This is a genomic window from Sphingomonas sp. HMP6 (assembly GCF_013374095.1).
Taxonomy (GTDB): Bacteria; Pseudomonadota; Alphaproteobacteria; order Sphingomonadales; family Sphingomonadaceae; genus Sphingomonas.
Genome location: NZ_AP022672.1, coordinates 2,346,327 through 2,403,997, shown reverse-complemented (window position 1 = coordinate 2,403,997; position 57,671 = coordinate 2,346,327). Strand labels below are relative to the sequence as shown.

The window sequence follows — 57,671 nt, the reverse complement described above, 5'->3', positions numbered from 1 at the left end:
CACAGCATGGCCGATCGGCCCGGACATTTCACCGCGCTCGCCTTGCTTTGCGCAAGCCTCCCGCTTCCCGTTGCCGCGCAGACCGTCGGCGTCAACGCCGCCGTCGTCAATGACGTACGCATGACGACGCAAGCCAATCCGGCGCCGCACAAGGCGGTGGTCAAGGAACGCGTCTCGCTCGGCAACGACATCCAGACCGGACGGGCGAGCGTGCTGCAAGTGCTGTTCCTCGACCGCACCAGCTTCACTGTCGGGGGCAACGCCCGGATCAAGGTCGATCGCTTCCTCTACGATCCCGATCGCAAGGCCAGCGCCGTCGGCCTGTCGGTGACGAAGGGCGCGTTCCGCTTCATGTCGGGCAAGGCCCTGCACGCCAACCCGGGCCAATCGGCGATCCGCACGCCCGTCGCCTCGATCGGCATTCGCGGGACGATCGTCGAGGGCGCGGTCGGCGTGGACGCAATCCGCATCGCCGCGCAGGAAGCCGGCGTACCGGCCGGCTATAAGGCAGATCCCGAGACTGCCTCGCTTATCCTGCTGCGCGGCCCCGGCGCCACGAGCGGCGAAGCCGCCGGCGCGATCGACGTTACCGTCGGCGACGCGACCGTTCCGATCGAGACGCAGGGTCTGGCGCTGTTCGTTCCCGCTGCGGGACAGGCCCCGATCGGCCCGTTCCGTCTGTCGGACGCCGGATCGGCAATGCTCGCAGCGTTGCTACAAGCGCAACGCGGGCGCTTGCCCGCTGGCGCGAACCCGTTGGTGTTGAACCCGATCGTCGATCAGTTCTTCGAGCGCGGGGGCGAACGTCAGAACGGAGGCGACCCGCTCCCTAGCCCGATCGTGCCCCCCAATCAGGTCCCGTGAACCATAGCGGGCAGTGGCGCGCGTGACGCGCTTCTGGCAGGGTGCGCCTCGGCGGGGTTTGGGGGCAGCGCGCGTGGGACGCAAAGAGGACAGGACGGGGTCGTCGCTACGCATCGCGCTGACCGGCTTTGTCTTGGCTCTGTCGGTGCTCGCGGGTTCGCTGCTCGTCCCCGCCTGGTCGTTTGCCGACACGCCGCGCCTGTTTGAAGGTGTGGCGAGTTGCGGCGGGACGATGTGCCATGGTCGGCTCGAAGCCGACGGCAAGATCGTACGGCAGGACGAGCTCGCGCGCTGGCAGGAAGCCTCGACGCAAGGCGGCGCGCACAGCCGCGCCTTCACGATCCTGTCGGGCACGCGCGCCCGGCAAATCACCGCGACGCTGGGGCTCGGCGATCCGAGCGCAGCACCTGCATGCCTGGGGTGCCATGCGACCCCCGCCACCGCGCGGGGACCTCGCTTCCGCGCCAGTGACGGGGTCGGGTGCGAGGCATGCCACGGCCCAGCATCGGGCTGGATCGCGTCGCATTATGCGGTAGGCGCAAGCCATGCCGCCAATGTGTCGCGCGGGATGATTGCGCTCGATCGACCGACGGTGCGGGCGGGGGTGTGCCTCGACTGTCATCTCGGCAGTGGTCGCGCAGGCCAGTTCGTTACGCACCGCATGATGTCGGCCGGCCACCCGCGCTTGAGCTTCGAGCTCGACCTGTTCTCGACACTCCAGCAGCATCACAATGAAGATGCCGATTATGCCGCACGCAAGGGTCGCAGTGACGGCGTGCAAATGTGGGCGGTGGGCCAAGCGCTTGCGGTCAATCGCGCGCTGACGCTCTATGGTGATCCGGCGCGCGGCAGCGAAGGTGCCTTCCCCGAATTCAGCTTTTTCGACTGCCACAGCTGCCATCGCCCGATCTACGATCGCGAGACGCGGACGCGGACGTGGGAGAGCAATCCCGGTCGCCCGATCCCAGCGGGCATGCCGCCGTTCAACGACGAGAATATGATCCTGCTCAGCGCCGCCGCGCGCGTCGCGGCACCGGCGCTGGCCGGGCGGTTCGACGCCGATGCGCGCGCCTTTCACGCAGCGCTCGCACGCGATCGACCGGCGGCGGTTGCCGAAGGGCGCAAATTGGCGGCGACCGCATCTGCCCTTGCCGATCGCATTGCCGCAGGCGGGACCGGAGGCGACACGGCCTTCGCGATGGTCGACCTGCTCGCCAGCCCGACGCTCGAGCCGCGCTTCACCGATTATACCGGCTCGGCGCAAGCGGTGATGGCAGTCGACACTTTGCTCAATGCATTGGTCAAGCAAGGGCGCATCACGATCGGTGCGGCAGCCGGGATTCGCGTCAATATCAACCGCGCCTATGTCGCCGTGCGCGAACCCAATGGCTATCGCCCTGCCGAGTTTCGCAGCGCATTGCGCGACGCGGTGCGCGCGATCCGGGTGCTGCGGTGATGCGGCATACGGGCACTTGGCTTAGCGGGGTGGCGCTGATCCTGTCGGGATGTAGCGGTGGTGGTGGCGGCACCTCCAGCGCAATCGTAGCACCGACGCCGACACCAAGCCCAACCGCGCTCTACGCCATACCGGCCGGCGAGGCGCTGAGCGTCGCCGATGTCCAAAACGTCGTCGCCCATGCCGCCGCCGAGGCGCGCGCGCGGTCGCTCCCTGCGGTCATCGCTGTCACCGACCGCGTCGGTAATGTGCTGGCGGTGTTCCGCATGACCGGCGCACGCGCCACCGCCACGACCAGCCCCGCCCCCAACGGGGCCAGCATCGACGCGCAGAACCTCAGCATCCCGGCCGAAGCGGGTGCCATCGCCAAGGCGGTGACCGGCGCCTATCTCTCCAGCGGCGGCAACGCTTTCTCGACGCGCACCGCGAGCGAGATCGTCCAGCAGCATTTCCCCCCTGCCCCCGGAGCGGTCGGTCTCGAAAGCGGGCCGTTGCTCGGCGTGCAGTTCAGTCAATTGCCGTGCTCGGATCTGGCGGCCCGCTACGGACCGGTCGGCAGTGCGGCGCTGATCGGTCCAAAGCGCTCGCCGCTCGGCCTTGCCGCCGATCCCGGCGGCTTTCCTCTCTACAAGAATGGCGTGCTGGTCGGCGGCGTCGGGGTGATGGCGGACGGGGTGTATGGCTTCGATCCCGATATCACCAATGTCGACAGCGACCCGGAGGAAGCGATCGCGCTCGCCGCGACGTTAGGCTTCGAAGCGCCGTCCGCGATCCTAGCCGACCGCATCACGGTCGACGGCACGCTATTACGCTACTCCGATGCGGCCTATGGCGCGCTGCTGACCAACGGCAGCGCAAGTTATGCGGCGACCGACCCGGCGCTCGGCAGCCTGGTCGCGGTACGCGGCTATTTCGGCACGCCGCTCCCGGCGATCCTAGCGGGCGCGGTCTATGGCAGCGAAGGCTCGGGCATCCGCGCGGCGACCACTGCTGAATTCAGCAATCGCGATGCTTTCGTCCTGACCGACGGCGCCGGCACCAACCGCTTCCCGATCCGCGGGGGGACGGATGGCGTGGACGTGACCCAACCGATCACTGCCACCGAGGCCACCGCCCTGCTGCAGGAAGCCTTTACCGTGATGACCCGCGCGCGCGCGCAGATCCGACAGCCGCTCGACAGCCGCGCGCAAGTGAGCATATCGCTGGTCGATACGCGCGGCAGCGTGCTCGGCGTGGTACGCTCGCCCGATGCGCCGATCTTCGGCACCGACGTGTCGCTGCAAAAAGCGCGCACCGCAGCCTTCTTCTCGGGCACCCAAGCGGGCGCGCAATTTCTCACCGATCCGAGCGCGGATGTGCGCAGTTTCGTGCCCGCCGCGCGCGCCTTCCTCAACAATCCGACCGCGCTGACCGGCGCCATCGCCTTTTCGGATCGCGCGGGCGGCAACCTCTCACGACCCTATTTCCCGGATGGTGAGGTCGGCCGCCCGAACGGCCCGTTCTCGCGCCCGATCGCACAGTTCAATCCCTTCTCGACCGGGCTGCAATCGGCGCTGATCCTGACCAACCTCGCGCAGCATCTCGGCTTCGTCACGGGCGCTAGCGAGAGCGACACGCCGCAGCGTTGCAGCTTCATCCCCGATGCCGCGACCGGGCAGAATCGGTTGCAGAACGGCATTCAAATCTTCCCCGGATCGGTGCCGATCTATCGTGGGAATGTGCTGGTCGGCGCGATCGGGGTATCGGGCGACGGGATCGATCAGGACGATATGATCGGCTTTCTGGGCGTCGCCAATGCCGCTGCGCGCGTCGGCGGGATCGGCAATGCGCCGCTCGCGATCCGTGCCGATACGATCGTCGTACCGGTCGCCGCGGGCGTCCGGTTGCGCTACGTCAATTGCCCGTTCGCACCCTTCCTAGACACCGTGGCGCAGAACGTATGCCAGGGACTTTAGCCTTGGTGGCGCTCCTGCTGGCAGGACAGGCGACCGATCAGACCGATCCGGCGCAGACGATCGAGGGTCGGCGGCGGCCAGGCTATGAAAAGCCGCTCCCCGATCCCATGGTGCAGACCAACAAGGACGCGGTCCGCGCGCCGCCGCCCGAAGCCTTTCCGACTGATCAGATCCCGCTGCCCGATCGCTGGCGGCTGATCGAGACGCTCGGGCTGATCAAGGAACGCTGGTTCGACCCATACAATCAGAACACGCTAAAGGGCGACCGCCCGATCGATCGCGCCAAGGTGAAATGGCTTCCGATCAAAGAGGACGATTGGTTCTTTGCGGTGAGCGCGGTCAGCGACACGGTGTTCGAGCCGCGCACCTTCCCGATTCCCGTCGGCGTGCAAACGACCGAGCGCCCCGGCAGCCTCGACATATTCGGCAAGGACGCGAGCTATGTCGCATCGCAGACCTTCATCGTCGGCGCGTCGCTCACCAAGGGCTCGACCGCGTTCAAGCCGCCCGAGATCGAATATCGCGTTAGCCTCGCCTTCAACCTCAATTACGCGAATGTGCCCGGACGCCGCGTGCTGTCGGTCAACCCGAGCAAGCCGAGCCACCGGTTCGACGGCTTCATCGGCGTGCAAGAGGCGTTCGTCGATTATCATTTGCGCAACACCTCGGATCGCTACGATTTCATGTCGGTCCGCGTCGGCATCCAGCCGTTCCAGAGCGACTTTCGCGGCTTCCTGTTCAACGATCAGCAATTGGGTGTGCGGCTGTTCGGCAATCGCGACGGCAACCGTTTCCAGTTCAACCTCGCGGCCTTTTGGCGACTGGAGAAGGACACCAATTCCGGGCTGAACAGCGTGTTGAAGCGCCCGCGCGACGATTGGGTGCTGGCGGCGAATGTCTATCGGCAGGATTTCCTGATCCCGGGTTTCACCAGCCAGCTGACCGCCGTCTATAACCGGAACCGCGAGGCGAGCCGGATCGAAGTCGATACCAATGGATTTCCGGTCCGACCGGCTCTGCTCGGCAGCTTGCGCGGGCGCGATTATGACGTCGTCTATCTCGGCTATAATGCCGATGGACGGATCGGGCGGATCAATGTGACCGCGTCGGCGTACGGCGCACTCGGCGAGGACCGGAGCAGCTTCTTCACCGGCCGTCCCGCGCAGATCCGCGCCTATTTCGGTGCGGCGGAGCTGAGCTACGACCGCGATTGGATGCGCTTCCGCCTATCGGCGCTCTACGCCAGCGGCGATGGCAATGCCTATGACGACCGCGAAGGCGGCTTCGACGCGATCTTTGAGAATCCCGTCTTTGCGGGTGCCGACACGAGTTACTGGATCCGCCAGTCGATCCCCTTTGCGGGTGGCGGGCGCGCAGTGTCGCTCAACGCGCGCAACGGCGTGCTCAATTCGCTGCGTTCGTCGAAAGAACAGGGCCAGTCGAATTTCAACAATCCCGGCACCGTGCTGGTGGGGGCGGGCGCGGATTTCGATCTGACGCCGGCGGTGCGGGTGTCGGCCAATACCAACCATCTGTGGTTCGCGAACACGACGACGCTGCAAGTGCTGCGCAACGAAGGCAGCATCCCGCGCGACATTGGCTGGGATCTGTCGGCGGCGGCGATCTGGCGGCCCAAGGCGACGCAGAACATCGTCGCGCGGCTGTCGGCGGCGACGCTGATCCCCGGCGCGGGCTTTCGCGACCTGTTCGCGAGCAGCAACCGAAATCGCGCTTATTATTCGATCCTCGCCAATGTGGTGCTGAGTTACTGATGCGGCGCTCCGGCCTCCTCCTCGCGCTGCTGGCGCTGCTGATCCCCGCCGCGATGCTGCGCGCGAGCGACGCGGAAAAGCCGGTACCGCGCATTTATGCTGCGAGCTTTGCTGCACCGGTGAGCCAGACGCCCGAGCAAGCCGCCGCCAAGTCCGAAGGCTGCGCGTCGTGCCACACCAAGAGCGACGAGCCGTCGATGCACGCTTCCCCCGCCGTCGTGCTCGGCTGCACCGATTGCCACGGCGGCGATGCGCGCGTGGTGGGCGATCCGTCGCGCGGCTTTACCGACCCGGCCTATCTCGCCGCGCGCAACCGCGCGCACGTTCTCCCGCGTTATCCCAAAAGCTGGCATTGGCCCGATTCCGCCAATCCGAAGCGCAGCTACACCTTGCTCAACCGCGAGGCGCCCGATTTCGTCCGCTTCGTCAACCCCGGCGATTACCGCGTCGCGCGGCTGTCGTGCGGGGCGTGCCATGCCGCGACGATCGAGGCGGCGGAGCGATCGATCATGGCATCGGGTGCGATGCTGTGGGGCGGGGCGAGTTACAATAACGGCATCGCCCCGCTGAAATCGTACATCTTCGGCGAAGGCTATACCGCGACCGGCGAGCCCGCGAAAATCGTGTCGCCGGGTGCGCCGCCGGGAACGGTCACCCCCGCCGAGGCCAAGCGCGGCGCGCTCGCCGCGCTCTATCCGCTCCCGGCGTGGCAGGTGACGCCACCGGGCGATGTGTTCCGCGTGTTCGAACGCGGCGGGCGCAACGTCTTGACGCAATTTGCCGAAGTCGGTCTGCCCAACCCTACGGGCGCGATCCAGCGGCTCGAGGAACCCGGCCGCCCCGACCTCAAGCAAAGCAATCGCGGCCCCGGCACGGGCCTGCGCGTCGCCATCCCCGTGCTCAACATCCACAAGACCCGCCTCAACGATCCTTTGATGTGGTTCATGGGCACGAACGAGCAACCCGGCGATTATCGCGGGTCGGGCTGCACCGGTTGCCACGTAATCTACGCCAACGACCGCGAACCGCGCCACAGCCTGATCTATGCAGAGGCCGGTCGCGACGGGCAGAGCGTCACCGCCGACCCGACGATCGCCGCCAAGACCAAAGGGCATGGCGGACTCGTCGAACCCGCCAATGGCCACCCACTACGTCACGCCTTCACCCGCGCGATCCCGACCGCGCAGTGCATGTCGTGCCACATGCATCAGCCCAATATGTTCGTGAATTCCTACCTCGGCTACACGATGTGGGACTATGAATCCGATGCGCCCGCGATGTGGCCGAAGGTTCAGAAACACCCCACCGCCGCCGAAGTCCGCGAAACCGCCGATCGTAACCCGGAAGCCGCCGCCGTGCGCGGCAATTGGGGCGATCCGGACTTCCTGCGCAATGTCTACGATCTCAACCCGACGCTGAAAGACACCCAATTCGCCGATTATCACGGGCATGGCTGGAATTTCCGCGGCGTTTTCAAGCGCGACCGCGCGGGCAATCTGCTCGATGCGGCGGGCAACATCGTCGCACCCGAAGACCCCGAGAAATGGCGCAAGGCGGGCGAGCCCAAGTTCGTCCCCCCCGGCATCAACCCCGGCAAGGCAGTCCATCTGATGGACATCCACGCCGAAAAGGGGATGCAATGCGCCGATTGCCACTTCGCGCAGGACAGCCATGGTAACGGCCTGATTTACGGCGAGGTCGCCAATGCGGTCGAGATCGGCTGTCAGGATTGCCACGGCACCGCCGATGCCGAACCGACGCTGCGCACCTCGGGTCCTGCGGCGCCAACAAGGGGCAATAATCTCGAACTGCTGCGCAATCCCGACGGGCAACGCCGCTTCGAATGGTCGACCGATGCGGGCGGCAGGCGAACGCTGATCCAGCGCTCGATCGTCGACCCCAAGCTCGAATGGCGCGTCCGTCTCGTGCGCGACAGCGTCGATCCAGCGAGCCCCTTCTTCAACGCCAAGGCGGCGCGCGCGAAGCTGATGAGCGCTGACGGCGCGGACAACGGATTCGCCTTCGGCCCGGGCATCACCCCCGCCAACCGCGCGCATGGCGCGGACAAGGTCACCTGCTACACCTGCCACTTGAGCTGGACGACGAGCTGCAGCGGCTGCCACTTGCCGGTCGAGGCGAATTGGAAAACCACAACGCAGCATTTCAACGGCGAGGAAACCCGCAACTTCGCGACCTACAACCCGCAAGTCGCGCGCGACGATGTCTTCCTGCTCGGCAAGGGCATGACGACCAAGGGGAACGTCACCACCCCCGTGCGCAGCAGCTCGGCGCTGATCCTGTCCTCGACCAACGTCAATCGCGAGCGGATCTATATCCAGCAACCGCCGATCAGCGCGATCGGCTTCTCCAGCCAGGCCTTCGCCCCGCATTTCCCGCACACCGTACGCACGACCGAGACCAAGACCTGTTCGGATTGTCACTTGTCCAAGCAGGACGACAACAATGCGATCATGGCGCAATTGCTGCTGCTCGGCACCAATCAGGTCAATTTCGTCGGGCTGAACGCGTGGACTGGCTTGGCCGGCGGGTTCGAGGCGGTGCGAGTGACCGAATGGGACGAGCCGCAAGCGGTGATCGGGTCGTATCTGCAGCGCTACGCTTATCCCGACTATTTCCGCATGCATGTCGAGCGCAATGGCCGCGAGCTGAAAGATTGGGTGCGCGGCAAGACCTTCGACAAGAAACTGTCGGGTGAGACGCGTCCGAAGGAAGAATTCCGCAACGTCGTTCAGGGGACGACAGACGCCGTCAACTGCCTGCAAATGCGCGGCGAATACATGTATGTCGCCGAGGGGCGCGGGGGTTTCCGCGTCTACGACGTCGCCTCGGTCGCCAATAAGGGCTTCTCCCGACCGATCGTCTCGGCGCCCTTTTCGAAGCTCGGACAGAATGCGCATGTCGCATCGCGCAATGCGACGTGCATCGCGCTGCCGACCGACCAGCCGATCAATCCCTTGCGCAATACGGCGGCGATGCGTGCGGCGAACGAGGAGCAACCCTTCGCGCCGATCTACAGCTATGCCGCCATCACCGATGCCGAAGAGGGCCTGATCCTCGTCAATGTCGAGACGATGGCCGATGGCGAGTTCCGCAACAATTTCCTGAAACGTGCCGTGACGTGGAACCCGGACGGCCTGCTCAAGGGCGCGCGGCATGTCATCCTCGCCGGGTCGGTCGCGTACATTACCGCCGATGTCGGGCTGGTCGTGGTCGATCTTGTCGATCCGCTGCATCCCCGCCTCGCCGCCGCGCGGCCGTTGAAGGATGCGCGGGCGAGCGCGATCCAGTTCCGCTATTTGTGGGTCACTGATGCCGAGGGCGTGAAGCTGTTCGACGTGACGCGCTTGCTCGATCCGGTTGCGGTCCCATCGGGCACGATCCCGCTCGGCAATGCGCAGCGCGTCTATCTCGCGCGCACTTATGCCTATGTAGCGGCTGGCGCGGACGGGCTGGTGATCGTTGACGTGACCAATCCGCGCCGCCCTCTGCGCGATCTCCAGACGACCTTCGGCGGGCAAATGACCGATGCGCGCGACGTGATCGTTGGCGCGACCAACGCGTCCTTCTTCGCCTATGTCGCCGATGGCCGGAACGGGTTGAAGGTCGTGCAACTGACCTCGCCTGCAAGCCAGCCAAACTTCTACGGCTTCTCCCCCGCCCCCAAACCCGAGCTGATCGCCTGGGCACGCACCCCTACCCCGGCGCTCGCCCTGTCCAAGGGCCTCGACCGCGACCGCGCGGTGGACGAGACCGGCGGCCAGATCGCGGTGTTTGGCCGCCTCGGCTCGCGCCCCTTCACCCGCCCCGAAATGGAGCGCCTGTTCCTGACGCGCGGCGGGTCGGTGTGGAAAGTCGATGACACAGTCGACACGAAGGCGTGGCGCGCGGCGGTAGGCACGACCCACCACTAGGCCGCACACTCACAACCGGAAGGTCTGCAAATGGTGGAGGCTGTGGGAAAACGTGGTGATATCCTACGGTCGGGACCTGATTTGCGACGCCGATGATGTGGCGGTACATCGAGGGGTGAGATCGGCAGCAGCTTTTCCTGCCTGATTGCGTGGACGATTATTTGACCGAGGACAGCCCTGTACGGATCGTGGATGTGTTCGTGGACGAATTGGATCTGGCTGCGCTGGGTTTCGCGAATGCAGCGGCGACTGGGCGGCCCGGCTATAATCCGGCGATACTTTTCTCGATCTATCGCTATCGTAACCAGGTGCAGTCGAGCCGGCGGCTCGAACGTGAGGCCGGCCGCAACGTCGAGCTGATGTGGCTGACCGGCAAGCTCGCGCCCAACTTCAAGACGCTCGCCGACTTCCGTCGCGATCATGGACGAAGTCACTTCAAGACGAGGATGCTGAGGAACGTCGGGGTGAAAAGCGGACCGACTCTCGAATACTCGTTGATGTGTGGGAACTCGTTTCGACCAATGTCCGACGATAACCTCGTTGCGAACTACTGGGCGCTCCGTGGTGACCGTGGCGGCGGTTACATGCGGTGGCTCCTGCTTCTAATGGGGCTCCGGGTGCGTCATGACGCGAGCCAATTAGAAGCGCATTGCCTCGCGCTTTCAAACCAGCATAGACGCAGGTAGGTCGAAAAGGAGATTAGCGCTCATCAGCGTTGCCGCAAAGATGCTCTCGCCCAAATAAGTCCCCGCTCCGAACCTTCTTGGGCGCGCGACGGAGAGCGCGCAGGAACGGCGGGTTTTAGAGATACAGATTGATTCGCTGAACGATGTGGATCGGCGTGCAAAAAGGACCCCCTTAGCGGGGTGATCGGCGTCCAACAGGGACCCCTCATTTCGATAGTTTAGACAGCAGCCTGGGTATTCTCAGGCTGCGAGATCGGGATGTTGGTGGTGGAGACTGTGGTTCGGGTTCGGCGCGAGTACGCCGGCGGCAAGCCGATAAAGGCGATCGCGCGGGATCTTCGATTGTCGCGCAAGGTGGTGCGCAAGGCGATCCGGGCACCGGAAGGTTCGTTCGACTATCATCGGTCGGTGCAGCCGCTGCCGCGGATCGGGCCGTTCCAGCGGCGGCTCGATACGCTGCTGACCGAGAACGAGGTGCGGTCGCGGCGCGACCGGCTGCGGATGACGCGCATCCATGATCTGTTGCTGCGCGAAGGCTTTGAGGGATCGTACGATGCGGTCCGGCGCTACGCCACGCGCTGGGCCGAGGCGCGGCGCAAAGACCCTGGAGACGGCGTGGCGGCGTTCATCCCGCTGCTGTTCAAGCCTGGCGAGGCATACCAGTTCGACTGGAGCCATGAGGATGTAGAGATCGCGGGCAAGCCGATGCGCGTGAAGGTCGCCCATGTGCGGTTGTGCGCATCGCGGGCGGTCTACGTCCGGGCCTATCCGCGCGAGACGCAGGAGATGCTGTTCGACGCGCATGCGCGCGGCTTCGCCTTCTTTGGAGGTGTGCCGCTGCGCGGCATCTACGACAACATGAAGACCGCAGTGACGACGGTGTTTGTGGGCAAGGAGCGCGTGTTCAACCGTCGCTTCCTGGTGATGGCGGACCATTATATGGTCGAGCCGACCGCGTGCTCGCCAGCCGCCGGTTGGGAGAAGGGGCAGGTCGAGCACCAGGTGCAGACGCTCCGAGGTCGCCTCTTCAAGCCACGGCTGCGGTTCGCCAGCCTGGAGGAACTGAACGGCTGGCTCGAAGCCGAGTGCCGGCGCTGGGCGGAGATGCATGCGCACCCCGAGCACAAGGAGATGACGGTCGCGCAGGCCTTGGAGTTAGAACGGCCCGCGCTCCAGCCGATGCTCGCACCGTTCGACGGCTTCCACGAGACGCAACACGCAGTAACCGGCACCTGCCTGATCAGCTTCGACCGGAACCGCTACTCGGTCGCCGCCAGGGCCGCTCGTCGCGCGGTACAGGTCCGGGCCTATGCCGACCGTATCGTCGTGCGGATGGGTGACGAGGTGATCGCCGATCATCCCCGGTTCTTCGGTCGCGACCGGACGATCTACGACCCCTGGCATTATCTGCCGGTGCTGGTGAACAAGCCCGGTGCGCTGCGGAACGGGGCACCGTTCCAGGGCTGGGATCTACCGCCCGCGCTCGCTCGGCTGCGCCGCAAGCTTGGGAGCAACGACGATGCCGATCGACGCTTCGTCCGCGTGCTTGCGGCCGTCCTCAGCGATGGACTGGATGCCGTTGAAGGTGCCGTTCGCGAAGCGCTCGACGCCGGTGCGGTCAGCGACGAGGTAATCCTCAACATCCTGTCACGGCGGCGAGAGCCGCCCCGGCCCGCATCCATCGTCACGCCTGAGGATCTGGCGCTGCTGCACCCGCCGATCGCCAACTGTGCTCGATACGACAGCCTGCGAGGTCTTCATGCAGCGGCATGAAATGATCGACGCGATGCGCGGGCTCGGCCTCAAGGGCATGGCAGGCGCGTTCGACGACGCCGTCACCACTGGCGTTCAACGCAAGCGCACCGCGATGGAGATCCTGACCGATCTGCTGCGCGCCGAGGGCGCACATCGCCACGCCGCTTCGATCCGATACCGCATAACGGCTGCCAGACTGCCGGTCCTAAAGGACCTCGACGGGCACCGTCAACTTGCTGCGGTCGGGCGCGAGGAAAGACGCGATGCCGGAATTGGGCGCAATCATGCGGCCATTGCGACGCCGGTCACCTCAGCCCAGTGCGTGAACGCCTGGGTGCGGGCAGAACGGACGGTGGCGGCGCTGGCAAGAGGCGGGCGGGAAAAGACGTGGGCAATTTGATCGTGGGTGGACAGGAAGCGCTGGACGTGGCGCGGCGACTTGAAGCCCTTCATGATGCGCTCTCGTCGCCTTGTTGGCTGGTGGGAATTCTCGGCCCGGTTGTTGAGGCCCTTGTGCTGGCGGTGCTCGACGCCGGGCATGATGGTTCGTTTGGCGGCGCCGTAGCTTCTGAGCTTGTCGGTGATCATCACCCGGGGAGCCCGACCCTGTTTCTTCAGCAGTTTGCGTAGCAGACGGCGGGCAGCCTTGGTGTTGCGCCGGCTCTGGACAAGGACGTCCAGAACAAAGCCCTGCTGGTCAACCGCGCGCCACAGCCAGTGTTTGTGCCCGGCGATGGTGATCACGACTTCGTCGAGATGCCATTTGTCGCCGCGTTGCGGCGCTCGCTGCCGGATGCGGCGGGCAAAGACCTCACCGAACTTCAGCCCCCATTGCCGAACCGTCTCATAGCTGACCTCGATACCGCGCGCAGCCAACAGTTCCTCGACCATCCGCAGGCTCAGCGGGTACCGGAAATACAGCCAGACCGCGTAGCAGATGATCTCGGGAGGATAGCGGTAACCCGCGTAAATCGGGTCTCGTGATGTGGTCATACATCCGCAATAGCCCTCCGATCCGGCACCGCAAAGCCACAGGGCTTAACTTGACGGTGCCCTTTGATCGTCTCGAGGAACTCGCGGTAGCTCAGGAATTCCACCTCCTGGCTATCATTTTCATAATGATGCGCGCTATAGAACCCGCGCGCCGACTGGGCCAGATAAGCCGATTGGGTGACATAGAGCACCCGCCCACTGGCCTGGCGCAGCTTGGTCAGCGTGACTGCGGTCTTGCCAGATCCCGCCGGCCCCAGCACCACGACCGGCACCGGCTGCAACCGTACTGCTTCCTGCACATCATCGAACATGATGGGCTTGTCGAGCAGAACAAACTGATCGCGGGTTGGATGGAGCCAGGTTAACCGGGCGGGTGGCGCGCTTGACGTGGCTGCATCGGGCGCCAGCACGTCGGCGGCGGTTACATCAGGGGCCTGCTCGATCTTGTCGGGATCAACCCGCGCGCCGCGAAGGAAGCGCGATTTGTCATAGGCATGATTGTCGATGATTTCGAGAAACAGGCAGACGGTCTCGCCGTCGTGGCGGACAAACTGCATGAGCAACCGCGTCTTGTCGTCGAGCCTTGCCCGCCAATATGGCGTTGGCGTCAGCTTCTTGATCGCGGCGGCCGTAAAATCGCCGGTCGTGATCGCCGACCGGACCCTGCCCAACGCCTTTTGCAGTCGGTGGGCACCGAGCCCTTGATAAGTGAGGATTTGCATCGGATCTTGTCAATCAAGGATTACATGGGGAAGGCTACAGCCGCCAGGCCAATCGTCTTGCGTCAAGTTGGCGAGGTGCGGGTGGGCAGGCCAAATTTCCTCGCGTCTGCAGCGGGCTTCAATGATCTGACCATGGTCTTTTTCGCTGAATAATTCACAACTCGTTGTAACAGCAAGCTATTGCTTGCTCAAAAAAGTGCATGGGGTGTGACGTCAACTGAGAACATCCATGGTCAGAATTTGTGGGCGGCATCTGGAATTGGTCGAGCGGATTTTTCGGTTATTTGATAGAGACTTGCAGAGCGGCGTGCCTCACGAAATTTTTTCCAAATAGGGATTTGGCTGTCTACGGCTTCGATCCAGATTCCCGTTATGTTCCTTGTTTGTCCCGTTGTGGGTAACAAATAGCCATCATGTTGGGGCAACTTGGTTCCGGCCGACGTTTTGCGGCCTGATCGACGATGCGCCTTGGAAGTCTCGGCCGATCGCACAGCATCCTGACCCATCCCCCAAGACACCCCAGCTATTGTTCCCAATGCCGCAGGTTATGCTATGACGCTGTCATTGGGGGACAGGCGTGAATCATCAGGCACTATCGAGCTTTATCTGGTCGGTCGCTGATCTACTTCGGGGCGATTACAAGCAGTCGGAATATGGCCGGGTTATCCTGCCGTTCACGGTGCTGCGGCGCCTCGATGCCGTGCTGGCGCCAACCAAGGCGAAGGTGCTCGCCGAGTTGGCGACGCGTGAACAGCAAGGCGTCAACCCCGAGCCTTTCCTGCTGCGTGCGGCGGGGCTGACGTTCTACAATCGATCGCCGCTGGACATGGCGAAGCTCATGGGCGACCCCGACCATATCCGGCAAAATCTCGAAGCCTATATCCAGGGCTTCGCGCCCGCCGTCCGGGACATTTTCGACAATTTCAAGTTCGAGGCGCAGCTCAACGAACTGGCGAAAGCCGGACTGCTCTACCAGGTCACTGAGCGCTTTGCCGGCATCGATCTGCACCCGGACAAGGTCGACAACGCCGCCATGGGGCTGGTGTTCGAAGAGCTGATCCGCAAGTTCGCCGAAATCTCCAACGAGACTGCCGGCGAGCATTTCACGCCGCGCGAAGTCATCCGGCTTATGGTCAATCTGTTGTTCGTCGAGGACGACGAAGTGCTGATTAAGCCGGGCATCGTTCGCACCATCTATGACCCCACTGCGGGCACCGGCGGTATGCTGTCGGTGGCGGGCGAATATCTCGCCGAACATAATCCGCAAGCCCGGCTGACCATGCTCGGCCAGGAGCTCAATCCTGAATCCTACGCCATCTGCAAAGCCGACATGCTCATAAAGGGCCAGGACGTCGGCAACGTCGTGCTCGGCAACACCCTATCTGACGATGGCCACCCTACCCGGCGGTTCGATTACATGCTGTCCAATCCGCCGTTCGGCGTTGAATGGAAGAAGGTCGAAAGCGCCGTCCGGAAGGAACATGCTGAGCGCGGCTTCAACGGCCGTTTCGGCCCCGGCCTGCCGCGCGTGTCCGATGGTTCGCTGCTGTTCCTGATGCACCTGATTGCCCGGATGCAGAAGCCGTCCGAAGGCGGCTGCCGGTTCGGGATCGTCCTCAATGGCTCGCCACTTTTCACCGGCGGCGCCGGCAGCGGCGAAAGCGAAATCCGCCGCTATGTGCTCGAAAATGATCTGCTCGAAGCCATCGTCGCGCTGCCCACGGACATGTTCTACAACACCGGCATCGCCACCTATGTCTGGGTGGTTTCGAACCGCAAGCCGGGGCCACGCAAGGGCAAGGTTCAGCTCATCGATGCCTCGTCCTTCTGGGTGAAGATGCGCAAGTCGCTCGGCTCCAAACGGCGGCAGATGAGCGACGCCCAGATCGCCATTGTCACGCAATTGTTCGGCGAATGCGCGCCGGCGCAATTGGCGACGGTGTTCGATGCCGAAGGCAAGGAGGTCGCGCGCGAGGTCGTCCGCGAAGGCCAGACGCCACCTGCTCCGCCGCCCGGCGGCAAGACCAAATTGGCGCCGCTGTCCCGCCTGTTTGCCAACAGCGATTTCGGCTATCGCACCATCACGGTTGAACGCCCGTTGCTCGATGAAGCTGGCAAGCTGGTGCTGGGCCAGCGCGGCAAGACCAAGGGCCAGAAACAACCCGACGCGGCAAAGCGCGATACCGAGAATGTCCCACTGTCAGAAGACATCACCGCCTATTTCAAGTGCGAAGTCCTGCCCCATGCGCCCGACGCCTGGATCGATGATGACAAGACCAAAGTCGGCTATGAAATCCCGTTCAACCGGCATTTCTACGTCTATGAGCCGCCGCGCCCGCTCGCCGAAATCGATGCCGATCTGCTGGTTGTAACAGATCGGATCAAGGCGATGATCGAGGGGCTGGCGGCGTGAATCCGGCGTTTGCAGCTTGCAAAGTAGGATTTGCTGCCATATCTCATGTGGCAACAAGACCCGCCACGCCTCGGGCACGGTTAACCCCGTGTACTGCGCACCATGGCGGGTTAATTGTTTTCAGGGTCCAGCGATGAAGTTCGCCAAGCCCGCTCTCGACATTCCGGCACAAATTGCCCTGCTCGAAGCGCGCGGCCTCACTGTGCCCGATCATGCGCGGGCGGCGCATTTCCTGCGCTACATCTCCTACTATCGGCTGCGCGCGTATTGGATGACGCTGGAGGCGCCGGCAGTGCAGGGCCAGGCGCACGGCTTTGTAGCCGGCGCCAGTTTCGAAGACATTCTGAACCTCTACATCTTTGACCGGCAATTGCGGCTGCTGATGATCGACGCGATCGAGAGGGTGGAGGTCGCGGTGCGCGGCGTCTGGGCGCATCAGATGGCGATACGCTATGGCTCGCACGGCTATCTTGATCCCGGACTTTACGCCAACCCCCGCTTCTTCGCGAACGGGATGGCATCCTTTGAGGAGGAGTTTGACCGGTCGCGGGACACCTTCATCCTGCACTACAAACGCAAATACACCGCGCCAAAGCTGCCGCCGGTGTGGATGGCGGCGGAAATTCTGTCGTTCGGGCAGCTTTCCAAATGGATCGAGAACCTGCGCGCCAGCGCCGATCGCCAAGCCCTGGCGCGGCCCTTCGGCATCGATGAACGCATCTTCTGTTCGTTCCTCCGTCACCTGGCCGTGGTGCGGAACATCTGTGCGCACCATGGCCGGCTGTGGGATCGCGCGTTGACGGTGAAGATGGTGCTGCCCAAATATCCGCGGGATCTCGCCGTATCGATGAACCCGGCCGCGCCGGCCGCCATCTACAACAGCCTCACCATGCTGGCGCATATCCTCGCGACCGTGGCGCCGGGCTCGCACTGGAAATCGGAACTCGGCGCGCTGCTTGCCGCGACGCCGGGGTTGAATATGGCGGCAATGGGCTTTCCCGCCGACTGGCAGACGCGGCCGGCTTGGAAGTTGTCGTGACCGTGTCACCCTACCCCCAGTGTAAGGCCAGCGGCGTCGATTGGCTCGGCGCGGTTCCGGCGCATTGGGATGTCTGTGCGCTGAATTATCGCTTTGAAATCGACCTCGGTAAAATGCTCGATGAAAAGCGCATCACGGGCGATCATCTCGGCCCATATCTCCGTAACACCGACGTTCAGTGGGGGCGCGTCAATATTGAAGATTTGCCCGTGATGGATTTTTCCGGTGCTGATCTGACTAGATATGCCTTGTTGAAGGGCGATCTTTTGGTTTGCGAGGGTGGTGAAATAGGGAGAGCAGCTGTTTGGGAAGGGCAGCTTTCTCCTTGCTTCTATCAAAAGGCACTTCATCGATTAAGGCCTCGCCGGCCAGAACGCGATTGCCCGCGATTTACGCTTTACCTATTTTCTACTGCGGCCAAACTCGGTGTCTTTGCCGGGGGCGAAGGCCGCTCTACTATCGCTCATTTGCCCGCCGAAACTTTGCGGCGCTACAGGATGTGCTTCCCGTCTCCACACGAACAAATCGCCATCGCCACCTTCCTCGACCGCGAGACCGGCAAGATCGATGCGCTGGTGGAGGAGCAGCGGCGGTTGATCGCGCTGTTGAAGGAGAAGCGGCAAGCCGTCATCTCCCACGCCGTCACCAAAGGCCTCAATCCCAACACCCCAATGAAGGACTCCGGCATCGAATGGCTCGGCGAGGTGCCGGCGCATTGGACGGTTGCGCCGTTGAAATACATCGCTCGCGTCCAGACTGGGGTTGCCAAAGGCAAGGACATGCAAGGGCGAGATTCCGCGCTCGTTCCATATTTGCGGGTGGCGAATGTCCAGGATGGATATCTTGATTTGTCTGACGTTGCCGAAATCGAAATGCCGTTAGCTGATATCGAGCGCTACCTGCTTCAAGTCGGCGACGTGCTCATGAACGAAGGCGGTGACTTCGACAAACTTGGTCGGGGTGATATTTGGCAAGGTCAAGTAGCGCCCTGCATCCACCAGAATCACGTTTTTGCCGTGCGTCCCACAGGCGTCAGCCCCAAATGGCTGAATACGTTCACCGGTTCGTCGTTCGCACAATTCTATTTCATGGGTCGATCGAAACAGAGCACAAATTTGGCCTCGATTTCATCTCGAAACGTGATGGATTTGCCGGTTGTTGTTCCGCCCAGCGGCGAACAGCTTGCACTCGCCCAAGCCGTTAAATCAGAAGTTGAGCGCCTGATGAGTTTGATCGATCAAGCGGAAACCGCCATCGCCCTTCTCGCTGAACGGCGCGCAGCGCTCATTTCCGCCGCCGTCACTGGCAAGATAGATGTGCGCGGACTGGTCGCCGCTCCAACGGCAAAGGCGGCGGCATGAATACGTTTTGCGCAGTCAATGACGAATTTCTGGTGCAATTGATCGGGGCGGCCCGGCAGCGGATTGTTTATATCGCGCCTGGATTGCACCTGCCGGTGGCGCGGGCCATTACAAATCTATTCAGCAGGCTTGGTACCCTCGACGTAACGCTTGTGCTCGACGCAAGCGAGGAGGTTTGCCGCATTGGTTTTGGCGAAATTGCCGCCTTGGAATTGCTCCACCAACTGAGCGGGCAAGTCAGCTTTTTTATCCGCAATCAACCCGGGCTGCGGGTCGGTGCGCTGATTGTTGATGACCAGACCGTGATCTGGGCGCCGACGCCGCGTGCGGTCGAGGAAGCGCCAGCGAGCGGGAATGGTACGACCGGCGCCACCAGTGCCGCGCCGAACGGCATGATACTTGGTCAAGGCGTCGCCGAACAGATTGCGCTGGCTACCGGCGCCGATGGCACCGACGCTGCCCCGGGCGAAGCGGAGATTGGCCACGTGGCCGTGACACCAGAGCAGGTTGCAACAGTTGCCAAGGCGCTAGCGGACAACCCGCCGATACCGGTCGATCTGCAACGGCTGACGCGCGTGTTCAGCACGAAGCTGCAATTTGTCGAGCTTGAGGCCAAGGGCGGCAACTTTTCACGACGCAAGCTCAGCCTATCGAGCGATCAGATGAACGCCGATGCGAGCGCGCATCTGCGGAGTTTTCTCGACAGCGGGTTCCGACCCTTCGGCGATTTCAAGGATCGGCCGGTGATGGTGCCGGTATACTTCAACGGGAAGCAGGCATTTGACAGCCAGCAGGCGCCGTTGGTGGAGCCAGTTAGCGAAGCACGGTTGAACCGGGAACGTAGTGATATCGAAGCTGAGTATCTCTACGATATTACCGGCTTTGGCGCGTTGATGGAAAAAGCCCGCAAGGCAGAGTTTCTCGATCGGGTTGAAGCGTACAAAGTGCGGTTGACTGCCCATTCGGTCGGGATGCGCAAGATCATCCAGAGTGAGCTGGAGCAAATCATCGATGACATCGTGGTGCTGATCATCAAGCGCGCCGGTGCAGATGGCGCGAAGATTGACCGGGAAAAACTGCGGGATGGCATCAAATCGAAGACGGATTTGAAGGATGGCGAAGCGCCTTTCGTGCGGCACGTCTTCAAGGATGTGACGCACGAACAGACCCAGGACGCGGCGTTTCGCAAGCGTGTCGACAAGGCCGTGCCGGGCGCTGTGCGCCGCCGTCTCGGCGCGTGGTTTGACGAGTTCACAGCCGCGAAAGAGGCGCCTGCGCCGGGCGGGGATGCCGAGGCATCAGTATGAGCGTCCACAAGGATACAATGGCCCGTCAAAGTCCGAGCAACCTTCATGCCGAGCGCTTCATGACGCGCCATATCAACCAAGGGAAATCATGAACATTGATCGCCTGATCGCCGGTCTGTCGACTCGGACGAAGTCGGAACGCGCTACGATGCGCGCCACTGCCGAAAGCTGGATTGAAAGCGGTACGCCGGATCAACAGGATGCCGGACGGCGGTTCACGGTCGCCCTTGATGCGTTGGAGGCAACCGAAGTCGCCACGCAAAGCACGCGCGTGAACGGCATGTCACTCACCGACCGCGTCGTTGCGGCGTTCAGAGCCAATCGCATGACCCCCACCGATGAAAAAGTGATACGCGTCCTGCTCGATAATCCCGGTACCACGTCGGCCGGATTGAGCACGGCGATGGGCTGGAAGGCGCAAGCCTGGCACCTTCATTTTGGTACAATGTGCTTCGACCGCGCTACTTATCTTTGGGCTGGGCCAGTGCCGGCGAAGGGCAGCAAGGCATTCATGTCCGGCGTGCTTGCCGATCTGGAAACACCTGGCAATCGCTTTACGATGAAGCCCGAAGCAGTGGCTGGTTTTGCTGCACTCGGGATTAGGCAAAGAGCGGGGAGTGACGCATGACCAGGCTTTGGATCGTTCGCGCGGGGCGACACGGTGAGCGAGAAAGCGAAGCCTTGGCCAATAGCAAACTGCTGCCGGGTTTTGATGACGTTGGCGATCTTGGCATGTTGAAGGATCGTACGGCTATTATCGCCAAGGTTCAGACTGATGTCCGGGGCGTGGGGGAGAAGGCCGCTCGAAACTACGGCGCTCAGCTCAACCAGTTTGTGAATACGATTCAGATTGGCGATCTGGTTGTGTTGCCTCGCAAGTTGACCAGTGGTGTCAGCATCGGTCGTATCAAGGGTAACTACCATTTCGTGGCAGATGGCAGCAGTCCGCACGTTCGGGATGTTGAGTGGCTCAAGGATGTGCCGCGTTCGGTGTTCAGCCAAGACCTGCTGTATTCGTTCGGCGCATTCATGACGATTTGCGAGGTGCAGCGCAACGAGGCGGTGAAGCGAGTAAAGGCCGTCATTGCCACCGGCGCCGATCCCGGCCCGTTGCTTGGAACCCAAGGCACGGCATCAGCAAAGCCAGTGGATGACGTTGGTGCCGAAGAGGCGCCAATCGATATCGAGGATTTGTCGAGCCAACAGATTGTGGCTTTGATCAAAAGCAGCTTTGCAGGACATGCGCTGGCTGATCTCGTAGGCGAAATCCTTCGGGTCGAGGGTTATCTGACCAAGGTGTCTAAGCCAGGCCCAGACGGGGGTGTCGATATTCTCGCTGCCGGCGGTCGGCTTGGCTTGGGCGAAGACCGGGTGTGCGTGCAGGTGAAGTCTGGTGACGGGCCTGCCGATAGCGATGTAGTGATCAAGCTCATGGGCTCGGTGCAAATGACCAAGGCCAAAACCGGGCTGCTGGTGAGCATTGGCGGGGTGAACGCTGCCGCACAGAAGCATCTGGAATCGGACTTCTTCACGTTGCGGTTGTGGCAGATGCGCGATCTGCTCGACGCTCTATTTCGATCCTATCCGCGACTGTCCGAAGAGACGCGCGCTCGGCTGCCGCTGAAGCAGGTTTGGGCCCCGGCCGCGATTGCAGAAAGCTGAGGCGCAGCATGAGCGTCCACAAGGAAATCAGCTTCGAAGACGAAATCTGCGCGCATCTGGCGGCGCATGGCTGGTTGTATGAAGCCGATGCTTGGGCGCGCTATGACCGGTTGCGGGCGATTTACACGCCCGATCTGGCGGCATGGGTGGAGGCGAGCCAGCCCGATGCCTGGGCGGGATTGACTGGCCGATATGGTGCCGATGCGGCGGCGAAGCTGGCCGAGCGGGTGCGGGTGCAATGCGATGCGCTCGGGGTGCTGACGGTGCTGCGCTACGGTGTCGAGATGATGGGCGTAAAGGGCGCGATCCTGCTTGCGCAGTTCCGGCCGGCGTTCGGGACCAATGCCGCCATTTTGGCGCGCTACGCCGCCAACCGGCTGCGGGTGGTGCGGCAGTTGCATTATTCGACAGCGAATGAAAACAGCATCGATCTGGGGCTGTTCCTCAACGGCATTCCGGTCGGCACGTGCGAGTTGAAGACCGATTTTACCCAGTCGGTTGCCGATGCCATCGACCAGTATCGCTTTGATCGCCACCCCAAGCCCAAGGGCGGGATGGCCGAGCCGCTGCTGAGCTTCCCCGGTGGCGCGCTGGTGCATTTCGCGGTGAGCAATCGTGAAGCGCACATGACGACCAGGCTGGCGGGCAAGGAGACGATCTTCCTGCCCTTTAACAAGGGCGATGGCGGCGGCGCCGGCAACCCGCCCAACCCCGGCGGACATCGGACGGCGTATCTGTGGGAGGAAGTCTGGCAGCGTGACCAATGGCTGGAAATCATCGGCCGCTATCTGATCGTCCGGACGGGCGCGAAGAAGGCGCCGGTGTCGACGATTTTCCCGCGCTATCATCAGCTCGATGCGACGCGGGCGCTGCGTGCGGCGGTGCTGGCCGAAGGTGCGGGCGGGCATTATCTGATCCAGCATTCGGCGGGCTCTGGTAAAACCAACTCGATCGCCTGGACGGCGCATTTCCTCGCTGATCTGCACGACGCCGCCGACACCAAGATGTTTGGCAGCGTCATTGTTGTGTCGGACCGCAATGTCATCGATGCGCAGTTGCAGGAGGCGTTGAGCGATTTCCAACGCACCCAAGGCGTGGTGGAGGTGATCAAGTCGGACGGGTCCGCCAAGAGCCAGCAGCTTGCCGATGCGCTGGCGGCGGGGAAGAAGATCATCGTCTGCACGATCCAGACGTTTCCGTTCGCCTTGGCGGCGGTGCGCGAATTGGCAGCGGCGCAGGGCAAGCGCTTCGCGGTGATCGCCGACGAAGCGCATAGTTCGCAGACCGGCGAGGCGGCCGCCAAGCTGAAGGAAGTGCTGTCGCCCGAGGAACTGGCCGAACTGGCGGACGGCGGCGAGGTTTTAACCGAAGACATTCTGGCGGCGCAGATGGCGGCGCGTGCAGCAGACAGCGGCATTACCTATGTGGCGTTCACGGCGACGCCGAAGGCCAAGACGCTGGAACTGTTCGGGCGGCTACCAAAGCCGGACCTGCCAGCAGGGCCAGACAATCTGCCGGCGCCGTTCCATGTCTACTCGATGCGACAGGCGATCGAGGAGGGCTTCATCCTCGATGTGCTGAAGAACTACACGCCCTACAAGCTGGCGTTCAAATTGGCGCACGACGGCGCGGAGCTGGACGAGACGACCGTTGAAAAGTCGGCGGCACTGAAGGGCATCATGCGTTGGGTGCGACTGCACGACTATAACATCTCGCAAAAGGTCGAGATTGTTGTGGAGCATTTCCGATCGACGGTGGCGCCACTGCTCGATGGCAAGGCCAAGGCAATGGTTGTGCTCGGCAGCCGGGTCGAGGCGGTGCGGTGGCAGATTGCCGTCGAGAAATACATCAAGAGCCGCGGCTATGCGATGGGGACGCTTGTGGCGTTCTCGGGCGAGGTCAACGATGGCGAGTCTGGGCCTGAGCCATTCACCGAGAAGAGCGCCTCACTGAACGCGGGCCTGAAAGGCCGCGACATTCGTGAGGCGTTCAAGGGCGATGAATTCCAACTGCTGCTGGTCGCCAACAAATTTCAGACCGGCTTCGATCAGCCGCTGCTGTGCGGGATGTACATCGATCGACGCCTGGCGGGCATCCAGGCGGTGCAAACGCTGTCGCGCCTAAACCGCGCTCATCCGGGCAAAGACACCACTTATGTGCTCGATTTCGTCAACAGCGCCGACGAAATCCTGACGGCGTTCCGGGCATATTTCGATACGGCCGAGCTTGCCGGGGTCACTGACCCTAACCTGGTCTATGATCTGCGCGCCAAGCTCGACGCCTATGGCCATTATGACGACAATGAAATTGATCGGGTTGTCGCGGTCGAGATGGACCCGAACGCCAAGCAAAGCGAACTGTTCGCGGCGATCGAGCCGGTGGCGGACCGGCTGCTGAAAAGCCATGCCGAGTCCGTTGCCCAGCTTGCTGGCGGCGATGCCGACGCAAAGCAGGTGCTCGATGCCCTGGCGCTGTTCAAGAACGATATCGGCGCGTTTCAGCGAGCCTACAGCTTCCTGTCGCAGATCTTCGACTATGGCAGCACGGCAATCGAGAAGCGGTTCATCTTCTTCCGGCGGCTGCTGCCGCTGCTCGATTTCGGACGGCAGCGGACCGAGCTCGATCTGTCGCGGATTGTTCTGACACATTATACGGTGAAGGACCTTGGGCAGCAGCCCTTCGCCCTAGGCGGCGGGGAGAAGCCCCTGTTGGCGCCGCTAACCGAACTCGGCTCGGGCGCGGTGCAGGAAAAGGAAAGTGCCCTGCTCTCGGAAATCGTCTCCCGCGTGAACGACCTGTTCGAAGGCGAGCTGAGCGACAACGACAAGCTCGTCTATGTGAACAACGTCCTCAAGGGCAAGCTCCTGGAATCGCAGGAGCTGATCATGCAGGCAACGAACAACAGCAAGGCACAGTTTTCAAACTCGCCAACCTTGGCGAATGAACTGATGGAGGCCATCATCGGGGCTTTCGCCGCGCATACGACGATGAGCAAACAGGCGCTTGATAGCGAAAAGGTGCGGGCGGGATTGAAAGATGTGCTTCTCGGGCCTGGCCAGCTCTGGGAATCATTACGTGCGGCGCATTCCAGCCTATAGGCTGGCGGAGACGATCATGTGTCACCTCTACGCGATAACTTAGCATCTGGCATGCCTAAATAGACAGAATGATACCTTAGGAAGCCATCTTTGAAGCGACGCACGCAGGAAGAGTACTGTAATGGTGCGAGAGGTGGGCTTCTCGGAAGGAGCGCTCAAAACGGGAATGCCGCAGTTGACCCGGTTTATATCTTGTACAACCTGTGGCATTGAGGGGAACAATGGCTGATCTTGTAAGCGATATCGTAGGACGGGTGAACCGCCTGCCGCTGAAACCGTCGGAGACGAACGCGCTACTGCCCCTAATGGAGGCGTTCAGCAACGCTCTACATGCTGTCAATCTCCGTTTTGGCGATGAGGCTCCAGGTAAAGGGCGCATACAAATCACCATAATCCGCGATGGTAGCGACGTGGTCGGCTTCAAGATCGAGGACAATGGCATAGGTTTCACCGATGATAATTATCGGTCCTTCCGTACGCCTGACAGCCGGCAGAAAATTGGTCTTGGCGGCAAAGGGGTCGGCCGCCTTTCTTGGCTGCGCGTATTCGGCGGCGCGAAGATCGAAAGCGTCTATTTCGACAGCGGCAAGTTTCTGCGGCGCTCGTTCGATTTCGTGCTCGACGAGAGTAACCAACTGCGCAACGAACTTAACGGCGCTGCTAATGGCGCGAGCGGGCCTCATACCATCATCACGCTCGGCCAGTTCCGGAGCGAATACAAAAGTCGATGTCCTTCCAAGCCGGAAACGCTGGCCCAACGGCTGATCGCGCATTTTTTGCCCATCATGGCGTCCGGCGCCTGTCCAAGCGCCGAACTTATTGACGGCGACGAAGCGTTCGACCTTCTGACTTATTTCAAAGAAAAGATCGTCGACACAGCGGTCTCAAACGTGCCGATAAAGCTAGACGACGGAAGTGAGATCACAATCACCGTTCGGCACATGAAATGTAACAAGGAAATCAGGCCGAGGGGCCAAAGTTATAATTGGGTGTTCTTGTGTGCCCATGAGCGAAGCGTCACGGAACAATGTATAGACGACCAAATCGGACTGCGAAGTCTCGATGGCGAGTCTATCTACATCGGCTGTGCCTCTGGCACATATCTCGACGAAAACGTGAACCAAGAACGTGATGGTTTCACCTTTTCCTCCAGTGAGGAAATTTTGATTCGCCGGGGAGTGGCAGCCAGCGTTCGGGACTACCTGAAAGACTATATTTCAGTCTCACGGGCGGAAATGGTTCGCAACACGCAGGCGCTTGTTCGAGAAAACCCGCAGTTCCTGTTTATAAACAATGAGATAGATACATTCGTTGAAGCGCTGCCGCTCAATAGTGTGGGAAAGCAAGAGGAAATCTTCGTCTCGATGAGCCGGCGGCGGTATCGCCGGCAACGTGAGTTCCGGCGACTGTCTGATGAAATTTCATCTCCACCCAGCCATGAGCAGGAAATTCAGGGGAAGGTCGACGAATACATGCGCTACGTCGATGATGAAAAAAAGGGAGCGTTGGCTGAATACGTCAGTAAACGAAAAGCGATCCTAGATTTCCTCGATGCTCTGACCGCCTACGAAGATCCCGAGAAGCGCAGGCACCATCTTGAGGATGCTGTCCATGCATTGATATGCCCTATGAGAATCGATTCGTCACAAGTTGCAGAAATAGATGACCACAATCTTTGGTTATTGGATGACCGTCTAGCGTTTTTCAATTTCTTCGCCTCCGACAAGGAGGCGAGGTCATTTCTAAATACTGGGAGCCAAGAACGGCCCGACTTAGCGTTTCTCTATGATAGTTGCCTTGCGTGGCGCGAGGGTGAGCAGTCAGGCGACAAGGTGGTGCTGGTGGAATTCAAGCGCCCCGGCCTTGAAGCCTATCCGAACGAAGATCCCATTCGACAGGCACTTCGGTATGTGAACCTGATAAAATCTTCGAAAACCTTTCGGGACAAGAGCGGACGGGTCATTTCGAACGTCGGGGAGCGGACATCCTTCGACTGCTATATCGTCGCCGACCTGACTGAGGGCCTGAGGAAGCAATTGATTGGCCTGCCGCTGCAACCAACACCCGACAATGAGGGCATGTTTGGCTATACCGACAATCCGAAGGCTTTCGTCGAAATAGTGCCGTTTTCCAAACTCCTGAAAGATGCCAAGGCGCGCAATTCGGCCTTCTTCACGCGCCTCGGTCTAAATGGCTAGCCGGAACATGCTGACCAGAGGGCTAAAGTGATCCTAAATGAGGAGGACCACAACACGCAGGCCGACCTGCTTTCTGGTATCTCCGATCTCGATGCGGTGAGGCATTTGCTGGCCGAGCTGCATGATGATTTACTCGGAAAAATCACGCGGTACCGCCATCTCGCGGACCTGGGCGGCGGGCTCGGTCCTCAAGGGTCGATGGTTTTCGGTGGGGTTGCGACTCTGAACGCCTGGGAAGAAGCGCGGTCGTCGTTCGTTCAAGGCAACTTCGCCGCCACCATCCTTCTCTGCCAGTCCCTCGTAGAAAACCTGCTCGCCGCCTTTCTCCATGCTGGTCTGATGACTGATGATCTACCGGCCCGAATCGCCTTCAGGGATACATTAAAGCGCTGCCAGGATCGGAATATGGTCTCGAGTCAGGATGCCGGCGACCTTGAAAAGCTGATGAGTCTGCGGAACCCGCTGAGCCACTTCCGCACGGTCCAAGATAACCAAAATATCGACCGGCGGGCCATACAGACCGGTATCAATTCAAGTTCGCTGATAAAGCAAGATGGCTGGTTCGCGATTGGCCTCGCCGTACGCATATTGGCCAAGCCGCAATTTCGGGTCGGCTAATGGTAGTTAAACTCCCTCCGTGCGGATAGAAGTAAAAACCATATGACGAAAAGATTAAGTCCGGCCAGATTTGATCTATTCGCGATCGGAACGCGCATGTCGCCGACTGAATTGGTGGCCGACGAGCTCTCCTACTGGTCCGATCTTGATGAAAATGTCATCGGTGTCGTATTCCGCGATCGCGTTGACGACGATTTCGGTTGGGCACTAATGGTGCGCGATAGGCTTGGCAGGTTTCGAGGCGTCCACCTCGATGTAAGTATCGTCAGCGAACGTCGGGCCGAGGCTGGTCTACGCGTTAAAATCGCGGAGGTGAGCAGACTAGCTGATTTGGCCGAACTCGGAATTCAAGGTGACGAAACCAATGCTCCCGTCGATCTCCTAACGCCCATTCCGGGAACACGGCCTGATCAGTTGCACCCCTACTTCATCGAATTGATTGAACGGTCAGGGAGGGCGCCTGCTCGCGCGGTGTTACGCGAGATTGGGCCTTGGCTGACGGCGGCGGATCCGCATTTCGTGAGGGAGTTTCAGCGGCATCAATTTGATCAGCGACTTTGGGAACTTTATCTTTGGGCTACCTTTCGAGAGGGCGGCTATGATGTCGCCCATGGCGAAGCGCCGGATTTTCTTGTGAGCGCGCCCGGAGTTGCGTTTGCTGTTGAGGCCACAACGGTTGCGCCTTCGAAGGATGGTGTTCTGGCGGATCATCCGAACCCGAAAACACCCGAAGAGATAACTGCCTTTCTCGCAGATTACATGCCGATAAAATATGGGAACTCGCTGACAAACAAACTAAAACGGCGGTCTGCTTCGGGTAAAGCATATTGGGATGAGGAGGGAGCCAGCGGATTGCCATTTGTTATCGCCGTGGCAGATTTTCACAAACCAGCCTCTGATGGTGATCTCGGTTCGATGACCTATACGCAGTCGGCGATTTGGGCCTACCTTTACGGTTTCACTGCCGACTGGGAGATGGTTGATGGCCAGCTCGTTATTACGAACCGCGACTTGGCCAGCCATACCTTCAAGGGCAAGACGATTGAGTCGGGGTTCTTTAGCTTACCGGATTCAGAGAACGTATCAGCGGTAATATTCTCGAACGCCGGGACCCTGGCCAAATTCGACCGTATTGGGGTCCTTGCCGGCTACGCACCTGCAAAGCATCATTATATTCGCACTGGCATCCGATATAACCCGGACCCAAATGCATCCGAGGGCACCCGATTCACGGAGGAGGTTGGTAAGGAAGGCTACTCAGAGGGATGGGCCGATGAATTACAAGTATTCCACAATCCAAAGGCGGTGCGCTCTCTACCAAGGGAGTGCTTCGGCCCCCTAAGCCAACACTATTTTGAAGATGGACAGATGGTTACTTACTGTGGGACTAATACGGTAATATCATCGTTCACAATGATAATTCAAGAAATTGAGAGCGATGGAAATATGCCGAATAATCCATCTTCGTAATAAGCTGATATCCCGTACGACATTAAATAGATTTTGAACCCATACATGGCGGCGACGTTGTCAGCACAGAACTGGCTTAGCCCGACGCCCGGTCTGCCGTAAGGCAATGCTGCCATAGTAAATGCGGCTCCGTGTGTCGCGAACGGATCAAACGAAGGCGCAGAACCGAAATTTAAGCGATCGCCGCTAGCCCACTACGTTGCACAATCGACAGCAGTCGGAGTGCCGGTCCGCCCGGCCGCTTCTTGCCGCGCTCCCAATCCGACACCAAATTTCGTGACACATTGAGGTAAGCCGCAAACACCGGCTGCGACACCGCCTCGCGCTCGCGCAGCGCGCGGATTTCCTCTGGCGCCAGTGGGTCGGCCTGGATCAGGCAAGCCTCGTCGAAGTGGCGCAGCGTCGTCTTCGACACCACGCCTACGCTGGCGAACCCGGCGACCATTTCATGGACGGCGCCAGCGATCTCGCTTCGGTATGCTGGCTTTTCAATCGTCATTGCTCAACACCTCGATCAGTTGGCCCGTTGCAACAAGCCGGGCAATGTCATCCTCGGTCAGCGCCAGCGTCATGCTGGCGGTGTCCTTTAGCAGCGCCAGATCGGCCGGCGCGATGTTCGCCTGGTCGCTTTTCGCGAACCCGAACGCAAACACCGCGCGACGGCCGACCCGGAACAGGATCAGAGTCCGGTATCCGCCGGACCGTCCCTGTCCCGGTCGCGCCACCCGTTGCTTGATGACACCGCCGCCAAGGTCGGCATCGATCAAACCACGGTCGGCCCGCTCGATCGCCTCGATTAGCGCCGCAGTGCTGATACGCTCCTTGGCGGCAAACCGCTGGAACCAGCGGTTCATAAGGATACGCGTCATTCCGCAGGCTGCCCGTGACTCCAGTCCAAAGCATCATACTTAGCGGTAGGGTAATCGGGCGCTTCTCCCGAGTCCATCATCTTCTCGATGGCGTCAGCGATCTGCTGCGACGCGGCAAGCGCGTGGGCGTCGTCGAGATGGGCATAACGCAACGTCGACGATATCTTGGCGTGACCGAGAAGCCGGCCAACCATCGGGATCGTCTCGGCGCGCTGGACGGCGTGGCTGGCAAAGGTGTGGCGCGTGTCATGGACACGCAAGCCTGAAAGGCCAACACGCGCCTGCACCGTCTTCCAATAGCTACCAACACATTTGATCTGCCTGCGGTAGCTGTAGTTCCAGAAAAGGCAGTCGATCTTGTTATGGCGCGGTATCGCATCGATCATGGCGCGTGCCTCACTGCCAAGCCAGACGGTGCGGCGACCCTTCTTGGCGTCGCTCAGCCGGATTCGCTGGCCGTTGATATCGGGCCATTTAAGGTTGAGTATCTCGCTGTGGCGGCAACCGGTAAGCAGCAACAGCAACATGGCGGTGGCGCAGCTGCTTTTCAAACGGTCGGCACCGTCGCGGTCGGCGATGAGGACCTTGCCGACGTCGGCCATTTGCTCCGGCGTCAGATAACGCTCGAACCTGCGAGCGCGATTCTTGCGCTGGCCAGTGCAGGGGTTGGTATTTTCGATGCGATAGCCCCATTGCTCGGCTTTATTGAACATGGTGCGCAAAATATCGACGCACGCGTTGGCGCCGCCAGGACCGGAGCTGTCTGTCGCGCGCGCAAACCAGCGCGCAATGTCCCCCGGCATGATGTCGTCGATATAGCGGTCGGGGAACGCGCCATCGATCAACATACGGCGGTAGTGGCCCCATGATCGCCGTGTCGACGGTTTCCAGGATGACTCGCACTTCTCCCAATACTCCTTGACGAAGTCATCGAAGGCCGGCGCGTTGCGGATGCGTTTCCGGTCCTCGGCCGGGTCGTTGCCCACCAGCGCATGGGCGATGACGCGCTTTGCTACGCTCGCCGCCATCGCCTGGGTGAGCACACTCGCGGGACCAATGGTGACCGTTCGCACCCTGCCATTCATGCGCGACTGGACGATGTAGACGTTCCGGCCAGAGGCATAGCGGCGCAAGCCAAAGCCCGATTCCATCGTGAACCAGACAGTGTCGCGCGGCCGTCCCCGCGTTGGCGGGAAGGTCGTTTCGTCGACGCCGACATCGGCAAGCGCGCCAGCGACGACTGCTTTGAGGGAGAGCGCGTTCACCGGCCGAGCCCCAGATGACCGGCGATTGATCCCGACACGCGTTGGGCGGCATCGCACACAGCGCCGTCGGCGACATGGGCGTAGCGGGCGGTTGTTTCGTGCAAAGCGTGGCCGAACAGCTTGCCAATCGTCGCCAGCGGTACCGCGTCCATGATCCCGGCAGACGCATAACTGTGCCGCAGATCATGCAGCCTCACATCGGGGACAAGGGCTTTTCGCCTGACCTTGTTCCAAATGGCAGACGGATTAACACCCGCGCTGCCACTGCGATTGGGAAAGACCAAATCACTTTCACGCGTGCGTGTGACGGAAGCCAGCAGCGCCTCGGCCTGCCGGTTGAGATAGATGTATTTCGCGTTGCTCTTGCTGTCCCAAAGCTGGAGCCGGGGCGGTTGCACCTCGCTCCACTTCAGTTCAGTGATTTCGGACAAGCGCGCACCGGTGAAGACCAGCAAGCGTAGGATCGCCACCTCGATCGGGTTGGCTTCCTCGGCTGCCGTCAGCGCGGCGGCAACGCGCCTATATTCCATCGGCGTCAGATAGCGCTCGATAAGCTCGCGCTTGTAACGCGGCGTGCCTCTGGAAACGTTCGAACCGACCCGGCAGTAGCCCAGCCTCGCCGCATATTGCAGCATCCCCGACAAAACCGGGATGCAGCGGTTGAACACGCCCTGTTTCGCTGACAGGCTGTCGCGCCAGCGGATGATATCGACCTTGCGGATTTCGTTGACGGGAATGTCACCAAAGTTGGGAATGATCTGGCGCTCGATGGCGCCGCGGTTTGATCGCTGTGTCGCCGGCTTCCACTGCTCGAAGCAGTTCGCGTAAAATTCGTCGGCATAGTCCTTGAACAGCGGGACGGGCTTTGCCTTGACCCGCTTGGGCAACCCGTCGAGCGCGGCGGCTGCGAGCATCGTCCGCGCTTTGGTGCGAGCGTCGCTGGCGTCGATATCAACGCAGCGGCCCAGCGTGACCTTTTTGAGCTTCCCGCGCTGGCGATACTGCACGATCCAGCTGTTGTTGCCTGAAGCTCGGACCTGAAGCCCGAAGCCTGCGAGGACGGTGTCCCACACCACATGATCGACGGTTCCCGGCGTGGGGTTTCGCCGGGCAAGATGGCCATTGATCATGGCCTTTGGCGCCCGCTTCCGACGCTTGGGTAACAGGACGCCCTTATCTTTTAGCGTTTTGCCGGGAAAGTCCGTTATAGTAGAACTAGATACGGGTATCAGATGGCCACCAGCAGCGGGCAAATTACCAGCTCGTTTCTGCGAATCGGTCATTGTATTTACTCCATTTTCTAGCCTCTCTGCACTTATAAGTGCATGGTGTGTGACCGGGAATTGGTCGGTTTCCAGCGCTTGTTTGCCTCGGGTTACTTGCCCGAATTGGTGACTTCTTTCAAGAGGGTAGCGCGAAGCGCACCGTTACATTGGGCCGGGGCTGAAGCCGACCTTGAACTCCATTTTCCCCTTCTTCTCTGAAAAAGGAAGCACACAGGTTGCACTTACGGTTTGACGACCATTGAGACGACCACCTGTGTCTTGGCGCGCGGACTTGAGGAGGCAGCGGATGTTGCGGCTGACCCCTGTCAGAGGCGTCAAGCCGCCTCGTGTTACGATGGCCGGATCAAGACCTCGGCGGAAATGCCAAGCCGGTCATGCAGGCGACGGATCATACCAATCGACAGGCTGCGCTTGCGATTGAGCACCTCGGCAATGCGGGTGCGCGTGCCGATAATATCCTCCAGGTCCTTGCGGGTCATGCCTTGCTGCTCCATGCGAAATTTGATCGCTTCGACAGGGTCTGGCGGGTCCATCGCATGGGCCTTTGCTTCGTAAACATCGATCAGCGTTGCCAGCACATCAAGCCGGTCGCCCTCGGGTGTGCCGCTAGCGGCGCCCCACAGCGTTGCGACATCGGCAAGCGCGATTTCATAGTCGTCCTCATTGCGAATTGGCCGCACGTCAGTCACCATGTTCAACCTCCTTCACGTCAATTCGGTCATAGGCTTTGTGGGTGCCAATCCACTTGATCCAGACGATGGCCTTTTCGAAATCCACCGCAACAACTAGGCGATAATCATTGCCCTTGATGTTGAACACGATCCGGTCGGCACTTACGACGCTTGCAGTGGCATACAACCGCTTCACATCGACTGTGCTGGCCCAAGTCGCCCGGCTCACTTCGGCGAACCAAGCATCCAGTGAGGCCTTCAGCGCTGGCTGGTCCTTGTGCCCCGCACGCTCCGCTATGAATTCGCGCAACGTGCGCCGCGCTATGATTCGCATGCGTTTAGATAGCATGTGCCCATAATGGGCGCAAACGAGTTCCGTCGGCGATATCCGCTGGAGGGTGCTCCATTAATTGGGCTGCCTTTGGCGATAGGCATTTGCACCCGGGCTCGCTAAACCTTCTTTCATGGTTGGGACGAATTCAGTCGAGGATTTCATCGCGCATTGGCGCGAGACTGGCGGGTCAGAACTCGCCAATACACAGAGCTTCATCAGTGGCCGTTGCGCGCTGATCGGCGTGCCGGCGCCGCACGGCAGCCGAACTGATGATGCCTTCAATGATTATGTTTTTGAGCGGCGCGTCTTCCAGGACAATGGCGACGGAACGACCAGCTTCGGGCGCATCGATGCCTATCGCAAAGGCAGCTTCATCCTCGAAGCCAAACAGGGCTCGGAGGCCGATAAGGCTGCGGCCGATGGCGGTGTAAGCGACATCGATTTCTTTGGCCAAACCGCCGCCGCGAGGATGAAGCGCGGCACGGCCCGGCGCGGCACGCCCGGCTGGGCCAAGGCCACGGTGCAGGCCAAGGGCCAGGCCGAACGCTATGCCAAGGCGCTGCCCTTCGATCATGGCTGGCCGCCGTTCTTGCTGGTTGCCGATATCGGCTATTGCATCGAGGTCTATGCCGACTTCACCGGCACCGGGAAAGCCTATGCGCAGTTCCCTGACCGGGCCTCGTTTCGCATTATGCTGGATGATCTGCGTGAGCCGGACGTGCGCGAACGACTGGCGGCAATCTGGACCAACCCGAAGTCGCTCGACCCCGCCGCCATCGCTGCAAAGGCAACGCGCGAAATCGCCGATCTTCTCGCAAAACTGGCGCGGCGGTTGGAAGGAAGAGGGCATGGTGCCGAACAGGTTTCTGCCTTCCTCATGCGGCTGCTGTTCACCATGTTCGCCGAAGATACGCGGCTGATTCCGGGTGGCAGCTTTTCGGAATTGTTGGTCCGCACTCTGCCGGCGCCGGAAACGCTGCACCACCAGTTGTCGGCGCTGTGGGAGGCTATGGACGGCGGCGGTTTTGCTCCGGCGCTCGGCGCGACGCTGCGGCGCTTCAACGGCTATTTGTTCAAGGATCGCAGCGCCTTTCCGCTTCAGGCGGATGAACTCGATGTCCTGATTGAGGCGGCGAAAGCGGACTGGACGCAGGTTGAACCGGCGATTTTCGGCACGCTGCTAGAACGCGCGCTTGATACTAAAGAGCGCGCCAAGCTGGGGGCGCATTACACACCGCGCGCCTATGTTGAGCGGTTGGTCATGCCGACGGTGATCGAGCCGCTACGCGCCGATTGGGCGGGGGTGCGAGGGGCCGCAACGCAGTTGCTGGAAGCCGATAAGACTGAAGAAGCCCGCAAAACCGTTGAGGCGTTCCACGCGCAACTGGCTGGCACGAAGGTGCTCGATCCGGCGTGCGGCACCGGGAATTTCCTCTATGTTGCCATGGCGCGGATGAAGGAGCTGGAAGGCGAAGTCATCGAGCTGCTGACCGGGCACCGTCAACTTGCTGCGGTCGGGCGCGAGGAAAGACGCGATGCCGGAATTGGGCGCAATCATGCGGCCATTGCGACGCCGGTCACCTCAGCCCAGTGCGTGAACGCCTGGGTGCGGGCAGAACGGACGGTGGCGGCGCTGGCAAGAGGCGGGCGGGAAAAGACGTGGGCAATTTGATCGTGGGTGGACAGGAAGCGCTGGACGTGGCGCGGCGACTTGAAGCCCTTCATGATGCGCTCTCGTCGCCTTGTTGGCTGGTGGGAATTCTCGGCCCGGTTGTTGAGGCCCTTGTGCTGGCGGTGCTCGACGCCGGGCATGATGGTTCGTTTGGCGGCGCCGTAGCTTCTGAGCTTGTCGGTGATCATCACCCGGGGAGCCCGACCCTGTTTCTTCAGCAGTTTGCGTAGCAGACGGCGGGCAGCCTTGGTGTTGCGCCGGCTCTGGACAAGGACGTCCAGAACAAAGCCCTGCTGGTCAACCGCGCGCCACAGCCAGTGTTTGTGCCCGGCGATGGTGATCACGACTTCGTCGAGATGCCATTTGTCGCCGCGTTGCGGCGCTCGCTGCCGGATGCGGCGGGCAAAGACCTCACCGAACTTCAGCCCCCATTGCCGAACCGTCTCATAGCTGACCTCGATACCGCGCGCAGCCAACAGTTCCTCGACCATCCGCAGGCTCAGCGGGTACCGGAAATACAGCCAGACCGCGTAGCAGATGATCTCGGGAGGATAGCGGTAACCCGCGTAAATCGGGTCTCGTGATGTGGTCATACATCCGCAATAGCCCTCCGATCCGGCACCGCAAAGCCACAGGGCTTAACTTGACGGTGCCCTTCAAAGTTCTGTGCGGCCCTGACGACGATCTCGGCATTCTCGCGTTTGAGAATCCGTTCCGGCGGTGCATGGCGCATTCTGAACTGACCGCCTGCGACCTTGGCGGTGGCGACCATTTCGAAATAGGTCACGGCAACGAAGTCGCGGATTTCCAGTTCGCGTTTGCACACAATGGCAAGCGCCGGTGTTTTCACACGGCCAACCCCGATGACGCCCCTGGTGCCTTTGCCCAAGATCACCGTCGCGGTCCGGGTCAGCGACAGGTTGTAGATCTGGTCGGCCTGGCGGCGAGCCACTGCAGCAGCGTAAACCCGGGCGTATTCTGAATTGGGTTTGGCGCGGTTGAACGAGTCGCGGATGGTCTGCGGATCCTGCGCTGTGAACAGCACCCGCATCACCTCGCCGCGGTAATTATAGTGTTCGAGGATTTCCTGCCCGATGAGTTGTCCCTCGCGGTCGCAATCGGTGGCAAGCCAGACCCGCCTGGCGTCGCGCAGCGCCTCGCGTATAGCTTTCAGCTTTGCGGCCTTGTTGCCGCCATTTGCCGGCCGGGTGGCGTAAAGCCCTTCGGGACGCAGCAACATCGGTGACCAGCGCTTCCATTCGGGAACCGCATCCTCAGGTTCCTCCAGATCAAACAAATGCCCCTCGGCGGGGAACACTTCGCCATAGCGCGAACCGATCGCCGCGCGCACGTCTTTCGCCTGGCTGGTTTTCTCGGTGATGACGATCTGATCGGCCATTATAAGCCCTGATTTAAGAAACTTTTTACCTCCAACGATTTAGAACATAAGGCGAACATAAGGCGAACATAAGGCCGCTGCAAGCCGCTTCTCAACGCAGATGTTCCGACCAATAACCGCCTGGAGATGACCGGGTGTTTTGGAAAACACTTTCGCTTTAAGCCCGAACGGCTTAAGATCATGTGGTATAATCGGATGCCTGAAGCCACTTCACCCGAGCAGAAAGGCTACATCCGCCTCGGTAATCTTGGCGGGTGTGGCGTCGTCGCCTTCCCAGAGCATCGCGGCCAATGCGCGCTTTTTGTCCTGAAGGCCAAGGATCTTCTCTTCGATCGTGTCACGGGCGATGAGACGGTGAACAAAGACCGGCTTGGACTGGCCGATGCGATGAGCGCGGTCGATTGCTTGCGCCTCGACCGCCGGGTTCCACCAAGGATCGTAAAGGATCACGGTATCGGCCGCAGTCAGGTTAAGGCCAGTGCCCCCCGCCTTGAGGCTGACAAGGATCAGGGGCACCTCGCCGGCCTGGAATCGCCGGACAGGGGTTTCGCGGTCCTGAGTGCTCCCGCGAATTTCAACATGCGCAATCTGCAAGGCATCCAGTTCGGGTTTGATCAGGTCGAGCATCGAGGTGAACTGGCTGAACAGGAGAATGCGGCGACCCTCGCGCAAAAGTTCGGGCAGCATCTCCAAAAGCCGGGCGAGTTTTGCCGAGCCAGCGCCTTTGCCGCTCAACTGTGGCACCAATCGTGGGTCGCAGCACAACTGCCGGAGCTTGAGCAACGCATCGAGAAAGACGATTTGCGATCGCAGGAGGCCGACGCGAGCAATCTCGTCGCGGACGCGCTTCTGCATCAGCAGCCGCAGGCTCTCGTAACTGGCCAGCTGGTTTTTCTCGAGATCGATCCATTCCGGGATTTCGGTCTTTGCTGGCAGATCACGGGCCACCTCATCCTTGGTGCGGCGGAGCATGAAAGGCTTGAGGCGCCGGCGCAGGAGCGCCTTTGCCTGATCGTCGTTGTCGCGTGCGATCGGTTTGTCGATCGTGCGCTTGAACTGGTCGAGCGGCCCCAGCAGATTGGGTGTCACGAGGTCCATCAGGCTCCAGATGTCGGTCAGTTGATTTTCAACCGGCGTTCCTGATAGCGCAATGATCTGTGGGGCTTTGAGGGTCTTCGCAGCCCTGAAGCCTGCGGTCTTGGGGTTTTTCAGCACCTGGGCTTCGTCGAACAGGATCAAGCCGGGGTTTTGCGCTGCGAACAGCTTGTGGTCGCGCAGCAGCAAGGGATAGCTCGAAAGGATGATATCGGCCTTCCCGAGTGCCTCGTTCCGGCTTTGCCGATCATTGCCATGCCAAAGCACAACGCCAAGTTCGGGCGTAAATTGGGCGATCTCGGCTTGCCAGTTGGGCAGCACCGAGGTCGGACAGATTATCAGCACAGGTGCGCCGAGATTGCCCGCAGCCTTGAGCGTGGCGATATGGGCGAGTGCCTGCACGGTTTTGCCCAGCCCCATGTCATCGGCAAGGACACCGCCGAATCCGGCGCTGTGAAGCGCTTGCAGCCAGTCCAGCCCTTGCTGCTGATAAGGCCGCAGTGTAGCCTTGAAGCTGGCCGGCGTGACCGTCGTTTCCAGCTCGATCCGGGTGAGTGCGCGGGCAAGCAGCCGCAGCGCATCACCGCCGCGCCAAACAATATGGCCGGCGCTCGCCTTCTCGAGGTCGGCCAGCACCGCGATGTCGCTGCCTGGAAGACGTAGCCGGCCTGTTGCTTCGCGCTCGTGAAGCGCCATTTCGAGGAGCATCGCCAGCACCGGCCTGATCTGCTGGGTCGGCAGTTGCGCGAGCTTGCCGGGGCCAATTGCGACGGTGATGCTTTCGCCTGCCTGCTCAAGCAACGCTGGCCCGCCGATTGCCAGCAATTGGCGCAGCATGGGGAGGATATCGAAGACCTTTCCGTCGATGCGAGCGCCAAGGCTGATGTCGAACCAGTCGGTGCCCGAAGGCGTGACATCGAACTGGATGTCTTCGCCGCTTACCTCGGCAAGGGTCAGTTGCCATTTTGGGCCGTACTCGATCCGCCAACCCTGCGCTCGCAGCGGTGCAAGAGCGGTCTGCATGAACACCGCAAAATCCGTCGACTGGGCAAGCGGGTGCGGCGCAAAATCCCAGCGCTGGGCTGGCTTGGTCTTGATTTCGTCGAACGCTTCCAGCGGCATGAGCCCATGCGCAAACATCTGGTCGAGCGCCTGCGCTTCTGCTGCCAGATCGCGGGTAAAGCGGACAAAACCGTTTACGCTGTTGCTGATGATCTGGGCGGCATCCGTGGATGGCGTTACGATGGTACCGGAATAACCAAAGCTTAGCCGCGTGACTGCCATGTCGCGTTTATAGGTGGACGATGAATAATAGCCCCGGCGGTGGGGCAGGATAGCATCGACCTTGTCCTGGACGAATGTCAGCACCGGCACCGGCGCCATGAGGCCGAGGTCGTTCAAGTTCGCCAATCCGGGCGCCGGCACCGCACCGCCAACGATCCCGGGCCAATGCTCTGCCAACTGTGCAACTGCCTCGGGCGGGACCGGCGGCATCAGCAACAGACGCTGGGCAAGAATGGCATCGGCATCGCATTGCACCCGGTGCATCAGGCCGGTGGCTTCATCGAGGATGATCGGCGGCGCTGTGGCAAGCAGGATCTGCCCGTGTGTGACGCCATCCAGGGCAAGCCGCTGCTCTCCGCCCGCGAGCGTCACCCAGCGCCATTGTGCTGCTTGATCGTCGCCCCAGCGCAGCGCTGGCCCATCGGCCTTGCGCCAACGCGCCTGGCCAGTGGCAATGACCTTTTCGATCCAGTCGCCGCCCGCCGCGCCCTTTGGCGTGCCGTTGTTGTCGAGATCGCCGCCATAGTTGCTCATGCGGCGGACCAGCCATTGGTCCACCGGCCCCAGCGCAAGCGCTCCGTCGCGCAGCGCATAAGCGCTGGGCTGGAGCCATTTTGGCTGGCCGCGCCCAAACTGGCCGCTGCCGTCCTGACCCCATATCCAGACACTCACAGCCAGGCGCTGCGGCAATGGCTCGCCAGCTATCGGGAGTGACTTGCCCTTGCGGGCCTTGCCGTCATGCAGCGCTCGCGGCACAAAAACATAGACCAGATCGAAAACACTACGCTTTGCAGCCTGGATTTCATCTTGCGCCTCAGCGAGCCATTGCAGCAGGGGCTGTGAAAGCGGCACCGGGCGAGCAGATACTTGCGGCGCGATGCGAGCAAGATGTGCTGACGTCCCCAATGCCGAGGACTGTAGGGCTTGCGCCGCAAACAACACAGCAGCTGCATGCTTGCAGTCGAACCCGACCGGGCAGCTGCAGTCGATATGGGCATCGACAGCGGCCCCTTCATAGTCAGGGAATAAAATGGTCACTTCATACGGTCTGGCCGCGCCGCCTCTGACTTCGGCGGATATCAATGCCATGTCAGCGTCGATTTCCAACGCGCTGACCCGGTCTTGCAACCAGTAGGCGTGTCCGGCAGTGACCATGTTTGTGGTTTGAATGGCATCCGCTATCAGCGCGTTCGTGATCGAGGGTATCATCGCTTTTCAATGCCCGATGACAGGCGTTGTGATCAAGCGGCCGCTTGGCCTATATTCAGGCCCTGAGAGCCCGATCCGAAAGTTGTTGAGCAATACCAGCATGTTGTGATTCAAGCCGTCTTTGCAAAGAGATGGAGTGAACGATGGCATGGACTGGTATTGCCCGGCATGAGCATAGCCGGGAAGGGTTGCGCTATCCAAGCGATATGACGGATCGGGAATGGATGCTGACGGCACCGTTTATCCCGCCCGCGAAGCGGGGTGGGCGGCGTCGCACGACGGATATGCGAGAAGCAGTGAACGCCATGCTCTACATTGCCGCGAGTGGTTGTGCATGGCGGCTGTTGCCGAAATGCTTTCCGCCGGTTTCGACCGTGCGGCGCTATTTCTACGCCTGGCGCGATTGCGGTCTGTTCGATGCGATGAACATGGCGTTGGTCATGAACCTGCGCGAAATCGAAGGACGCGAGGCCTCGCCCAGCGCCGGTGTGATCGATAGCCAGTCGGTCAAAACAACGGAAAGCGGGGGAATTTGCGGCTATGATGCAGGCAAGAAGATCAAGGGTCGCAAGCGCCATATCCTGACCGACACATGCGGTTTTCTGGTCTTCATCCTTGTCCACGGGGCTGACATTCAGGACCGGGACGGCGCTGTCGATGTGCTCAAAGCGATCCGCCAGCGCTTCCCATGGCTGCGCCATGTCTTTGCCGATGGCGGCTATGCCGGGCCGAAGCTGCGCGACGCCATGGCTCGCCATGGCAACTGGACCATCGAGATCATCAAGCGCTCCGATACCGCCAAAGGCTTCGAAATCCTTCCCCGGCGCTGGGTCGTCGAGCGCACTTTTGCATGGCTCGGTCGATGTCGCCGCCTCGCCAAAGACTGGGAGACCTCCATCGCATCGTCAACCGCATGGGCGCTGCTGGCATCCATCCGAATGCTCACCCGAAGGACCGCAAAATACTGCTACGCTTGAGAAAGTTCTGAATCAGGCACTGAGCCCCACATGAATTTTCGATGTAAATTATCGATGCAAGTTTCAGTCCCATTCGCGCAAGCGTGTCCCGGTGGCAATCCAACTGGGGATATGCCAAGATATGCCGAAAGGGAATGATCCGATGACTGAAGTGATCGTTGGCAAGTGGGGTAGCAGCCTGGCAGTCCGGGTGCCGCTCGATGTCGCCCGTGCCGCTGGGCTCAAGGATGGCGAGCATGTCGAGGTCGCAACCGAAGGCGGCGACAGGCACCGTCAAGTTAAGCCCTGTGGCTTTGCGGTGCCGGATCGGAGGGCTATTGCGGATGTATGACCACATCACGAGACCCGATTTACGCGGGTTACCGCTATCCTCCCGAGATCATCTGCTACGCGGTCTGGCTGTATTTCCGGTACCCACTGAGCCTGCGGATGGTCGAGGAACTGTTGGCTGCGCGCGGTATCGAGGTCAGCTATGAGACGGTTCGGCAATGGGGGCTGAAGTTCGGTGAGGTCTTTGCCCGCCGCATCCGGCAGCGAGCGCCGCAACGCGGCGACAAATGGCATCTCGACGAAGTCGTGATCACCATCGCCGGGCACAAACACTGGCTGTGGCGCGCGGTTGACCAGCAGGGCTTTGTTCTGGACGTCCTTGTCCAGAGCCGGCGCAACACCAAGGCTGCCCGCCGTCTGCTACGCAAACTGCTGAAGAAACAGGGTCGGGCTCCCCGGGTGATGATCACCGACAAGCTCAGAAGCTACGGCGCCGCCAAACGAACCATCATGCCCGGCGTCGAGCACCGCCAGCACAAGGGCCTCAACAACCGGGCCGAGAATTCCCACCAGCCAACAAGGCGACGAGAGCGCATCATGAAGGGCTTCAAGTCGCCGCGCCACGTCCAGCGCTTCCTGTCCACCCACGATCAAATTGCCCACGTCTTTTCCCGCCCGCCTCTTGCCAGCGCCGCCACCGTCCGTTCTGCCCGCACCCAGGCGTTCACGCACTGGGCTGAGGTGACCGGCGTCGCAATGGCCGCATGATTGCGCCCAATTCCAGCATCGCGTCTTTCCTCGCGCCCGACCGCAGCAAGTTGACGGTGCCGCCGTATGACATGCACGAGCTGATCCGGAAGACGGTCGATGAAGGCGACTTCTTCGAGGTGCAGCCAACGCACGCCGGCAACATCATCATCGGTTTCGGGCGGATCGAGGGGCGCACCGTCGGCTTCGTCGCGAACCAGCCGACGGTGCTGGCCGGGTGCCTCGACATCAATTCATCCAAGAAAGCCGCGCGCTTCGTCCGTTTCTGCGACGCGTTCGACATTCCGATCGTCACCTTCGTCGATGTGCCGGGGTTCCTGCCGGGCACCGCGCAGGAATTGAACGGCATCATCAAGCATGGCGCGAAGCTGCTGTTCGCTTATGCCGAGGCGACCGTGCCCAAGATCACCGTCATCACGCGCAAGGCTTACGGCGGCGCTTATGACGTGATGGCGTCCAAGCATCTGCGCGGCGATTTGAACTATGCCTGGCCGACCGCCGAAATCGCGGTGATGGGCGCGAAGGGCGCGGTCGAGATCATCTTCCGGGGTCGGTCGCCGGAGGAAATCGCCGAACAAACCGCGCAATATGAAGCGCGCTTCGCCAACCCGTTCGTCGCGGCGAGCAAGGGCTTTATCGACGAAGTGATCCAACCGCACTCGACGCGGCGGCGGATTGCTTTGGGGTTACGGAAGTTGCGGGGCAAGCAGTTGGAGAATCCGTGGAAGAAGCACGATAATATTCCGCTATGACGGCATTTGACGCCTTCCCCTATATCTGGCTCGCTGGCGTTGCCATTATGGTCATCGTCAATGTTGCCTGGGCAATCAAGGATTTGAAGAAGGGTTCCGCCCGATTAAGCTGGTATGGCTCGCGCGCCTCACGGGAGGAGGAGCCGTTTGAGTTCTGGCTGGCGATCGTCGGAAAATTGGCCGCTCTGCCAATCGGGATGTTCATGTTGTGGTTTGGGCTGAGTTTCGTAGGCGTCGGGTGACGGTGCAATCTCGCCCGAGGCTCTTATCGTAAAGGCGGAGGGTCACGCTTGCTGCCGAGCGTGCCAGACCTTATAATCACATGATAAGGAGCGCCTCCGATGCAGACCGAACGTGTGACCTTCCTCACCAGCCCCGATTAGAAGGCGAAGCTGGACGCCTATGCCGCCCTCCACGGGCATTCGGTCGGGCATGTCCTGCGCGAGGCATCGGTGCGCTATATGGTTGAGAATCAGACAGAGGATGCCGAATTGGCCGCGATGATCCAGGAACTGGAGGCATCGCTTCCGCAAATGCAAGCATCTTTCGAATCGATCGAACAGTCGATCGCCGAGTCGCGGGCTGCGCTGGCTGAAGTGCGCGATTATCTCGCGAACAAGCCGCAATGACCGCCGCTGAAAAGGCGATGGGCGTTGTCAAGAACGTCTTGATTTTCCGCGAGACGCTTGAACGGATCAACAAGGAAATGGCGGAATTGCGTGGGGATATAAAGGCGCTTTCGGGCAATGTGATCGATATCGACAAGCGTCTGGTTCGCATCGAGACGATGATCGAAATGTCCGCGCGCAATGCAGGACAGCCCCGCATCGAAGGCTGACGCCCCGTTTGCGGGCTTCCGATGGCCCGCCAATCTGGTAGCAGGGTTCGCGTGACCCTTCGCCTCCCCCTCCTAGCCGCGACCGCGCTGTTGCTGACCGCCGCCGCGCCCGACACCACACCGCCGCCCGCGCCGTTGCGGCTGGTCCAGACGATCTCGCCGCAAGGGCTGCAGGAGGTGTCGCCGGGCGCGATCGTATCGACCTCGGCGATCTACAAACCCGATTCGGTGATCCTGGTGGGCGACATCGCGCTCGATTACAAAGGCGAACAGCGGAAATTCGCGCGCGGCGAAGTGATCCAGGCAGGCGGGGCAACCGGGGTGGCGGGCGTGCCCGACGCGATCTTCTGCGAGCCGGTGCACGAGGGCTCGATCGGCAAGGTGCTGACCGGGCAGCTTGCGTTCGGCGTCGTTGGCGCGCTGCGGCCGACGCATCTCAACACGCGCTATTGCCTGTTCGATGCCGATCAGGATTCGAAATTCGACCACGCCTTCCTCGTCGGCGCAAAGGGTGACGGTCGCGCGCCGTTCGCGATCCCGCCGGTCGAATATGGCACGATCGAGGGGCGGCGGCTCGCCGACGACAGCGTCGCACGGCTGCGCTATGTCGGCCCGGCGGGAACGCCCGACATGATCGCGTTCGATCTGGAAGCTTTTGCGATCGGCAAGCTGCGCGACGTGCCGCACGCGCGCACCTTCATCTCGGTTACCAAGTTGCCCGCCTACGCCATTATCGGGGTCGCGGTGGTGACGGTGTTGACGTACGACCCCAAGACCCGCGTCGCGACGATCCGGATGGATCACGATCTCGCGCCCGGGCATATCGTCTTGCCGGAGCTTGCGCGTGCCTACTGATACCCCGCTCGACCGTTTCAAAGCCGTCCTCGGCGGCACCGCGCGCGCGCTGGCCGATGAGCCCGAGATCGAGCTCGCCTTCACCGCCGACGCCCCGACGCAAAGCGGCAAGCATATCAAGGTGCAGATGCCCGCGCGCAGCTTGCCGCCCGAGCAAGTGGCCGAGGCGCGCGGCTTTGCCGACGGCTTCGCGCTGCGGCTGAAACACCACGACATCGCGCTCCACAATCGCACCGCGCCCGGCGATGCGGTGGCGCGCGCGGTGTTCGATGCGGTCGAGACCGCACGGATCGAGGCACTCGGTGCGCGCGGTTACGCCGGGATCACCGCCAACCTCGACGTGGCGCTCGAAATGCGGATGCGCTCCGACCCGATCACGCGCGCCAAGTCGCGCGATGAAGTGCCGCTGTCGACCGCGCTCGCCTTGATGGTGCGCGAGCGGCTGACCGGCGCGCCCCCACCACCCGCGACCGACCAGGGCATGGCGCTGGTGCGCGACTGGATCGAACAGAAAGCGGGCAGCGACCTCGACGCGCTCGGCCTCGCGATCGATGATCAGCGCGCCTTCGCGTCGCTCGCCACCAAATTGCTCGAGGATCTCGATCTGATCGAGGGCGACATGCTGCCCGAAGAGTCGGACGAGGGCGGCAATGAAGATGAGGGAACCGACGAGCAACAGGACGACAAGGGCGACGAGGGCGAAGAAGACGGCGAGCAGGGCCAGGGCGAGATCGAAGCGCGCGGGTCCGAACAGGATTCGGACAGCGAAGACGGCGAAGGCACCGAACAAGGCCAGGATTCGTTCGACGACATGGACGGTGAGGCCGGCGACGAGGGCGAGGAAGGGATGCTGCCGACGCGCCCCAACCGCCCCTTTGCCGACCCGTCCGGCCAGTTCGATTATAAGGCGTGGACCACCGCCTATGACGAAGTGATCGCCGCGACCGATCTGTGCGATGCCGACGAACTGCTGCGGCTGCGCTCGTATCTCGATCAGCAGCTCGTGCATTTGCAGGGCGCGGTTACGAAACTCGCGAACCGCTTGCAACGCCGCCTGATGGCGCAGCAGAACCGCAGTTGGGATTTCGATCAGGAGGAGGGCATCCTCGACGCCGCGCGGCTGGCGCGGATCGTGGTCAACCCGACGCTGTCGCTCAGCTACAAGATCGAACGCGAGACCGATTTTCGCGATACCGTCGTGACGCTGCTGATCGACAATTCGGGCTCGATGCGCGGCCGCCCGATCTCGATCGCCGCGATCAGCGCCGACATCCTCGCACGCACGCTGGAGCGCTGCGGGGTCAAGACCGAGATCCTCGGCTTCACCACGCGCGCCTGGAAGGGCGGCCAGAGCCGCGAGACCTGGCTGGCCGCAGGGCGTCCGCCGCAGCCGGGGCGGCTCAACGATGTCCGGCATATCGTCTACAAGAAAGCTGACGAGCCGTGGCGCCGCGCCAAGACCAGCCTCGGCCTCATGATGCGCGAAGGGCTACTGAAGGAGAATATCGACGGCGAGGCGCTGCTGTGGGCACACAGCCGCCTGATCGCGCGGCCGGAGGATCGCAAAATCCTGATGGTCATCTCGGACGGCGCGCCGGTCGACGATTCGACGCTGTCGGTCAATTCCGGGTCGTATCTCGAACGCCATCTGCGCCAGGTGATCGGCTGGATCGAAGGCAAATCCCCGGTCGAGCTCGCCGCGATCGGCATCGGGCATGACGTGACGCGCTATTATGCGCGCGCCGTGACGATCATGGATGTCGAGCAATTGGGCGGCACGATCATCGAGCAACTCGCGGCGCTGTTCGACGCGCCCTGATTTCTGCAGGCAGGGGTACGCGCACTTTACCCGCGGCGTCGGGGCTGCTGCACGCCCTGCTGCCATGCAAACAATAGGACAGCATCGCTGTATAAAGTTTACGATCGAAACAAGTATCGTTACGCTTCAGTAATGTAGCATTGATGCAACAGCGCCATGGGAAAGTAATCCCGCAGTACAGATCGCAATAGCGCACGACGATATTGCGGCCTAGCAACCGCGCCGGGGGGAGTATCAGCGTCTTGCAAAAGGCGCGTCCCAGGTGAGGTATTCAATGTCTTTTGTAATCCGTCGTCGTCTTCTAGCAACTAGCGTATTCGTCAGCGCCGCGCTGACCGCCCTGCCCGCCGCCGCGCAGCAGAACCCGACCACCCCGGCTTGCGACCCGCAGAGCCAGGATTGCTCCGTGCAGTCACCGGGCGTCGTTCCCGGCGATACCGTGACCCAGGCGAACACGCCCGAGGCTCCAGGCGAAGACATCATCGTTACCGGATCGCGCATCGCGTCGCCGGGTGCCGTTTCGGCGTCCCCGCTGCAGACGATCGGTGCCGCGCAGATCCGCCAGCAGGGCGCGATCAACGTTCAGGAAGTGCTGCAGCTGAACCCCGTGTTCGGCACGCCGGGCATCAGCCGCACCAATTCGAGCTTTGCAACGCAGAGCGCGGGCGTCGCCACGGTGAACCTGCGCAATTTGGGTGACGATCGCACGCTCGTGCTGGTCAACGGCCGCCGCTTTGTCTCGGGCGTCCCCGGCAGCAACGCCGTCGACCTCAACGTCATCCCGACGCAGTTCCTCGACCGGGTCGATGTGCTGACCGGTGGCGCATCGGCCGTTTACGGGTCGGACGCGGTCGCGGGTGTCGTCAACTTCATCTACAAGACGAAGTTCGACGGCCTGCAGGTCGATGGCCAGTTCGGTATTTCGCCGCAGGGCGATGGCGCCGACAAGCAGGTCAACGTGCTCGCCGGCAAGAACTTCGCCGACGGCCGCGGCAACATCATGCTGTTCGGTGGCTATTCCAAGCAGGGCACCGTGCTGAAGCGCGATCGCTCGACCGAAGCCGGCTCGAGCGCGGTCGATTCGACCAGCCTGGGCGGCCGCAATGGCAACGATGCCGATCTCTTCACCCCGACGACGCTGCTTTCGGGCTTCACGCCCGGCGGTCGCTTCTATGCCGGCAACCAGATCTTCTCGTACGGCGCCAACAACGTCCTGACCAACTGCACGACCGTCAGTTGCGGCGGCTTCAACCGCTCCGACTCGCGCTATCTCGCGGTCCCGGTCGAGCGCTATGTCGCTGCCGGTCGCGCCAATTTCGAAGTCTCGCGTGCGTTCAACGTCTTCCTCGAAGGCAATTTCGCACGGACCAAGGTCAACACGGTGATCGAGCCCTTCCCGCTCAGTTCCGATCTGGTCAACATTGCAACCGGTGGCCAGGTGGCGATCCAGTCGGTCGTCGGGGGCGTCACCTTCCGCAACCCATTCGTGCCCGACGCGATCTTCAACGCCGCGACGGATACCGATGGTGATGGCCTCCGCGACATCTATTTCGATCGACGCCTGTCCGATTTCGGCCCGCGCACCAGCAGCGCGAAGCGCGACCTGTTCCGCGTGGCCGGCGGCATCAACGGCAAGTTCCTCAACGATCGCTTCAGCTACGAAGCGTATGGCATCTATGGCCAGACCGTCGAGAACCAGAGCGGCAATGGCCAGTTCGACAGCCGCCGCTTCACCCAGGCGCTGAACGCGTATCGTGATCCGGTCACGGGCACGATCCAGTGTGCCGATGCGGCCGCCCGCGCGGCGGGCTGCGTTCCTGCCAACATCTTTGGCATCAACGCGCTGGCACCCGCGGCTGGCTACCTCGCCGTTCCGGTGACGCTCGCGACCCGCGTGACGCAGACCGTCGGCGGCGCGAACGTCACCGGCAAGCTGTTCTCGCTTTTCGGCGCGGACCCGATCGGCATCAACGTCGGTGGCGAGTATCGCCGTGAGACGAGCAGCAACGTGTTCGATCTGCTGACGCAGCAAGGCCTGAACGGCAACAACGCCCTGCCGTCCACCTCGGGCAGCGTGAGCGTTTATGAAGGCTTTGCCGAAGCGATCGTCCCGTTGTTGCAGGATCGGCCGTTCGTGCACTCGCTGAACGTCCGGGGTGCGGTCCGCGGCTCGCATTATTCGACCGTTGGCAACACGCTCAGCTATAACTTCGGCGGCGAATGGGCACCGACCCGCGACATCCGCTTCCGCGTGATGCAGGCGCGTTCGGTGCGCGCACCGAACATTGCCGAGCTGTTCTCAGCACCGCAGCAGGACTTCCCGTCGGGTCTGCAGGATCCGTGCGTGGGCGTCACCGCAACGACAGCCGGTACGCTTGCGACCAACTGCCGCGCGGCACCCGGTGTGGCAGCGAACATCACCGCCAACGGCGCGTTCACGGCATCCCAGGCGGATCTGCAGGGGATCACCAGCTTCGGCGGCGGCAACCGCTTGCTGCAGGAAGAAAAAGGCGATTCCTTCACCGCTGGCGTCGTGCTGAACCCGCGTTCGGTGCTCGGCCTGCGCAACCTGGTCGTGACGGTCGATTATTATAACATCCGGATCAAGGATGCGATTGTCACCACCCCGCTGCAGTTCATCCTGAACCAGTGCTACAACCAGTCGGTCCAGGCGTTCTGCAACCTCGTGGTGCGCCGCGCGGCTGGCGTTGGCCCAAACAGCCCGGGTTCGCTCGATCAGGTCAACACCTCGCCGTCGAACAGCGGCGGCGCGAAGACCTCGGGCATTGATACGGTCATCGATTGGCGCACGAACCTCAACGGCCTTGGCATCGGCGGCAATCTGAACCTGCATGGCGCCTATACCCACCTGATCAGCGGCTATTCCATTCCGCTGCCAGGGTCTGCACGGGACAGCTATGCCGGCGAAATCGGCGCGCCACGTGACAAGTTCACCGTCGCGGCAGGTTACGATCTGCGGGGTTTCGGCCTGACGATGACGGGCACGTGGATCAGCCAGTCGAGCCTCGACGATCAGCTGACCGGCGCTGCTGCGGGAACCAACCCGCTGTACCGCGTGCGGCCGCAATTCAACCTCGACTCGCAGGTCCGTTTCCAGACCCGGGACGGCTTCGAATTCTACGTGGGCGCGAACAACCTGCTCAACAACCAGCCTCCGTACCTCGCCGATATCGGCGCCTCGGCCGGTCAGGATACCGATGCAGGCACGTACGATGCGCTCGGCCGCCGTTATTATGCTGGCGTCCGCATGAAGTTCTGATCGGACGTTTTACGCAAACACTTTGGGGGCGTCCTGCGGGGCGCCCCTTTTTTGTGCGTGGTCGGTGGCGTCGTGCCTATAAGATCGCACCATGCCGATCTCCCCACCCCCAACCGGCTTCCACGGCCCGGTGAAACGATCGGTCACGATCGCCGGGCATCCGACGTCGATCAGCCTCGAGCCGATCTTCTGGCACGCGCTGGAGGATGCGGCGCACGCGCGCAGTCTGCCGCTTAATGCGCTGATCGCAGAGATCGACGCGCTGCGTATTCAGGCCGCTGATCCGCCCAATTTGGCCAGTGCGCTGCGCAGCTGGATTCTTGCGCAGCGCACCGAAGCACCTCAATAATATATGAAAATGTAGCGCACCTGGACGGTTTCGGGGCGCATGAACGTTGGCACGAAATCGCGCGTGAGCGTGAACGTCGCCTCCCCCGTCGGCTTGACGTCCAGAACCTTGATCTCTGCGCCGATGATGTCGTCGAACAGGACCGGATACGGGATTTTTGCCGGTTCGGTGTACATGCGGCTGTAAAGCTTCTGCAGTGGATCGACCGTGGGTTTCGACCACAGGATATAGTCGAAGGCGGTCTTCTTCCCCTCGCGCACGACCTCGACCTCTAGCTCCACCTTGTTCTTGCTTGGAACGTATTTTCGGTAGCGCAGGCGGACCTCGTCGTCCGGATGCAGCTGGGTGAGCCTGTCCATATGATAGGCCATTGGTTCGAGGTCGCGCGGCACTTGCAGCAGTTTGTCCTTCGCACCGGCCAGCATGTAATGGTCGAACTTCGCGTCCCGATCGACATCGAGGAAGCAGAAACGGACGATCTCCCTGAACTTGGACCCCAAGCCGCCGATCATCATGCTGGTAAAAGCACTGCGCGTGCGTTGGTCACGACCGCAGAACACGCGATCCGTGCCGATATTCTTGGCAATCGTCGGCGGCACCAATACGGAGGTGAGATCGTCGCCGGGCACGATCGCGTCGCTGAAGCGATCGACGCTGACCTTCGCCGTTCCATCGGCGATCGCGGCCTCCGTGCGAACGATACGTCCCGACATCAACAATTCGCCTGGCATACCGCTAAACGCCTGGTCGATCGGCCTTTTACCGTCAGGCAGGACCGTTTCGGGAAGTGATACCAATTCTTGCGCAGTCGCGTTGGTCACCGGCAGAGCGGCAAGCGCCAACGCGGCCGCCCGCAAGCGTTGCGAAAAATAGACCACAGATTCCCCTCTATTGCTTTGCCCCGTACGCGATCTCGCCACACCTGCTATGGGCTCGTCAACTCGATATGCGTGGTGGGACCTATGGCGACACTCGGTAGCGCCGAAAATGTTGCGACTAACTCGCAATAGCGTTGACTCTGCGAATAATTCTCAATAGCCGTTTCTGACCAAACAGGAGCGACCCTTGACCACGTCCAGCACCCTTCTCCGCAAGCCCGCCTATCTCGCTTTGTCGTGCGTCGGCGCCTTCGCGACAGCACCCGCCTTCGCGAGCGAGGCGCGCCCGGTGGCCAGCAATGACGTGGACTCGGAGGACAAACGCGACATCATCGTCAATGGCGAACGCGAGATCCGCCAACGTGACCCGAAGCTCGTCGCGCCGCTGATCGACACGCCCAAGTCGATCGTCGTGATCGACAAATCGGTGATCGAGCAGACCGGATCGACCACGCTCGCCGATGCCTTGCGCACCGTGCCCGGCATCACCTTCGGTGCGGCCGAGGGCGGCAATCCGATCGGCGACCGGCCCTTCATCCGCGGCTTCGACAGTCAGGGCAGCATCTTCGTCGATGGCGTGCGCGACCTTGGCGCACAGAATCGCGAAGTCTTCGCGATCGATTCGGTGCAGATCGTGCGCGGATCGGATTCGACGCTGGGCGGGCGCGGCAATGCCGGCGGATCGATCAACATCCTCGCCAAGGTGCCGCAAGCCAAGACCTTCGGTTCGGTCGCCGCCAGTTATGGCAATGCCGATTACAAGCGCGTGTCGGCGGACCTGAACGTGAAGCTGAGCGACACTGCAGCCTTCCGTATCGCGGGCCTATGGCACGATCAGGACGTCGCCGGGCGCGACGCGATCTATCAGCGGCGCTGGGGCGTGGCCCCCAGCCTGACGCTCGGGCTCGGCACGTCGACCCGGCTGACGATCGGCTATTACTATCTCGAAAGCCATGAACTGCCCGACAGCGGCATTCCGTATCTCTACACGATCGGCAACGCGCCCGGCACCGGCAACATCCGCAGCAACCCGGCGATCGGCCAGATCACCACTGCCAATGGTCAGACCGGCTTCGTCGCGCGATCGACCTTTTACGGCCTGACCAACCGCGATTTCCGCGACACGACGACCAACCAGGCGACGATCCGGGTGGAGCATGATTTCGGCGGCATCACGCTGCGCAACACCGCGCGCTATTCTCGTGACGATCAGGCGTACATCTTCACCCAGCCAGACGATTCGACCGGCAATGCCTATGCCACGGGGCAAGTGTGGCGGCGCGCCAACACGCGCTACAGCTATGCCGAAAGCATCATCGACCAGCTCGATCTGTCGGGCAGCTTCAACACCGGCCAAATCAAGCATGCTTTCGCGGTCGGCGCGGAAGTGTCGTGGCAGAAGACACGGCGCGGCACTTTCGTCACGCGCGGGTTCCAGAACGCCGCCGGGACCGAACTCCTGTCGAACGGATCGACCATCTCGCCGCGCTGCAACACCGCGACGGTCGCACGCTATTATTGCACGAGCATCTTCAACCCGAACCCCAACGACCCGTGGGTCAATTACGCCAGCGACACGTCGACCACGCCCGCCGCGATCGTCCGCTCGCTGCCGCTCGCCGAGACGCAGAACGATGCCGAGACGCAAGCGATCTACGGCTTCGATTCGATCACGCTGCTGCCGTCGCTGATCCTCAACGTCGGCGCGCGCTACGACCGCTTCACCTCGCGCATCACGCCAGGGCAGCCGGTCAGTGCGACGACGTCGTTCCGCCTGTCGCGCACCGACGAGCTGTTCAACTGGCAGGCCGGTCTGGTGTTCAAGCCGACCAAGGAAACCAGCCTCTACGCCAGCTACGCGACCGCCGCGACGCCGCCCAACAGTCTGCTTGGCGAAGGGTTCGAAAACAACGCGCTGCCCACCACGGCCGTGACCGCCAACCTGCTCGACTCGCTGCGCGTGCAGAAGACCAAGACCTATGAGGTCGGCGCCAAGGGCAATCTCTTCAACGAGAAGCTCGCGCTTGGGCTGGCAGTGTTCCAGACCGACATCAGCAACGCCCGCGTCACCGACGATAACAACAACATCGCCTTCCTCGGATCGACCCGGATTCGCGGCGTCGAGCTCAACGCCAATGGCATGATCCTGCCCGGCTGGTCGGTGTTCGGCGGCTATACCTTCCTCGACGCCAAGATCGTCGATGGCGGCTTCACCGCGCTGACCGCAGCGGCGAACGGCGCGGCGGCGGCGAAGACCGTGCTCGTCCCCTCGGTCAACACCGGCAAGGCCGTGCCGCAAACCGCGCGCCACAGTTTCACGCTGTCGACCAACTATGAAGTTACCAAGCGCTTCTCGATCGGTGGCGGCGCCTATTATATGAGCGAGCAGAATGGCGGCTATGCCGACAATCGCAGCGCGACGCAGACCAGCGCGGGCGTCGTGACGGTCAACCCGGCGACCAAGGTCCTGACGCGCGGCATCCCGAGCTACTGGCGCTTCGATGCGCAGGCGCGCGTCAAGCTGAACGACCATTTCGACGTGTCGGTCAACGCGCAGAATTTGACCAACAAGACCTATTTCACCAGCGCCTATAGCAGCCATTATGCAATGATCGCCCCGGGCCGCACGGTGTTCGGCACCTTGATCGCCAAATTCTGATGCTCGATCCGGCAACGCTCTCGCCGGAGGACATCGCCGCGCGCCTCTCCGGGACACCCGAGGAGCGCGCGGGGTTCGTCCACGCCTGCGCCGCAGCGGGCGAGGCCGAGGCGCAAGCGGTGTACGGCCAGATGCTGCTCGACGGCGCGGGAGTCGGCGTCGACCAGCAGGCGGCGCTCGGCTGGTTCGTCAAGGCGGCGGCGCAGCATCACCTGATGGCGATCAACATGGTCGGGCGCTGCTACGATCTCGGCTGGGGCACCGCGCCCGACAAGGCGCGCGCGGCCGAATGCTACCGCATCGCGGCGGAACGCGGCCTCGATTGGGGCATGTACAATTACGCAACGCTGCTCGCGCTCGGCGACGGCGTACCGCTCGACCGCGCCGCAGCGCTCGACTGGTTCCGCAAGGCCGCCGCAAGCAGCACCCCGCTCGCCAGCGCCAAGGCGACCAATTTCGTCGGCAGCTTCCACGAGGATGGCTGGGTCGTGAAACGCGATCTGGCGGCGGCCGCGCGCTACTACGCCCGCGCCGCGCAAGGCGGCGATTTCCGCGGCGCGTTCAACCACGCGCGGATGCTCGGCGCGGCGGGCCGACACGAGGACGCGATCACCTGGCTCAAGCGCGCCGGTGCCGGCGCGACCCCGGCGTTCATAGAGAAAGCCGCCGCCTGGCTCGCGGCATCCGACATCGCCGCCTTCCGCGCGCGCGGCGTACAGGCGATCCGCAGTGGTGCCCCATGCTGACCGTCATCCCCGATCTGCTGTCGCCTGTGCAGCTCACCACCTTGCGCGACACGATCGAGGCGGCCGACTGGATCGACGGCAATGCCACGTCGGGCGCGCAATCCGCGCTCGCCAAGCGCAACCGGCAATTGCCCGAGGAGTCGGACGCAGCCCGCGCCGGGGGCGGACTCGTGCTCGATGCCCTCGCCGCCTCGTCCTTGTTCGTGGCCGCCGCGCTGCCGCTCAAAGTCTTCCCGCCGTTGTTCAACCGCTATGGCGTGGGCGACGCCTTCGCACCGCATGTCGACAACGCCATCCGCATCCGGCGCGGCAGCGATTTCCGCATCCGCAGCGATCTGTCCGCGACGCTCTTCCTGAGCGACCCCGAGAGCTATGACGGCGGCGAACTCATCATCCACACGCAGTTCGGCGAGCAAGCGGTCAAGCTCCCCGCCGGGCAGATGGTGCTCTACCCCGCCTCCAGCCTCCACCGCGTCGCCCCCGTAACGCGGGGAACGCGGGTCGCATCCTTTTTCTGGATTCAATCGATGGTGCGCGATACCGACGCGCGCGCCGATCTGTTCGCGCTCGACACCGCGATCCAGTCGACCGGCGCGCGGCTTGGCCAGGACGACCCTGAGATCGTCCGGCTGACCGGCGTCTATCACAATCTGCTCCGCCGCTGGGCAGAGCTCTAACCCCCCTCCCCTGGAATTCCGTTTCAATGACGAAAATCGCTGTACGCAAAGCGTGGTTTCAACTTCACAAATGGATCGGCCTGATCCTCGCCATCCTCATCATCCCGCTGTCGGTAACCGGCGCGGCCTTGGTATGGGATGATGCGCTCGATCATATGCTCAACCCCGTTCGCTATGCGACGACCGGTGCGGGCGAACTCGCGCCCGCCCGCTACATCACCGCCGCGCGCGACATCCTCGCGCCAGAGGAGCGGATCGTGTCGCTGGCTCTGCCCGACGAGGATGGCGGGCCAGTGGTCGTGACCGCGGCCAAGCCGACGACGACGGGCCAGCGGCTGCAAGGCCCGCCTGCGCGCACCACCGTCTGGCTCGACCCGCCCACCGCGCGCGTGCTCGATTACGGCGCAGGCGGCACCGGCCTGATCCGCACGATGCACATGATCCACGGATCGCTGCTGATCCCCGGCGTCGGACGGCAGATCGTCGGCTGGATCGGCGTCGCGATGCTGCTGTCGACCATATCGGGCCTGTGGCTGTGGTGGCCGACGGTCGGGCGCTGGGCGCGCGGGCTTCGCTGGAAGCGTCACCGCAACACCGACACCAATCTGCACCATCTGTTCGGTTTCTGGATCGCGCTGCCGCTGTTCGTCCTGTCGCTGACGGGCGCGTGGATTTCCTTCCCGAAATTCTTCGGCGGTGGACCCAACACGATGGGGATGCGCCCCGGCGCGCCGCGCCCGGTGCCGCTCGCCGCACCCAAGCTGTCGGTCGATGCAGTGGTCGTCGCTGCCGAAGCCGCCAAGGTGCCCGGCGCGGTCAGCAAGATCGAATGGCCGACCGATCGCAAGCCCGAGTGGAAAATCTCCTTCAACGGCACCCAGACGAACGTCGCCGTCGCCGAGGCGACCGGCGCGGCCAAGGTCGAACCGGCCCGCCCCGAGGACACCGCCCGCCTGATGCGCCGCATCCACGATGGCACGCGCATGGGGCTGCTGTGGCAGATCGTGATCTTCCTCGGCGGCATCCTGCCCGCGATCCTCGCGGTAACCGGCATCATCATGTGGTGGCGCGCGCGCGGCTGGAAAGCGCAACTGAAGGCGCGGATGGCGGCGCGATAACGCCCAATCCTCCCCGGCACGGGGAGGTGGCAGCCGCAGGCTGACGGAGGGGGCGTGCCACGAACGCTCCACCTGTGGCGCGCCCCCTCCACCATTCGCTAAATGCTCATGGTCCCCCTCCCCGTGCCGGGGAGGATTTTATCTCTTACCGCCCCAACAAAACCCGCGCCTGCCCCGCAATCTGCGCCAGCATCGCCGCATTCGGCGCAGGCGCCAGCCGCGCCCGGTCGACCACCGCCTTGAATTGCGCAACGCGCCCGGCGTTCGCGGTCAGCCACGCCTCGACCAAAGCCTGCGGATCGTTCCCGGCTCCACGCCCGAGGAATTCCAGCCGCAATTGCTGGAAATCGCGCGCCAGCCCCGCGATCAACAGCCGCTCCCACGGATCACTCGACGAAATACGCGCGGCATTCGCCTGCGCCCAATCCAGCCCGAGCGCCTGACCCAGCCGCGTAAACGCCCGCGTCAGCACGGTCTCGTCCAACCCGAGCCGCTCGCCGAGATCGGCCAAGCCCACCGCGCCGTCGAGTTCGAACAACCGCACGACCTTCTGCACCAGTTTCTTCGGCGCCCCCGCCGTCTCCAGCGTATCGGCGATCCGCGCGCTCTGCGCGCTCGCCTCCGCCAGCAACAGCGCCTTGGTCTGCTTGTCGAGCTGCGCGATGCCCTTCGACAGCCGCGCAAGCGTCGCCCCCGGCCCCGTGCCGCTGCGTGTCACCCGCAACAGATCGGCGATTTGCGAGCGCGTCGCCACCGCGACTTCATCGAACAAGGCGATCCGTGCCGCCTCGGGCATCGCAGCGGTCTCGATCTCGCGCCACAACGTCGGCAAGTCGAACAGCCGCTCGACCACGACGAACATGCCGGCGATGTCGCTCATCGCCGCGCCTTCTTCCTCGGCCAGTTCGAACGGGTAGAGCACGCCCATCCGGTTGACGATGCGGTTGGCGAGCTTGGTCGCGACGATCTCGCCGCGCAGACGGTGCTGGTCGATCGCGGTGCCGAACTTCTTCTGCATTGCCTTCGGGAAGGCGGCGTGGAGATCGGGCGCAAGATCGGGATCAAGCCCCAGCCCCGACCGCTCGATCGACGCTTGTAGCCCAAGCTTGGCTGTCGCCAGCAGCACCGCCAGTTCCGGCCGCGTCAGCCCCCGCCCCTCGGCGGCGCGGCGCAGCAGATCGTCATTCCCGGCCAGCCCCTCGACCTTGCGATCGAGCGAACCGCTTGCCTCGAAGATTTCGATCAGCCGGACATAGCTCGGCACCGCTTGCGCGCCGTCGGCCTCGGCGATCGACAAAGC

At 62.1% G+C, this 57,671-nt stretch carries 45 protein-coding genes and 3 pseudogenes (1 of these 48 only partly in view); 35 read left to right on the top strand and 13 right to left on the bottom strand.

All coding sequences use genetic code 11. The features are described from left to right. Positions 1 to 6 precede the first annotated feature (6 nt). The 8 genes and pseudogenes from HMP06_RS11615 to HMP06_RS17915 all read left to right on the top strand — a co-directional run. Positions 7 to 864 carry a FecR family protein gene (locus tag HMP06_RS11615; protein ID WP_176497224.1) on the top strand — a complete coding sequence of 286 codons (858 nt, stop codon included), beginning with the start codon at positions 7 to 9 and terminating at the stop codon, positions 862 to 864. A gap of 73 nt (positions 865 to 937) precedes the next feature. Continuing rightward, the gene (locus HMP06_RS11610; protein ID WP_443026482.1) at positions 938 to 2,320 is read left to right on the top strand and encodes a multiheme c-type cytochrome; all 1,383 of its coding nucleotides are present in this window, start codon (positions 938 to 940) and stop codon (positions 2,318 to 2,320) included. Continuing rightward, positions 2,320 to 4,275, top strand: a complete 1,956-nt coding sequence (locus tag HMP06_RS11605; RefSeq protein WP_176497223.1) for a heme-binding protein — start codon at positions 2,320 to 2,322, stop codon at positions 4,273 to 4,275. The genes HMP06_RS11610 and HMP06_RS11605 overlap by 1 nt, the downstream gene beginning before the upstream one ends. 2 nt (positions 4,276 to 4,277) lie before the next feature. Next, positions 4,278 to 6,047: a hypothetical protein gene (locus HMP06_RS11600; RefSeq protein ID WP_443026481.1), complete on the top strand. Its 1,770-nt coding sequence runs from the start codon at positions 4,278 to 4,280 to the stop codon at positions 6,045 to 6,047. Further along, positions 6,047 to 9,979, top strand: coding sequence for a hypothetical protein (locus tag HMP06_RS11595; RefSeq protein ID WP_176497222.1), 3,933 nt, complete (start codon positions 6,047 to 6,049; stop codon positions 9,977 to 9,979). Before HMP06_RS11600 ends, HMP06_RS11595 begins: the two co-directional genes overlap by 1 nt. A gap of 137 nt (positions 9,980 to 10,116) precedes the next feature. Then, positions 10,117 to 10,407: pseudogene (locus HMP06_RS11590) on the top strand (transposase); the annotation flags it as partial. A 516-nt stretch (positions 10,408 to 10,923) separates the two neighbouring features. Then, positions 10,924 to 12,438, top strand: coding sequence for an IS21 family transposase (gene istA / locus HMP06_RS11585; RefSeq protein ID WP_176497221.1), 1,515 nt, complete (start codon positions 10,924 to 10,926; stop codon positions 12,436 to 12,438). Beyond that, positions 12,425 to 12,640 (top strand): annotated as a pseudogene (locus HMP06_RS17915) (ATP-binding protein); the annotation flags it as partial. The gene istA and the pseudogene HMP06_RS17915, both read left to right, overlap by 14 nt. A 62-nt stretch (positions 12,641 to 12,702) precedes the next feature. On the opposite strand, the gene HMP06_RS11580 reads toward HMP06_RS17915, so the two are convergent. Together HMP06_RS11580 and HMP06_RS11575 are read right to left on the bottom strand one after the other, a co-directional pair. Then, entirely contained in the window at positions 12,703 to 13,413 is a 711-nt protein-coding gene (locus HMP06_RS11580; RefSeq protein ID WP_176497170.1) for an IS6 family transposase, read from the bottom strand. After that, positions 13,410 to 13,970, bottom strand: coding sequence for a hypothetical protein (locus tag HMP06_RS11575; RefSeq protein ID WP_176497220.1), 561 nt, complete (start codon positions 13,968 to 13,970; stop codon positions 13,410 to 13,412). The genes HMP06_RS11580 and HMP06_RS11575 overlap by 4 nt, the downstream gene beginning before the upstream one ends. On the opposite strand from HMP06_RS11575, the gene HMP06_RS11570 reads away from it, so the two are divergent. From HMP06_RS11570 to HMP06_RS11520, 11 genes are all read left to right on the top strand, one after another. Further along, complete coding sequence (locus HMP06_RS11570; RefSeq protein ID WP_176497219.1) at positions 13,969 to 14,118, top strand: hypothetical protein; 150 nt, start codon at positions 13,969 to 13,971, stop codon at positions 14,116 to 14,118. The two genes, HMP06_RS11575 and HMP06_RS11570, sit on opposite strands and share 2 nt — an antisense overlap. A gap of 594 nt (positions 14,119 to 14,712) precedes the next feature. Continuing rightward, positions 14,713 to 16,548: a type I restriction-modification system subunit M gene (locus HMP06_RS11565; RefSeq protein WP_176497218.1), complete on the top strand. Its 1,836-nt coding sequence runs from the start codon at positions 14,713 to 14,715 to the stop codon at positions 16,546 to 16,548. 133 nt (positions 16,549 to 16,681) lie between these two features. Beyond that, positions 16,682 to 17,587, top strand: coding sequence for an Abi family protein (locus HMP06_RS11560; protein ID WP_176498504.1), 906 nt, complete (start codon positions 16,682 to 16,684; stop codon positions 17,585 to 17,587). Next, positions 17,584 to 18,948: a restriction endonuclease subunit S gene (locus tag HMP06_RS11555; RefSeq protein ID WP_197940685.1), complete on the top strand. Its 1,365-nt coding sequence runs from the start codon at positions 17,584 to 17,586 to the stop codon at positions 18,946 to 18,948. Before HMP06_RS11560 ends, HMP06_RS11555 begins: the two co-directional genes overlap by 4 nt. Further along, positions 18,945 to 20,255, top strand: coding sequence for a hypothetical protein (locus tag HMP06_RS11550; protein WP_176497217.1), 1,311 nt, complete (start codon positions 18,945 to 18,947; stop codon positions 20,253 to 20,255). The genes HMP06_RS11555 and HMP06_RS11550 overlap by 4 nt, the downstream gene beginning before the upstream one ends. 88 nt (positions 20,256 to 20,343) lie before the next feature. Continuing rightward, positions 20,344 to 20,883: a hypothetical protein gene (locus HMP06_RS11545; protein ID WP_176497216.1), complete on the top strand. Its 540-nt coding sequence runs from the start codon at positions 20,344 to 20,346 to the stop codon at positions 20,881 to 20,883. Further along, entirely contained in the window at positions 20,880 to 21,917 is a 1,038-nt protein-coding gene (locus tag HMP06_RS11540; protein ID WP_176497215.1) for a restriction endonuclease, read from the top strand. The genes HMP06_RS11545 and HMP06_RS11540 overlap by 4 nt, the downstream gene beginning before the upstream one ends. 8 nt (positions 21,918 to 21,925) lie before the next feature. After that, entirely contained in the window at positions 21,926 to 25,015 is a 3,090-nt protein-coding gene (locus HMP06_RS11535) for a type I restriction endonuclease subunit R (protein ID WP_176497214.1), read from the top strand. Between the two features lie 221 nt (positions 25,016 to 25,236). Beyond that, positions 25,237 to 27,213, top strand: coding sequence for an ATP-binding protein (locus tag HMP06_RS11530; RefSeq protein WP_176497213.1), 1,977 nt, complete (start codon positions 25,237 to 25,239; stop codon positions 27,211 to 27,213). Between the two features lie 27 nt (positions 27,214 to 27,240). Then, on the top strand, positions 27,241 to 27,831 hold the full coding sequence (locus HMP06_RS11525) for a hypothetical protein (RefSeq protein ID WP_197940684.1): 591 nt from the start codon (positions 27,241 to 27,243) through the stop codon (positions 27,829 to 27,831). 96 nt (positions 27,832 to 27,927) lie between these two features. Then, positions 27,928 to 29,301, top strand: a complete 1,374-nt coding sequence (locus HMP06_RS11520) for a hypothetical protein (RefSeq protein WP_176497212.1) — start codon at positions 27,928 to 27,930, stop codon at positions 29,299 to 29,301. A gap of 172 nt (positions 29,302 to 29,473) precedes the next feature. Here HMP06_RS11520 and HMP06_RS11515 read toward each other — a convergent pair whose 3' ends face one another. The 6 genes from HMP06_RS11515 to HMP06_RS11490 all read right to left on the bottom strand — a co-directional run bounded on the left by HMP06_RS11515 (position 29,474) and on the right by HMP06_RS11490 (position 33,726). Then, positions 29,474 to 29,800: a helix-turn-helix domain-containing protein gene (locus HMP06_RS11515; RefSeq protein ID WP_176497211.1), complete on the bottom strand. Its 327-nt coding sequence runs from the start codon at positions 29,798 to 29,800 to the stop codon at positions 29,474 to 29,476. Then, complete coding sequence (locus tag HMP06_RS11510; RefSeq protein WP_176497210.1) at positions 29,790 to 30,170, bottom strand: type II toxin-antitoxin system RelE/ParE family toxin; 381 nt, start codon at positions 30,168 to 30,170, stop codon at positions 29,790 to 29,792. Before HMP06_RS11510 ends, HMP06_RS11515 begins: the two co-directional genes overlap by 11 nt. Then, positions 30,167 to 31,435 carry a tyrosine-type recombinase/integrase gene (locus HMP06_RS11505; RefSeq protein ID WP_176497209.1) on the bottom strand — a complete coding sequence of 423 codons (1,269 nt, stop codon included), beginning with the start codon at positions 31,433 to 31,435 and terminating at the stop codon, positions 30,167 to 30,169. The genes HMP06_RS11510 and HMP06_RS11505 overlap by 4 nt, the downstream gene beginning before the upstream one ends. Beyond that, positions 31,432 to 32,718, bottom strand: coding sequence for a site-specific integrase (locus HMP06_RS11500; RefSeq protein WP_232089618.1), 1,287 nt, complete (start codon positions 32,716 to 32,718; stop codon positions 31,432 to 31,434). The genes HMP06_RS11505 and HMP06_RS11500 overlap by 4 nt, the downstream gene beginning before the upstream one ends. A gap of 332 nt (positions 32,719 to 33,050) precedes the next feature. After that, positions 33,051 to 33,413, bottom strand: coding sequence for a helix-turn-helix domain-containing protein (locus HMP06_RS11495; RefSeq protein ID WP_176497208.1), 363 nt, complete (start codon positions 33,411 to 33,413; stop codon positions 33,051 to 33,053). Further along, positions 33,403 to 33,726: a type II toxin-antitoxin system HigB family toxin gene (locus HMP06_RS11490; RefSeq protein WP_176497207.1), complete on the bottom strand. Its 324-nt coding sequence runs from the start codon at positions 33,724 to 33,726 to the stop codon at positions 33,403 to 33,405. The genes HMP06_RS11495 and HMP06_RS11490 overlap by 11 nt, the downstream gene beginning before the upstream one ends. Positions 33,727 to 33,856: 130 nt before the next feature. Between HMP06_RS11490 and HMP06_RS11485 the strand changes: the two genes are divergently transcribed. Continuing rightward, positions 33,857 to 35,398 (top strand): type IIL restriction-modification enzyme MmeI, encoded by a 1,542-nt coding sequence (locus HMP06_RS11485; RefSeq protein WP_197940683.1) that lies wholly within the window; start codon positions 33,857 to 33,859, stop codon positions 35,396 to 35,398. Here HMP06_RS11485 and HMP06_RS11480 read toward each other — a convergent pair. From HMP06_RS11480 to HMP06_RS11470, 3 genes are all read right to left on the bottom strand, one after another. Continuing rightward, the gene (locus tag HMP06_RS11480; RefSeq protein ID WP_176497170.1) at positions 35,281 to 35,991 is read right to left on the bottom strand and encodes an IS6 family transposase; all 711 of its coding nucleotides are present in this window, start codon (positions 35,989 to 35,991) and stop codon (positions 35,281 to 35,283) included. The two genes, HMP06_RS11485 and HMP06_RS11480, sit on opposite strands and share 118 nt — an antisense overlap. Then, the gene (locus tag HMP06_RS11475; protein WP_176497206.1) at positions 35,988 to 36,797 is read right to left on the bottom strand and encodes a DNA topoisomerase; all 810 of its coding nucleotides are present in this window, start codon (positions 36,795 to 36,797) and stop codon (positions 35,988 to 35,990) included. The genes HMP06_RS11480 and HMP06_RS11475 overlap by 4 nt, the downstream gene beginning before the upstream one ends. Positions 36,798 to 37,007: 210 nt before the next feature. Further along, entirely contained in the window at positions 37,008 to 40,385 is a 3,378-nt protein-coding gene (locus HMP06_RS11470; protein WP_176497205.1) for a DEAD/DEAH box helicase, read from the bottom strand. Between the two features lie 143 nt (positions 40,386 to 40,528). Here HMP06_RS11470 and HMP06_RS11465 point away from each other — a divergent pair, with 143 nt between their 5' ends. The 11 genes and pseudogenes from HMP06_RS11465 (at position 40,529) to HMP06_RS11415 (ending at position 50,293) form a co-directional block, all read left to right on the top strand. Next, positions 40,529 to 41,362 (top strand): IS5 family transposase, encoded by an 834-nt coding sequence (locus HMP06_RS11465; RefSeq protein ID WP_176495489.1) that lies wholly within the window; start codon positions 40,529 to 40,531, stop codon positions 41,360 to 41,362. A 142-nt stretch (positions 41,363 to 41,504) separates the two neighbouring features. Then, positions 41,505 to 41,693 (top strand): AbrB/MazE/SpoVT family DNA-binding domain-containing protein, encoded by a 189-nt coding sequence (locus tag HMP06_RS11460; protein ID WP_176497204.1) that lies wholly within the window; start codon positions 41,505 to 41,507, stop codon positions 41,691 to 41,693. Next, positions 41,690 to 42,400, top strand: a complete 711-nt coding sequence (locus HMP06_RS11455; protein ID WP_176497170.1) for an IS6 family transposase — start codon at positions 41,690 to 41,692, stop codon at positions 42,398 to 42,400. The genes HMP06_RS11460 and HMP06_RS11455 overlap by 4 nt, the downstream gene beginning before the upstream one ends. A 62-nt stretch (positions 42,401 to 42,462) precedes the next feature. Next, positions 42,463 to 43,152 (top strand): annotated as a pseudogene (locus HMP06_RS11450) (acyl-CoA carboxylase subunit beta); the annotation flags it as partial. After that, positions 43,149 to 43,394: a hypothetical protein gene (locus tag HMP06_RS11445; RefSeq protein WP_176497203.1), complete on the top strand. Its 246-nt coding sequence runs from the start codon at positions 43,149 to 43,151 to the stop codon at positions 43,392 to 43,394. The pseudogene HMP06_RS11450 and the gene HMP06_RS11445, both read left to right, overlap by 4 nt. 219 nt (positions 43,395 to 43,613) lie before the next feature. After that, positions 43,614 to 43,781 carry a hypothetical protein gene (locus HMP06_RS17910; RefSeq protein ID WP_232089617.1) on the top strand — a complete coding sequence of 56 codons (168 nt, stop codon included), beginning with the start codon at positions 43,614 to 43,616 and terminating at the stop codon, positions 43,779 to 43,781. Then, positions 43,778 to 43,990, top strand: a complete 213-nt coding sequence (locus tag HMP06_RS11435; protein ID WP_176497202.1) for a hypothetical protein — start codon at positions 43,778 to 43,780, stop codon at positions 43,988 to 43,990. The genes HMP06_RS17910 and HMP06_RS11435 overlap by 4 nt, the downstream gene beginning before the upstream one ends. Positions 43,991 to 44,041: 51 nt before the next feature. Continuing rightward, positions 44,042 to 44,845: a hypothetical protein gene (locus tag HMP06_RS11430; protein ID WP_176497201.1), complete on the top strand. Its 804-nt coding sequence runs from the start codon at positions 44,042 to 44,044 to the stop codon at positions 44,843 to 44,845. After that, positions 44,835 to 46,664, top strand: coding sequence for a cobaltochelatase subunit CobT (gene cobT, locus HMP06_RS11425; RefSeq protein WP_176497200.1), 1,830 nt, complete (start codon positions 44,835 to 44,837; stop codon positions 46,662 to 46,664). Before HMP06_RS11430 ends, cobT begins: the two co-directional genes overlap by 11 nt. A gap of 274 nt (positions 46,665 to 46,938) precedes the next feature. Beyond that, complete coding sequence (locus tag HMP06_RS11420) at positions 46,939 to 49,944, top strand: TonB-dependent receptor plug domain-containing protein (protein ID WP_176497199.1); 3,006 nt, start codon at positions 46,939 to 46,941, stop codon at positions 49,942 to 49,944. A gap of 91 nt (positions 49,945 to 50,035) precedes the next feature. Beyond that, complete coding sequence (locus HMP06_RS11415; RefSeq protein WP_176497198.1) at positions 50,036 to 50,293, top strand: ribbon-helix-helix domain-containing protein; 258 nt, start codon at positions 50,036 to 50,038, stop codon at positions 50,291 to 50,293. On the opposite strand, the gene HMP06_RS11410 is transcribed toward HMP06_RS11415, so the two are convergent. Further along, entirely contained in the window at positions 50,287 to 51,150 is an 864-nt protein-coding gene (locus HMP06_RS11410) for a hypothetical protein (protein ID WP_176497197.1), read from the bottom strand. The two genes, HMP06_RS11415 and HMP06_RS11410, sit on opposite strands and share 7 nt — an antisense overlap. A 208-nt stretch (positions 51,151 to 51,358) precedes the next feature. Between HMP06_RS11410 and HMP06_RS11405 the strand changes: the two genes are divergently transcribed. The 4 genes from HMP06_RS11405 to HMP06_RS11390 are packed head-to-tail and all read left to right on the top strand — an operon-like array spanning position 51,359 to position 56,371. Beyond that, positions 51,359 to 53,830, top strand: coding sequence for a TonB-dependent receptor (locus HMP06_RS11405; protein ID WP_232089616.1), 2,472 nt, complete (start codon positions 51,359 to 51,361; stop codon positions 53,828 to 53,830). Continuing rightward, the gene (locus HMP06_RS11400) at positions 53,830 to 54,576 is read left to right on the top strand and encodes a tetratricopeptide repeat protein (protein WP_176497196.1); all 747 of its coding nucleotides are present in this window, start codon (positions 53,830 to 53,832) and stop codon (positions 54,574 to 54,576) included. Before HMP06_RS11405 ends, HMP06_RS11400 begins: the two co-directional genes overlap by 1 nt. Then, on the top strand, positions 54,570 to 55,253 hold the full coding sequence (locus HMP06_RS11395) for a Fe2+-dependent dioxygenase (RefSeq protein WP_176497195.1): 684 nt from the start codon (positions 54,570 to 54,572) through the stop codon (positions 55,251 to 55,253). Before HMP06_RS11400 ends, HMP06_RS11395 begins: the two co-directional genes overlap by 7 nt. A gap of 26 nt (positions 55,254 to 55,279) precedes the next feature. Next, positions 55,280 to 56,371, top strand: coding sequence for a PepSY-associated TM helix domain-containing protein (locus HMP06_RS11390; RefSeq protein WP_176497194.1), 1,092 nt, complete (start codon positions 55,280 to 55,282; stop codon positions 56,369 to 56,371). A 145-nt stretch (positions 56,372 to 56,516) separates the two neighbouring features. On the opposite strand, the gene HMP06_RS11385 is transcribed toward HMP06_RS11390, so the two are convergent. Beyond that, positions 56,517 to 57,671 carry the final stretch of an NAD-glutamate dehydrogenase gene (locus tag HMP06_RS11385; RefSeq protein ID WP_176497193.1) on the bottom strand. The gene runs 3,435 nt beyond the window's last position, so only the last 1,155 of its 4,590 coding nucleotides appear in the window; its start codon lies beyond the right edge, outside the window — the gene reads right to left on this strand; the stop codon is at positions 56,517 to 56,519.

Excerpts from the sequence above, each read along its gene's own strand:
- HMP06_RS11615 (WP_176497224.1), top strand. The coding sequence starts at position 7 with ATGGCCGATCGGCCCGGACATTTCACCGCGCTCGCCTTGCTTTGCGCA.
- HMP06_RS11605 (WP_176497223.1), top strand. The coding sequence starts at position 2,320 with ATGCGGCATACGGGCACTTGGCTTAGCGGGGTGGCGCTGATCCTGTCG.
- HMP06_RS11595 (WP_176497222.1), top strand. The coding sequence starts at position 6,047 with ATGCGGCGCTCCGGCCTCCTCCTCGCGCTGCTGGCGCTGCTGATCCCC.
- istA (WP_176497221.1), top strand. The coding sequence starts at position 10,924 with ATGTTGGTGGTGGAGACTGTGGTTCGGGTTCGGCGCGAGTACGCCGGC.
- HMP06_RS11580 (WP_176497170.1), bottom strand. The coding sequence starts at position 13,413 with ATGACCACATCACGAGACCCGATTTACGCGGGTTACCGCTATCCTCCC.
- HMP06_RS11570 (WP_176497219.1), top strand. The coding sequence starts at position 13,969 with ATGAGCAACCGCGTCTTGTCGTCGAGCCTTGCCCGCCAATATGGCGTT.
- HMP06_RS11575 (WP_176497220.1), bottom strand. The coding sequence starts at position 13,970 with ATGCAGTTTGTCCGCCACGACGGCGAGACCGTCTGCCTGTTTCTCGAA.
- HMP06_RS11560 (WP_176498504.1), top strand. The coding sequence starts at position 16,682 with ATGAAGTTCGCCAAGCCCGCTCTCGACATTCCGGCACAAATTGCCCTG.
- HMP06_RS11550 (WP_176497217.1), top strand. The coding sequence starts at position 18,945 with ATGAATACGTTTTGCGCAGTCAATGACGAATTTCTGGTGCAATTGATC.
- HMP06_RS11545 (WP_176497216.1), top strand. The coding sequence starts at position 20,344 with ATGAACATTGATCGCCTGATCGCCGGTCTGTCGACTCGGACGAAGTCG.
- HMP06_RS11540 (WP_176497215.1), top strand. The coding sequence starts at position 20,880 with ATGACCAGGCTTTGGATCGTTCGCGCGGGGCGACACGGTGAGCGAGAA.
- HMP06_RS11535 (WP_176497214.1), top strand. The coding sequence starts at position 21,926 with ATGAGCGTCCACAAGGAAATCAGCTTCGAAGACGAAATCTGCGCGCAT.
- HMP06_RS11530 (WP_176497213.1), top strand. The coding sequence starts at position 25,237 with ATGGCTGATCTTGTAAGCGATATCGTAGGACGGGTGAACCGCCTGCCG.
- HMP06_RS11520 (WP_176497212.1), top strand. The coding sequence starts at position 27,928 with ATGTCGCCGACTGAATTGGTGGCCGACGAGCTCTCCTACTGGTCCGAT.
- HMP06_RS11515 (WP_176497211.1), bottom strand. The coding sequence starts at position 29,800 with ATGACGATTGAAAAGCCAGCATACCGAAGCGAGATCGCTGGCGCCGTC.
- HMP06_RS11510 (WP_176497210.1), bottom strand. The coding sequence starts at position 30,170 with ATGACGCGTATCCTTATGAACCGCTGGTTCCAGCGGTTTGCCGCCAAG.
- HMP06_RS11500 (WP_232089618.1), bottom strand. The coding sequence starts at position 32,718 with ATGACCGATTCGCAGAAACGAGCTGGTAATTTGCCCGCTGCTGGTGGC.
- HMP06_RS11495 (WP_176497208.1), bottom strand. The coding sequence starts at position 33,413 with ATGGTGACTGACGTGCGGCCAATTCGCAATGAGGACGACTATGAAATC.
- HMP06_RS11490 (WP_176497207.1), bottom strand. The coding sequence starts at position 33,726 with ATGCGAATCATAGCGCGGCGCACGTTGCGCGAATTCATAGCGGAGCGT.
- HMP06_RS11485 (WP_197940683.1), top strand. The coding sequence starts at position 33,857 with ATGGTTGGGACGAATTCAGTCGAGGATTTCATCGCGCATTGGCGCGAG.
- HMP06_RS11480 (WP_176497170.1), bottom strand. The coding sequence starts at position 35,991 with ATGACCACATCACGAGACCCGATTTACGCGGGTTACCGCTATCCTCCC.
- HMP06_RS11475 (WP_176497206.1), bottom strand. The coding sequence starts at position 36,797 with ATGGCCGATCAGATCGTCATCACCGAGAAAACCAGCCAGGCGAAAGAC.
- HMP06_RS11470 (WP_176497205.1), bottom strand. The coding sequence starts at position 40,385 with ATGATACCCTCGATCACGAACGCGCTGATAGCGGATGCCATTCAAACC.
- HMP06_RS11465 (WP_176495489.1), top strand. The coding sequence starts at position 40,529 with ATGGCATGGACTGGTATTGCCCGGCATGAGCATAGCCGGGAAGGGTTG.
- HMP06_RS11460 (WP_176497204.1), top strand. The coding sequence starts at position 41,505 with ATGACTGAAGTGATCGTTGGCAAGTGGGGTAGCAGCCTGGCAGTCCGG.
- HMP06_RS11455 (WP_176497170.1), top strand. The coding sequence starts at position 41,690 with ATGACCACATCACGAGACCCGATTTACGCGGGTTACCGCTATCCTCCC.
- HMP06_RS11445 (WP_176497203.1), top strand. The coding sequence starts at position 43,149 with ATGACGGCATTTGACGCCTTCCCCTATATCTGGCTCGCTGGCGTTGCC.
- HMP06_RS17910 (WP_232089617.1), top strand. The coding sequence starts at position 43,614 with ATGGTTGAGAATCAGACAGAGGATGCCGAATTGGCCGCGATGATCCAG.
- HMP06_RS11435 (WP_176497202.1), top strand. The coding sequence starts at position 43,778 with ATGACCGCCGCTGAAAAGGCGATGGGCGTTGTCAAGAACGTCTTGATT.
- HMP06_RS11420 (WP_176497199.1), top strand. The coding sequence starts at position 46,939 with ATGTCTTTTGTAATCCGTCGTCGTCTTCTAGCAACTAGCGTATTCGTC.
- HMP06_RS11415 (WP_176497198.1), top strand. The coding sequence starts at position 50,036 with ATGCCGATCTCCCCACCCCCAACCGGCTTCCACGGCCCGGTGAAACGA.
- HMP06_RS11400 (WP_176497196.1), top strand. The coding sequence starts at position 53,830 with ATGCTCGATCCGGCAACGCTCTCGCCGGAGGACATCGCCGCGCGCCTC.
- HMP06_RS11395 (WP_176497195.1), top strand. The coding sequence starts at position 54,570 with ATGCTGACCGTCATCCCCGATCTGCTGTCGCCTGTGCAGCTCACCACC.
- HMP06_RS11390 (WP_176497194.1), top strand. The coding sequence starts at position 55,280 with ATGACGAAAATCGCTGTACGCAAAGCGTGGTTTCAACTTCACAAATGG.